Annotated in this window: 37 protein-coding genes (1 of these 37 only partly in view); 20 read left to right on the forward strand and 17 right to left on the reverse strand. The window is 61.0% G+C overall.

All coding sequences use genetic code 11. The annotated features are described in order from the left end of the window. The 6 genes from menH to G5168_RS08880 all read left to right on the forward strand — a co-directional run. On the forward strand, positions 1–278 hold the 3' end of the coding sequence (gene menH, locus G5168_RS08855; RefSeq protein WP_227341883.1) for a 2-succinyl-6-hydroxy-2,4-cyclohexadiene-1-carboxylate synthase. Its footprint begins 520 nt before the window's first position; 278 of the gene's 798 nt are visible here — the last part of the coding sequence; its start codon lies beyond the left edge, outside the window; its stop codon occupies positions 276–278. Beyond that, on the forward strand, positions 271–1,131 hold the full coding sequence (gene menB / locus G5168_RS08860; protein ID WP_042081860.1) for a 1,4-dihydroxy-2-naphthoyl-CoA synthase: 861 nt from the start codon (positions 271–273) through the stop codon (positions 1,129–1,131). Before menH ends, menB begins: the two co-directional genes overlap by 8 nt. Continuing rightward, positions 1,131–2,060, forward strand: a complete 930-nt coding sequence (menC, locus tag G5168_RS08865; protein WP_158111287.1) for an o-succinylbenzoate synthase — start codon at positions 1,131–1,133, stop codon at positions 2,058–2,060. Before menB ends, menC begins: the two co-directional genes overlap by 1 nt. After that, positions 2,053–3,480 carry an o-succinylbenzoate--CoA ligase gene (gene menE, locus G5168_RS08870; RefSeq protein WP_421231188.1) on the forward strand — a complete coding sequence of 476 codons (1,428 nt, stop codon included), beginning with the start codon at positions 2,053–2,055 and terminating at the stop codon, positions 3,478–3,480. Before menC ends, menE begins: the two co-directional genes overlap by 8 nt. Before the next feature lie 218 nt (positions 3,481–3,698). Further along, a complete protein-coding gene (locus G5168_RS08875) occupies positions 3,699–6,458 on the forward strand; it encodes a collagenase (RefSeq protein ID WP_421252088.1) in 2,760 nt (919 codons plus the stop codon). 186 nt (positions 6,459–6,644) lie between these two features. Beyond that, positions 6,645–7,592 carry an ElyC/SanA/YdcF family protein gene (locus G5168_RS08880; protein ID WP_421252089.1) on the forward strand — a complete coding sequence of 316 codons (948 nt, stop codon included), beginning with the start codon at positions 6,645–6,647 and terminating at the stop codon, positions 7,590–7,592. Positions 7,593–7,675: 83 nt separating this feature from the next. On the opposite strand, the gene G5168_RS08885 is transcribed toward G5168_RS08880, so the two are convergent. From G5168_RS08885 to G5168_RS08895, 3 genes are all read right to left on the reverse strand, one after another. Further along, positions 7,676–8,290, reverse strand: coding sequence for a superoxide dismutase (locus G5168_RS08885; protein ID WP_421252090.1), 615 nt, complete (start codon positions 8,288–8,290; stop codon positions 7,676–7,678). Positions 8,291–8,307: 17 nt separating this feature from the next. Beyond that, entirely contained in the window at positions 8,308–8,787 is a 480-nt protein-coding gene (locus G5168_RS08890; protein WP_005354955.1) for a hypothetical protein, read from the reverse strand. Positions 8,788–8,961: 174 nt separating this feature from the next. Next, entirely contained in the window at positions 8,962–9,978 is a 1,017-nt protein-coding gene (locus G5168_RS08895) for a chemotaxis protein (RefSeq protein ID WP_227341877.1), read from the reverse strand. Between the two features lie 201 nt (positions 9,979–10,179). On the opposite strand from G5168_RS08895, the gene G5168_RS08900 reads away from it, so the two are divergent. Continuing rightward, on the forward strand, positions 10,180–10,899 hold the full coding sequence (locus G5168_RS08900) for an SDR family NAD(P)-dependent oxidoreductase (protein ID WP_227341876.1): 720 nt from the start codon (positions 10,180–10,182) through the stop codon (positions 10,897–10,899). Here the strand turns inward: G5168_RS08900 and G5168_RS08905 are convergent. Together G5168_RS08905 and G5168_RS08910 are read right to left on the reverse strand one after the other, a co-directional pair. Further along, a complete protein-coding gene (locus G5168_RS08905) occupies positions 10,886–12,952 on the reverse strand; it encodes a tRNA(Met) cytidine acetyltransferase TmcA (protein ID WP_421252091.1) in 2,067 nt (688 codons plus the stop codon). The two genes, G5168_RS08900 and G5168_RS08905, sit on opposite strands and share 14 nt — an antisense overlap. Beyond that, positions 12,949–13,260 carry an HlyU family transcriptional regulator gene (locus tag G5168_RS08910; protein ID WP_227341874.1) on the reverse strand — a complete coding sequence of 104 codons (312 nt, stop codon included), beginning with the start codon at positions 13,258–13,260 and terminating at the stop codon, positions 12,949–12,951. The genes G5168_RS08905 and G5168_RS08910 overlap by 4 nt, the downstream gene beginning before the upstream one ends. A 136-nt stretch (positions 13,261–13,396) precedes the next feature. Between G5168_RS08910 and G5168_RS08915 the strand changes: the two genes are divergently transcribed. The 4 genes from G5168_RS08915 (at position 13,397) to G5168_RS08930 (ending at position 17,088) form a co-directional block, all read left to right on the forward strand. Further along, the gene (locus G5168_RS08915; RefSeq protein ID WP_005335965.1) at positions 13,397–13,603 is read left to right on the forward strand and encodes a bacterioferritin-associated ferredoxin; all 207 of its coding nucleotides are present in this window, start codon (positions 13,397–13,399) and stop codon (positions 13,601–13,603) included. Between the two features lie 144 nt (positions 13,604–13,747). After that, entirely contained in the window at positions 13,748–14,227 is a 480-nt protein-coding gene (bfr, locus tag G5168_RS08920; protein WP_042053647.1) for a bacterioferritin, read from the forward strand. Positions 14,228–14,429: 202 nt separating this feature from the next. Further along, a complete protein-coding gene (locus tag G5168_RS08925) occupies positions 14,430–16,541 on the forward strand; it encodes a DUF885 domain-containing protein (protein WP_227341873.1) in 2,112 nt (703 codons plus the stop codon). An 88-nt stretch (positions 16,542–16,629) separates the two neighbouring features. Beyond that, positions 16,630–17,088 carry a methylglyoxal synthase gene (locus tag G5168_RS08930; RefSeq protein WP_158113613.1) on the forward strand — a complete coding sequence of 153 codons (459 nt, stop codon included), beginning with the start codon at positions 16,630–16,632 and terminating at the stop codon, positions 17,086–17,088. A gap of 89 nt (positions 17,089–17,177) precedes the next feature. Here the strand turns inward: G5168_RS08930 and G5168_RS08935 are convergent, their stop codons facing one another. Both G5168_RS08935 and G5168_RS08940 read right to left on the reverse strand, forming a co-directional pair. Continuing rightward, positions 17,178–18,329, reverse strand: coding sequence for an iron-containing alcohol dehydrogenase (locus tag G5168_RS08935; RefSeq protein ID WP_421252092.1), 1,152 nt, complete (start codon positions 18,327–18,329; stop codon positions 17,178–17,180). A gap of 143 nt (positions 18,330–18,472) precedes the next feature. Further along, positions 18,473–18,928, reverse strand: coding sequence for a hypothetical protein (locus tag G5168_RS08940; protein WP_005341510.1), 456 nt, complete (start codon positions 18,926–18,928; stop codon positions 18,473–18,475). A 474-nt stretch (positions 18,929–19,402) separates the two neighbouring features. Here G5168_RS08940 and G5168_RS08945 point away from each other — a divergent pair, with 474 nt between their 5' ends. Beyond that, positions 19,403–20,875, forward strand: a complete 1,473-nt coding sequence (locus G5168_RS08945; protein ID WP_421252093.1) for a C69 family dipeptidase — start codon at positions 19,403–19,405, stop codon at positions 20,873–20,875. A gap of 60 nt (positions 20,876–20,935) precedes the next feature. Here G5168_RS08945 and G5168_RS08950 read toward each other — a convergent pair whose 3' ends face one another. The 3 genes from G5168_RS08950 to G5168_RS08960 are packed head-to-tail and all read right to left on the reverse strand — an operon-like array spanning position 20,936 to position 22,537. Further along, positions 20,936–21,682, reverse strand: a complete 747-nt coding sequence (locus tag G5168_RS08950) for an SDR family oxidoreductase (RefSeq protein ID WP_047436602.1) — start codon at positions 21,680–21,682, stop codon at positions 20,936–20,938. A gap of 56 nt (positions 21,683–21,738) precedes the next feature. Then, on the reverse strand, positions 21,739–21,984 hold the full coding sequence (locus tag G5168_RS08955) for a DUF3624 domain-containing protein (RefSeq protein ID WP_005363187.1): 246 nt from the start codon (positions 21,982–21,984) through the stop codon (positions 21,739–21,741). A 31-nt stretch (positions 21,985–22,015) separates the two neighbouring features. Further along, positions 22,016–22,537, reverse strand: coding sequence for a GNAT family N-acetyltransferase (locus G5168_RS08960; RefSeq protein WP_139741640.1), 522 nt, complete (start codon positions 22,535–22,537; stop codon positions 22,016–22,018). Positions 22,538–22,723: 186 nt separating this feature from the next. Here G5168_RS08960 and G5168_RS08965 point away from each other — a divergent pair, with 186 nt between their 5' ends. Then, complete coding sequence (locus G5168_RS08965; RefSeq protein ID WP_421252094.1) at positions 22,724–24,163, forward strand: RimK family protein; 1,440 nt, start codon at positions 22,724–22,726, stop codon at positions 24,161–24,163. A gap of 83 nt (positions 24,164–24,246) precedes the next feature. On the opposite strand, the gene G5168_RS08970 is transcribed toward G5168_RS08965, so the two are convergent. After that, entirely contained in the window at positions 24,247–25,875 is a 1,629-nt protein-coding gene (locus G5168_RS08970) for an alpha-amylase family glycosyl hydrolase (protein ID WP_421252095.1), read from the reverse strand. Between the two features lie 109 nt (positions 25,876–25,984). Then, positions 25,985–27,952, reverse strand: coding sequence for a TonB-dependent copper receptor (locus G5168_RS08975; protein ID WP_421252096.1), 1,968 nt, complete (start codon positions 27,950–27,952; stop codon positions 25,985–25,987). Between G5168_RS08975 and G5168_RS08980 the strand changes: the two genes are divergently transcribed. Next, positions 27,941–28,201 carry a hypothetical protein gene (locus G5168_RS08980; RefSeq protein WP_141108901.1) on the forward strand — a complete coding sequence of 87 codons (261 nt, stop codon included), beginning with the start codon at positions 27,941–27,943 and terminating at the stop codon, positions 28,199–28,201. The genes G5168_RS08975 and G5168_RS08980 overlap by 12 nt on opposite strands. On the opposite strand, the gene G5168_RS08985 is transcribed toward G5168_RS08980, so the two are convergent. Next, complete coding sequence (locus G5168_RS08985) at positions 28,198–28,455, reverse strand: DUF2442 domain-containing protein (RefSeq protein WP_005335997.1); 258 nt, start codon at positions 28,453–28,455, stop codon at positions 28,198–28,200. The genes G5168_RS08980 and G5168_RS08985 overlap by 4 nt on opposite strands. A 259-nt stretch (positions 28,456–28,714) precedes the next feature. On the opposite strand from G5168_RS08985, the gene G5168_RS08990 reads away from it, so the two are divergent. Continuing rightward, positions 28,715–30,679: an LTA synthase family protein gene (locus tag G5168_RS08990; protein WP_421252097.1), complete on the forward strand. Its 1,965-nt coding sequence runs from the start codon at positions 28,715–28,717 to the stop codon at positions 30,677–30,679. A 91-nt stretch (positions 30,680–30,770) separates the two neighbouring features. On the opposite strand, the gene G5168_RS08995 is transcribed toward G5168_RS08990, so the two are convergent. Further along, positions 30,771–31,241, reverse strand: coding sequence for an Lrp/AsnC family transcriptional regulator (locus G5168_RS08995; RefSeq protein WP_005336001.1), 471 nt, complete (start codon positions 31,239–31,241; stop codon positions 30,771–30,773). A gap of 143 nt (positions 31,242–31,384) precedes the next feature. Here G5168_RS08995 and G5168_RS09000 point away from each other — a divergent pair, with 143 nt between their 5' ends. Continuing rightward, positions 31,385–31,903 (forward strand): cyclin-dependent kinase inhibitor 3 family protein, encoded by a 519-nt coding sequence (locus tag G5168_RS09000; RefSeq protein ID WP_421252098.1) that lies wholly within the window; start codon positions 31,385–31,387, stop codon positions 31,901–31,903. Here the strand turns inward: G5168_RS09000 and metA are convergent, their stop codons facing one another. Next, the gene (gene metA / locus G5168_RS09005; RefSeq protein ID WP_019446225.1) at positions 31,904–32,851 is read right to left on the reverse strand and encodes a homoserine O-acetyltransferase MetA; all 948 of its coding nucleotides are present in this window, start codon (positions 32,849–32,851) and stop codon (positions 31,904–31,906) included. It lies immediately after the preceding gene. Positions 32,852–32,995: 144 nt separating this feature from the next. Here metA and G5168_RS09010 point away from each other — a divergent pair, with 144 nt between their 5' ends. From G5168_RS09010 to yidA, 4 genes are all read left to right on the forward strand, one after another. Continuing rightward, positions 32,996–34,234, forward strand: a complete 1,239-nt coding sequence (locus G5168_RS09010) for an HD-GYP domain-containing protein (protein WP_421252099.1) — start codon at positions 32,996–32,998, stop codon at positions 34,232–34,234. Positions 34,235–34,287: 53 nt separating this feature from the next. After that, positions 34,288–35,439 (forward strand): CinA family nicotinamide mononucleotide deamidase-related protein, encoded by a 1,152-nt coding sequence (locus tag G5168_RS09015; protein ID WP_421252100.1) that lies wholly within the window; start codon positions 34,288–34,290, stop codon positions 35,437–35,439. A 252-nt stretch (positions 35,440–35,691) separates the two neighbouring features. Then, on the forward strand, positions 35,692–37,359 hold the full coding sequence (locus G5168_RS09020; protein WP_421252101.1) for a FapA family protein: 1,668 nt from the start codon (positions 35,692–35,694) through the stop codon (positions 37,357–37,359). A gap of 114 nt (positions 37,360–37,473) precedes the next feature. After that, complete coding sequence (gene yidA / locus G5168_RS09025) at positions 37,474–38,283, forward strand: sugar-phosphatase (RefSeq protein ID WP_421252102.1); 810 nt, start codon at positions 37,474–37,476, stop codon at positions 38,281–38,283. 109 nt (positions 38,284–38,392) lie between these two features. On the opposite strand, the gene G5168_RS09030 is transcribed toward yidA, so the two are convergent. After that, positions 38,393–41,476, reverse strand: a complete 3,084-nt coding sequence (locus G5168_RS09030; RefSeq protein ID WP_421252103.1) for a transglycosylase domain-containing protein — start codon at positions 41,474–41,476, stop codon at positions 38,393–38,395. Between the two features lie 208 nt (positions 41,477–41,684). Next, the gene (gene tmaR, locus G5168_RS09035) at positions 41,685–42,002 is read right to left on the reverse strand and encodes a PTS system regulator TmaR (RefSeq protein WP_005336024.1); all 318 of its coding nucleotides are present in this window, start codon (positions 42,000–42,002) and stop codon (positions 41,685–41,687) included. Positions 42,003–42,471: the final 469 nt, after the last annotated feature.

Raw genomic sequence — 42,471 nt, forward strand, 5'->3', positions numbered from 1 at the left:
ACGGCCTAGGCATCGCCACCATGCTGCGCGCCACTTCGCTCGGCAAGCAGCCGGATCTCGCCCCCTGGCTCATGGCGAGCCAGCTGCCGGTTACTTATGTGAGTGGCAAACGGGATCACAAATTCCATCAGCTGGCTTGCCAGCTGGCGAACCAAAATCGCAGAATCAACCACTTGGTGCTGGATGGCGGCCATAATCTGCACGCCCATCAGCCTGATAACTTTGCCCGACTCCTCGCGGAGTGGGTCAACCAACAAGAAGAGACGAGTCATGATTGAAGCAATGACGGAAGCTGAACTGTATGCACCTGTTGAATGGCAAGATTGCTCCGCCGGTTACGAGGACATCCTCTATCACAAGTCCAACGATGGCATTGCCAAGATCACCATCAACCGTCCCCAGGTGCGCAACGCCTTCCGCCCCCGCACCGTCAAAGAGATGCTGCAGGCGCTGGCCGATGCCCGTTATGATGATCAGATCGGCACCATCATCCTGACCGGTTTTGGCGAGAAAGCCTTCTGCGCCGGCGGCGACCAGAAGATCCGTGGCGACTACGGTGGATACCGGGATGACGAGGGGACTCACCACCTCAACGTGCTCGACTTCCAGCGCGACATCCGTACCTGCCCGAAACCTGTGGTGGCCATGGTGGCCGGTTACGCGGTCGGTGGTGGCCACGTGTTGCACATGATGTGTGACCTGACCATCGCTGCCGACAACGCCCAGTTTGGCCAGACCGGCCCGAAAGTGGGCTCCTTCGATGGTGGTTGGGGTGCTTCCTACATGGCTCGCATCGTCGGCCAGAAGAAGGCCCGCGAAATCTGGTTCCTCTGCCGCATGTACGATGCCCAGCAAGCCCTCGACATGGGTCTGGTCAACACCGTCGTGCCGCTGGCGGATCTGGAGCGTGAAACCGTGCGCTGGTGCCGCGAAATGCTGCAAAACAGCCCGATGGCGCTGCGTTGCCTGAAAGCGGCCCTCAACGCTGACTGTGATGGTCAGGCGGGCTTGCAGGAGCTGGCGGGCAATGCCACCATGCTGTTCTACATGACCGAAGAGGGTCAGGAAGGCCGCAACGCCTTCAACGAAAAGCGTCGCCCCGACTTCTCCAAATACAAGCGGAACCCCTGATGACACTCGCCCTGTATCGCTATCAACTGCCTTTTACCCAGCCCCTGACCTTTCACGGCAAGGTGGAGGTGGCGCGAGAGGGGCTGTTGGTACGCATCAACGACGGCTGGGGGGAAATCGCCCCCCTGCCCGGCTTCTCGAAAGAGAGTCTGCAACAGGCAGAGGCAGAAGCCCTTGCCACGCTGGCGGCCCTGGCCGCCGGCGATACCCCGAACCCCGTGCTGCCGTCGGTGCAATTTGGCCTCGACTGCGCGCGCCGGACATGGCCCGAGCAGCGCAACCCGCTGCCGGAGCCCTATCCCCTCATTCAAGGCTCCCCCCAGGAGCTGCTGCGCAACTGGAAAGAGTGGCTGCACCGCACGCCCGGCAAGGCCAAGCTGAAGGTGGCGCGCTACCCGATGCGTGACGAGTTGGCGCTGATCCGACTGCTGTGCGACCGCCTCCCCTCCCTCAAGCTGGTGCTGGATGCAAACCAGGGCTGGACTCGCGAGGAGGCATGGACCTTCTGCGGCCATCTCGACCCGAATCGCATCGAGTATCTGGAAGACCCCTGCGCCGACTTTGCCGACATCGCCTTTGTCGCCAACCGCACCGGCATGCCGGTGGCGCTGGACGAGCTGCTGGCACAAGGCAAGCCGTGGGAGCCGATCCCGCAACTGCGCGCGCTGGTGCTCAAGCCTACCCTGCTCGGTTCACTCGCCAACTGCGAAGCGCTGATCGCCCGCGCCCGCGAACTGCGGCTCAAGGTGATCATCTCCTCCTGTTTCGAATCGGATCTGGGCCTGAACCAGCTCTTTCATCTGGCAGGCGAGTGGGCACCGGAACAGGCGCCGGGGCTGGATACCCGCCGCTGGATGGCAGGCAACCTGCTGGGGGAAGATGGCAAACCGGAACTGAGCCGACTGGAGCAACTGTATTACCGTGATTGACCCCTCCCGTTCACCCGAACAGACACCTTGCCCGGTACGCCACCGGGCAATCACAGCCCCGAACCGCATTGCCATCCACGCCGCCTCGCCCTTCAGTTACCGCCAGCTCGATGCCCGCCTCAACAGCCTGTGCCAACAGCTGGAACAGGCCGACGTGCGCCGTGGCGATCATCTGGCTGCAGTGGTGCGCGGTGCGCTGGAAGATGTGCTGCTGGCATGGACCTGCGTGCGCAGCGGCGTGGTGTTCTGCCCGCTCAACCCCGCCTTCCCCCTCGAAAAGCAGCGCGAGCTGGCGGTGCAACTCGATGCCGATGTCTTCTGGTCGGCAGGGGAGATCCCGGCAGGCAACTGGCAGCCCTTGCAGCTCGACTTCACGCGCGAACTGCCAGCAAGAGAGGAAGCGTGGCCGCTGGCATCGACCCAACTCAACAATATGATCCTCACCTCGGGCTCCAGCGGCACGCCGAAAGCGGTGGTGCACCGGCTCTGCAACCACCTGGCCTCGGCGCGCGGCTCTGCCAGCCTCATTCCCCTCGATGAGGCCTGCGGCTGGCTGCTCTCCCTGCCGCTGTTCCATGTGGGCGGCTACGCCATCCTGTTTCGAGTCTTTCTGGCGGGTGCCACGTTGGTGCTGGACGATCGCAGTCAGCCGCTCAAGGCGCGGCTTGAACAGCAACCCATTACCCATCTCTCGCTGGTGCCGACCCAGCTCTGGCGCCTGCTGGCAGAGGGTTTTGATCCCGCCCGTACCAGCCTGCGCGAGTTGCTGCTCGGCGGTGCCGCCATCCCGCAGCCGCTGGTGAGCCGCCTCTGCGCTATGGGGCTCGAACCCAAGGTGAGTTATGGTCTCTCCGAGATGGGCAGTCAGGTCTGCACCGCTATCCCCGGCGATGCAGGCGTAGTTGGCAAACCGCTACCGGGGCGGGAGGTGTGTATCAGGGAGCAGGAGATCTGCGTGCGCGGCGCCACCCTGTTTGCCGGTTACTACCGGGCTGGCGAGCTGGATCTGCCCCTCGATGGCGCAGGCTGGTTTCATACTCGCGACAAGGGGAGGTTCACTGCGGCAGGGGAGCTGCTGGTAGAGGGACGGCTCGATAACCTCTTCATCTCGGGTGGCGAAAACATCCAGCCCGAAACCATCGAGCAACGACTGGTAGATCATCCCGCTGTCGCCCAGGCGCTGGTGGTGCCGGTGCCGAGCGACGAGTGGGGCCAACGCCCCGCCGCCTTTATCGACTGGCACGGCGAGCCGGTTCCCGACTCCGAGCTGGCAGCCTGGATCCGCAGCACCCTGCCCGGCTTTATGGTGCCCGACCACTGGCTCCCCTGGCCCGATCTTGGCGGCAATCTCAAACCCTCCCGCCAACTGCTGGGCAAGGTAGCCCGACAACAAACTACTCGGGCACGACAAGCTGAATGAGATCGGACTCACAATTTACCGATCTTCTTTGAAAACAAAAAAGAAACATGTGAGTCCTTACTGCGGCGCCAACCCACGATAATTCGATCAGACTCAAAAAGTCACCATCTTATTGATTTATCTGATTTTTAATTGGCAATTGATATCCCTTTGGAACTGTTTAAATTGCCTTGCGATTACTCGCAAGACAATACACAAAAAAGAACAAAGGGATAAAAATGAACCGTTCAGGTACCGGGTGGCTGCTGCTGGCAGGCCCCCTGCTTTTGGCTACATCCTCGGCGCAAGCCAACTACTCCCCCAATGACTGGCGACAGTATCAGCTGACTGGCGAATCGAGCCGGCAGCTGGCCGCTCGCATCACCGAGATCACCTACGAGCTCAAGGCGCGCAGCAGCAATGCACCCTATCAGCAGCTTAGGGTCTACCGCCGCTTCGACTGGCAGAACAGCGATCTCGCCGCACTGGCCGAGCAACAGTGTGGCGACCCGCAGCTCAAGGTAGATGCGGGCTGGCAGATCCGCTTCATGCGCTGTGAAGACCGGATTCCAGCGGGCAAGCTCATTCCCGCCAGCAGTTATGACTTCGGTTATGGCCTCAAGCAGGGTCGCTGGGAGCAGCTGGCGGGCACGCCGACCGCCCAGCGGCAGGATCGTCTGCCGCTGCCGCAAGCCATCATCCTGGGTCAGAGCGAAAGGGAGCTGGATCGTTGCGAGCTCAACGCGCAGGGCCGCTGCGCCGAGTCGGAGTGGCACTATCAGCCGCAGGATTGGCAGCAGTTGCAGGTACTTGAAGAGACCCCGAGTGAACGGGATGGCCGGTTGGAGCAGATCTTCTTCCGTCTGCAACCGGTGGCAGGCAGTCAGGCTGCCGCTCAGGTCAGCGAGCTCCATGTCTGGCGCCGCTATCAGTGGCAGCTGGATCAACTCACGCCTCAACAGGAGTGTGATGAGCCGCAGGAGCGCAAGGAGGGGAGCAACACCATCCGCTATCGCATCTGCCGTCAGGTGATCCCCGCTGGCAGCGAGGTTCAGGTAACGTTGCAAGATAGCGGCTACCAATACCCGGTCGCCGGCGGCGAGTGGCAACCCCTGCCAGAGAGCAAAGAGTGGCAGGAGAGCCGGGTGCTCAATCGCCCCATCGTGCTGGCCAGCAAGGAGGAGCAGCTGGAGTGCCGCCGTGCCAACGGTCGTCTCTGCTCGGAGCCAGAGCAGCCCGATGTGGATCTGCTCGACAGCGATGCCGCCAAACTGGTGGCCGACGTGAGCGGCCAGAACAGTCCTGCCTGGCAGGCGGATTACGGCCACGATGACGCCAAGCTGATGGCGGTGGTGCGCGGCATGCGTGCCCTGCTGGCGGCCAACCAACCGACCCATCCGGCAATGGACAAGCTGCTCTACTATGTGCGCGCCCACAACTACCACGGCGGCGTTGGCAAAGAGAGTGATCAGGTCGCCCGGGCACTGGCCGGGGTGATGATTGATCTGCTCAACCACCCATTGCTGCTGGGAGCTGAACCGCAGGATCAGGCTGGCACAGTGCTGGAAGCCTGGAGCGTGGCAGCGCAGGGACAACTTGGCCAAGCCGCCTTCCGCCAGAGTGCCGCCCCCATGCTGGCCCAGCTCAACCAGGCGCTCGGCTATGCGGTGCAACATGCGGCGCAGATCAATGGCCACAAACCCTGGGCCGATGGCCTGTTCGAACTGCTCAATCTGGTCGATCAGAGCGCCTCTTACGGTCAGCAGGCAGACTTCAGCGCAGCTGTGCAGCAACAGGAGGCGGCATTGCGCCAGAGCCTGCTGCAACTGGGCCTGAGCGAGCTGGCCCTCTGGAAACAGCGCGATGGCTCACGGGATCTGTTTATCTTCAACAACATCCTCGATGCCCATAGCCGTCTCTACCAGATGATGCGCTACCTCCATCACACCAGCCCGGATAAGGCGATCGCCTACCGCCAACAACTGGATCGCGATGTCATCGCCATCATGCGCCAGCAGGGACTGGTCCCGGGCGGCCAGCATCCGGCCGCCATGCTGGAAGAGGTCTCCCTGACCCTTTCCAGCTACTACCTCACCTACACGGATCGCACCAGCGAAGCCTGTGTCAGCGGCGAGTTTGCCGGGCTTTGTACCCCGATCCGCATGGAAGATATTCTGCCGTTCGAGCACACCTGCTCACCCACCCTGCGTCTGCGCGCCCAGGATCTGACCCAGGCCCAAGCCGAAGGGATCTGCCGCGAGCTGGGTGATGAAGAGCAGCGCTTCCACCAGCAGATGGAGACAGGCTGGCAACCGGTGGCCGATGATCACAACGAAGCGCTGGAGCTGGTGATCTTCAACTCCTCCGCCGACTGGGGCCGCTACGGCAGCGCGCTTTTTGGCGTATCCACCGACAATGGCGGCATCTATATCGAGGGGGATCCGGCTCGCCCCGGCAATCAGGCCCGCTTCTTCGCCTATGAGGCGGAGTGGAAACGCCCTGCCTTCCAGGTGTGGAACCTGCGCCACGAGTACGTTCACTATCTCGACGGCCGCTTTAACCAGTACGGCAGCTTCGGCCACTATCCGCTCAACCGCACCACTTGGTGGGCCGAGGGGATTGCAGAGTACATCGCCCACGGCCAGTGCTTTGCCCGGGGTCTGGATAACGTGGCAAACCGCCCCGCCAACCAGCGCCCGACACTGGCGGCGATCCTCCACCTTGACTACGAGCAGGGTGGCGAGATGGTCTACTCCTGGTCCTATACCGTGCACCGCTTCCTCAACGATACCGGTCGCGGTGCCAGCTGGCTGGCGCTGGCACAGGCGCTGCGCAATCCGGATCGGCAGCAGGCGATGAGCGACTTCGAAGGGGAGCTGGACCGGCTGATCGCCAACGACAGCGACGCCTATCAGGCGTGGCTCGCCCGGGATCTGCTGCCCTGGTGGCAAGCCAACAAGGAGTCAGACGCCTGCAAGGGTAACGACTCCGCCCACTGATAGACCTTCATCCAACAGAGGGGCTGCCACCGCAGCCCCTCGCTTTATCTCTCGCTCCCTCGGCCTCTGCTGCGACAACCTCTGCCCGAATGAGGTGCCCGCCCGTTATCAAGCCTGACGCCAGCGGCCGAGTTGTAATAGAATGCCGATAGCCACTCCCAACTTCAGACCCTGACCGCACCGCGCATGAAGAAGTTTGCCAAGATCCTCCTCGCCTGCCTCGTTTTGCTGCTGGCACTGATTGCCATGCTGCTGGGCTACAGCGAGTGGATCGTCTCGGATGCCCGTCACTACACCTACGATCAGGTGGACAAGGTGCCCTACAACCGGGTTGCGGTGGTGCTGGGTACCTCCAAATATCTCTCTGGTGGCGGCCCCAACCACTACTTCAAATACCGCATCAAGGCGGCGGCCGAGCTCTACAACAATGCCAAGGTGGACTTCATCATCGTCTCCGGTGACAACGCTACCGTGCAGTACAACGAGCCACGCCAGATGCGCCGCGCCCTGATCAAGGCGGGCATCCCCGCCTCCGCCATCTATATGGATTTCGCCGGATTCCGCACCCTCGACTCAGTGGTTCGCGCCAAGGAGGTGTTCGGCCAGGAGCGCTTTACCGTGGTCTCCCAGGGCTTTCATAACGAGCGGGCCATTTTCATCGCCCGCCATTTCGGTATCGATGCGGTCGGCTTCAATGCCGAGGACCCCAGCGCCTATCAGGGGATCCGCACCCGGGTGCGGGAAGTCTTTGCCCGCCTGATGGGGTTGCTCGACCTCTATGTACTGGACAAGGGGCCCAAGTTTCTCGGGGCACCGGTCCCCATCGGTCTGCCTGTGCCTTGCCAGTCACTGAGCACCATCGGCAGCCTGCAACCCTGCCTCAAACAGCCCAAACCGGCTGTGGATGAGGCAAAGCCAGCGGCAGTCTCTGCCGCGGTTGCCACCGAGTCTGCTACTCCATCAGCCTCGGCCGTGACGGAACAAGTCACGCTAGCTTTATCCGCTGCGGCAACGACTGAGCCGGTCACTCCCGCCAAATCCGCGGCAGAAACCGCCGCCGAGATGCCCAGCGCGGCCTTGCCCACGTTGCCGGTGGCCTCTTCAGCCGCCAGCGCCAGCACAGCCACACCATAAACAGACGACCCGCCAACTGGCGGGTCTTGCTATTACAGCGCGGGTTGTGGCGGTGAGCCTGCACACCCATACCCAGCGACAGGTCAGCCTCGCGCCGCCTGATAGCGGCGGGCCACTTCGGCCCAATCCACCACCTGATAGAAGGTTGCGATATAGTCAGGACGCTTGTTCTGGTACTTGAGATAGTAGGCGTGCTCCCACACATCCAGCCCCAGGATCGGGGTATGGCCATGTATCAGGGGACTATCCTGATTGGCACTGCTCTCCACCTGCAATCTGCCTGCCTTGTCCACCACCAGCCAGGCCCAGCCACTGCCAAAACGACTCAAAGCCGCCTGAGTGAAAGCCTGCTTGAAGGCATCGAATCCCCCCAATTCCCGCTCGATGGCCAGAGCCAGTTCACCACCCGGCTCACCGCCCCCCTGCGGGCTCATCACCAGCCAGAACAGGGAGTGGTTGGCATGGCCGCCGCCATGGTTGCGTACCGCCCCCTGCAAGGTGACAGGCAGAGTATCGAAGCGGCGCAGCAGAGCCTCTACCGGCATTGCGGCCAGCTCTGGCGCCCCTTCCAGCGCGGCGTTGAGGTTGTTGATATAGGTCTGGTGATGACGGCTGTGGTGGATCTCCATGGTCAGTGCATCGATATGGGGTTCCAGTGCGTCGTAGGCATAGTTCAGGGCTGGCAGGGTATGGCTCATGATGACCTCTGTTCGGATTAATGGAGCCGGGATGAGGGCTCGCTCTGACACAGGCAGTGACCGAGCGAACGCATGATCCCGGCGTGGCTGCCGTGGCGCTGTACGAACGTCAGCAACTCGGCACGGGTTGTGCGGGTATGGCGCAACGCGGCTTCTCGCAGGCGAGAGGAGCAAGCGGGGGAGTGACAGGTCGCCAGCAGGCAGTCGTGCACATAGCAGAGCAGGTCGGCGGCGCGATCGGGCAGGGTCATGGCCACCAGCAGATCCGCCAGATTGTGGTGAGCCACAACCAGCGCAGCCACCGCCTCATCGGCGTCATGCCACTGCACCAATTGCTGACGAGCCAGCCAGAGCGCCTGCTGATAATGGGCCAACGCCTGATGATACTCGCCGCAGTCAAACAGCCGGTTGCCCTCTCGGGTCTGCTGTTTCCAGTGACTCATGCTGCTGCCACCTTCGGTCGACTCGACCCATCCCTTCACCCAGGTTGCTGTCATATGCTTCACACCAACAAATGATAATAATTATCATTACATAAACCATATCCGGGAGACAAGGGGCGTCGGGATCGCAGCAAACAGACAAAACAGCGCGGCCACCCCTTGGCAAGGAGTGGCCGCTTGAGGCACCGGTCAGTGGATTCGACCGGCCAATGGCAAGTTAACGGCAGGTCAGATGTTGTTGGCTGGCGAAGGCGGGGCGATCCCCAGCAGCATATGGTCCATCATCCCCACCATGCGCCCTATCTCGGGCTTGGTGATGGTATCGTTGGCCCCCAGTTGCAGCGCTTTCTGGCGGTTGTCATCGCTCATCAGAGAGGAGAACATCACGATGGGCATATCCTTGTAGGAGGGGGTATCCCGTAGCCGCTTGAGCAGGTGCATACCATCCATGCGCGGCATCTCCACATCGGTGATCACCGCATTGACGAAGCCGGTCACCGGCATTCTCTCCTCCTGGGCCAGACGATCGAAATCCGTCATCATCTCCAGCCCCTCTCCCCCGTCCTTGGCCGTGATCACGTTGTAGCCAGCGGTGCGCAGGGTGGTCTCGATCATCTTGCGGATAAAGGCCGAGTCGTCCACCACCAGAATGGTTTTGCCCTGTCGCAGCGCCATCATGCGATCGTCGATAAGCACTTTGCGATCTTGGGTGACGTCGTACTTCTCCATGCTGAGCTCGGGGTTGATATCGGCGATGATCTTCTCGAAATCGAGGATCATGATGAGGTTGCCATCGCGCCTGACCACGGCCACCACGCAGTCGTTCTCCCCCGCCTCCAGAAACTGGCTGGGGGACTCCACATCCTCCCAGGATACCCGGTGGATCCTGCTGACGCTATCGATCAGAAAGCCGTTGGCCATCTTGTTGAAGTCGGTGACGATCACCACCTTGTGGCTGGGGTCAGGGTTGGTCTTGATGCCGAGCCAGCCTGCCAGATCCACCAGCGGGATGAGGCGATCCCGCAGGGAGAAGACCCCCACCATATGACGCTGGGCGTTGGGGTAATCTGTGGTCTCCGGCACCCGGATCACCTCGCGCACCTTGGCGACGTTGATCCCGTAATAAGCGGTTTTTTCACGGCCGTCCGGTAGCTGCTTCTTGAGGTGAAACTCGATGATCTCAAGCTCGTTGGTGCCACTTTCGGTCAGGATAGATTTACGCTCTTCCCCATCTTTGGACATCATGGTGACTCTCATTCTGGTTGCGCGGGCAGCAGACCGCTGCGGTTTTCCCTCAGTATAGGAATGGAATTCACCCAACGGCTCGGATCTCGGCAAGATTGCATCGTTAACCGCTTGATCCCGCAGGCTGGCGGGATCGTATCTGCCAATCAGGACAACATTGGCGGATGGTGAAATCCATCATGTACTTACAAGGAGCCTGAGATGAGTGAAGGTATCGTCGTGATTGGCGCTTCTGGCGGGATCGGGGCGGCTCTGGTGACACACTGGTTGGCGGCGGGTGTCGGGCCAGTGATTGCCATCAGCCGTCAGCCCGCACCAGCAGGAGCCTCTTCGCCAGCCCTGCACTGGCTATGTTGTGATTACAGCGATGAGCAGATGGCAACTGCGGTAGCCCGCATCGCGGAGTTGGCACCGAAACCGCACAGGGTGGTGATCTGCAACGGCATCCTGCATCAGGGGGAGATCCAGCCGGAGAAGCGGCTCGAATCACTCAATCTTGATGCCATGACCCGTCTCTACCAGACCAACGCACTGCTGCCGCTGTGCTGGTTCAGCCAGTTGTTACCGCTGTTTGGCCGCGAGCCTTGCACTCTGGCCGTTCTCAGTGCCCGGGTCGGCAGCATTGGCGACAACCGAGCGGGCGGCTGGTATGGCTATCGCGCATCCAAGGCTGCCCTCAACATGCTGCTCAAGTGTGCCGCCATCGAGCTGGCCCGGCGGGCCCCAGGCGTCAAATTGTTGGCCTTCCATCCCGGCACAGTGGATACCCCGCTCTCCCGCCCGTTTCACGCCAATGTACCGGCGGGAAACGTGCAGAGTCCCGAGCAGGTAGCCAACCATCTGGTTAACCTGATGAACCGGCTACAACCGGATGGCGAACTGAGCTTTCTCGACTGGCAGGGCAACCCTATCGAGTGGTAGAGGAACTCAAGAGACGCGCCAGCAGCGCCCGCAAACTCTTGATCACGGCCGGCTTGCCCGCCAGTTGCAACCTCGCAGCCAGTCTTCCCCAGTCGGCATATTGCCAGATGGCTGCTATCAGCAGATAACGCTCGTCAGGAGTCAGTGAAGCCAGCACAGCCAGATGGCGCGCCAGCCACAGCTGCAAGCTGGATTGGCTCAGTTCGAATGGCTTGTGATGCAGGGCAAAGCACTCAACCTCATCGCGCTCGAACTCGCCAAGCTCCGCTGCGGTAGCGGTACTGCCTTGCAGACATTGCCATACCAGCTCGGGATCCAGCTCGCTCAACTCACCAGCCAGCAGGGTAGGCAACTGGCGAATGAAACGCTGCTGCCACTGATCCAGCTCGGGCTCATGCTCGGGTTTCAGCGCCTTTAGCAGCAGGGCTGCGTGGCAGCCGCTGGCGGCATCCCGTTGCAGACCGATGCGCAGCACCTCCAGCCCTGCCTTGCGCCAGAAGGGGAGCAGGTCGGCGCTGGCCGAAAAGGCCGAGCCGAGGTAGTCGGTGCCAATCTGGCGATAGTGCTCCTCAAGCTTGCCAAGCAGCAGTGAACCCAGACCGTGCCGTTGCAGCTCGGGGTGGATGGCGATACGCATCACCCGGGCGTAGCTGCGCCCCCCCGCAGTCTTGAAACCGGCATGAGCTAGCAGCGACTGGGGCAGCAGATGGCCGCGCGGACGACGACGCCCGGCCCAGATCGCCTCGGCCAGCTCGGGATCTATCTCCCCTTCCCGCGCCACCAGCGCCACTCCCAGCAGGCACACATCCTGCTCCAGCAGATGGATGTCGAGATCCGGGCTCTCCAGCAGCGATCTGAGATCGCTCGGCGTAGTCTGGTAGTGAGCCAGCACCAGCAAGCCGAACAGCTGGTTGAGCAACGTCTCGTCGCTCGCCAGCACCTCCTGATTGACCAGACGCCAGCTCGGGCTGGTCGGCGGCAAGGGCATTGCGACTTCGGCATTGAGGCCGAGCAGGCGGAAAATCAGCGGCTCCAGCGGATCACGCTTACTCCAGCGAATGGGCTCAGAGAGGTGGATCTCCTGCCACTCCGGGGTCTGGCTATCGAGCACACGCTTGAAGCGCAGGTGAAAACCGCGCCCCGTCCCCTCGTAACCATGCTCGGTGGTGGCAAACACGATGCGGCTGTGGCGGGCCAGCATGGCCTCGAGCAGCGGGGTCGGAATGGCGGCCGCTTCATCCACCAGCAGCAGATCGGGATTAATCGCCTCGTGCACCAGCCGATCCGGCGAACAGTAGCTCAGCCCAGCCAGCTGTCCAGGCGTGGTATCTAGCCCGCGAGCTGCGTGGGCAAACAGGGTCGCTACCGTTGCCTGCGAGGGGGCCGTCACCACTATGTTCAGCGAGGGTTGCTGGCGCAGCAGCTCGGCGGCAGCCAGCCCCAGCAGCGCACTCTTGCCTCGGCCGCGGTCGGCGCTCAGCACCAGTGGCCGACGACGATGGCCGTGCAACACCTTGTGGATGGCGGGCAGTGCCCGTGTCTGATCGCAGCTCAGCCTGCGCTCCGGCCCAATCGGTTGCCACGGCTGCGAACAAACCGGCGGCTCCAGAGAGAGGGCAGGATCACCTTCCAACAACCGCACCAGCCGGGCGATAAAGCCGTGGCCCGCCCGGCTCGCCTCCTCCTGCTGGGCCACCAGCCGGATCCGGTCGGGATCCGGCCATGCGGGCCACTGCGCTCTGGGTGGGGTCAGCAGCAACAGCAAGCCTCCGGCGCGAAGAGTGCCCGCCAGCGCCCCAAAGGCATCGGGGTGAAAGCCGCTGAAGGCGTTGAACACCAGCGTGTCGCACTCCTGACCGAGCCGCAGCAGCGCCTTGGCGGCGGGTTGCGGGGCATAACTCTCGGGCCCGGCACCCAGCCAGAAGACGGTCTCGCCGAGCAGGGATTGGGCGCGGGCAATGCACTCGCCCTCCTCCCCCTCCAGCCAGATCAGTCGCCGCTCACCGGCGCGGGCCAGCGCCTCGCGCAGCAGGGTGACCTCTTGCAGTGTCATGAAGCTTGGCTGTAAGCCGGTTTGCGGGGCTCGAACATGCGATCTCCCATCTGATCGATAAAGGTGTGGGCCTTCTGCACCATGAAACGCTCAGCATCGGCCGGATTGGCAAACAGATCGGAGCGAATAAAGCGATGAGTCTGCAGCACGCCGTCCAGCTCCTTGGTGATGCGCCCTGCCAGTCGGTACTGGCCACCTTCTGCCATGGGCTCCGGATAGATGAGATAGCCAGCATATTCGGTGGGAGTGACTTCCGGCGCCTTGGTCGGCTCGCCCCCGAACAGGGCGCTGAACAGTTTCTTGAGCATGGTGATCTCCTCTGGTTGCCAGCATTGTCCCCAAGGGGTTGCACAGTGGCAAGCAGGGGATCTTATTACCAATGGTTATTTGCACTACGAACCATTCTCATTTAGATTTCATCTCATTCCACAAGAGGTGACCATCATGTACGTCTGTTTGTGCCGCGGCATCACAGATACCCAGATCCGCAAAGCGGTGCAGTCAGGTAAAAGCGAATTCCGCCAGCTCAAGCAGTCGCTCGAGGTGGGCGCCCAATGTGGAAAATGCGTGCGCATGACCATGGAGATCATTGCCGCCGAGCTCGACAAGATGGAGCAGGAGCAACCCGTGCTCTACTACGAAGTGGCCTGATCCGGACACCTCTTTTCTGATGCGACCCGCCAACAGGGTCACCCCTTTTCTCAGGCGAGCTGGCTCGCCAGACCTCTTGTTGTCACTTTTCTGGACTAAGCTCTAACGATCGAAGCCTCAGGCACGAACCAAGGAGCACTGTCGATGAAAGGAGATCCCAAGATCATTGCCCACCTCAACAAGGTGCTGGCCAATGAGCTGATTGCCATCAACCAATACTTCCTGCACGCCCGCATCTACGATGACTGGGGCCTCAAGGCGCTCGGGCACAAGGAGTATCACGAGTCTATCGATGAGATGAAACACGCCGACGAGCTGGTCAAACGGGTGCTGTTTCTCGAAGGGCTGCCCAATTTGCAGGATCTGGGCAAGCTGCGTATCGGTGAAACGGTGGAAGAGATGCTGCGCTGCGACCTGTCGCTGGAGATGGATGCCATCCCCGACCTCAAGGTAGCCATCGCCTATGCCGAGTCGGTGCAGGACTACATCAGCCGCGACCTGTTCCAGGAGATCCTGGAGGATGAGGAGGAGCACGTGGACTGGCTGGAGACCCAGCTCGATCTTATCGATCGCATCGGGCTGGAGAACTACCAGCAGTCGCAACTGCACCACAGTTCATCCTGAATAGTTATGGCATGAAAAAACGGTTAAAAAACCCGCTAAGGCGGGTTTTTTAATGTCTGGCTGCATAGCTTTTCACACCACTTATCAGCATGAAAAATAAGCGTATTTTTGCTATTCAGATCGCAAAAACAGACGCTTGGCAGTTGCACTATTGGGGCCCCTCACAGGGACATACAATAACAACATGTGAAAGGACTAAATCATGCACTTCCTACCCAACAAGCTCGCGCTAGCCTGCGCCATTGCCCTGTCTCTTGCCGCCTGCAATGACAACAGCTCGAACGCACCTGCAGATCCCGCAGCCACCAAAGCATCCCTGATGCAAACCATGGATGAGGCCCTGCGCGAGAGCCAATCGCTCGACCCCTACGGTTTTGCCATCGATGCCACCAGCATCGCCAAGCGCAAAGCACTCGACAGTTCACTGCTCCAACGACTGAATGCTCTGGATCCCACGGTGCTAAGTGAGCGGGATCGGCTGTTCTACGACATGATCCGCTGGGACTTGCAGATCAATCTTGAAGGATACGATTTACCCCAATCCCAGATCCCGATCCATCACTTCCGCAACCGCGTGGTGGATCTGGCAGATGACGTCGGAGCAGCCCCTGCCAGCGGCAAAGCGGCTCGCACCGTCAGCGGTGACTTCGACTATTTCGAGCACAGCTCGGCCGACAGGGTCACGCCGGGTGATGGCGCATGGCGACGGGATCTCGACCGCACAGACACAGCTCCGGCACTTGCAATGGCAACTCGAGCAAAGACAACAATGACCCCGCTGGCCTGGTATCAGGAACACCTCACCTGGCTCAAGGCCTATGATGTCTATCTTGCCGAGGTGAAACACCAGTTCGAGCTGGCCAGTGTTCAAGGCAACACCTTGCCTGATGAGCTGGTAGACCGGCTGCTGGCCCAGCTCAACAGCAAGCTGGATGGGGAGGCGATCGCCGGCTCCAACCTCGGCTGGCAGCAGTTGCCGGGGGATGCCGATGCCACACTGCGAGCAGACTACAAAGCCGTGTTGGACAGCATCAACACCCGCTATCTGGCGCTGCGCGACTATCTGGATTACCAGCATGGCGGCGCCTATGCAGTGCGCTTGGGTAGTGGCGAGTGTGATGATGGCTTCTGCGGCATGACCAACGGGCGAGACTGGTATCGCTGGCTGCTGAAGAAGCACACCACCACCAATATGACACCCGAGCAGGTACATGAGCTGGGATTGAGCGAGGTAGAGCGGATCTTCGCTGCCATGGTCAAGGTATGCCATTCCGTCGGCAAGTGTGACAGCGACGACGTGAGCCAGAGCAAGCAGAGCGGCCAGATCTACGCCTTCTTCCGCTATCTGAACGAGCCGACCTTCTTCTATCAGAACCCGCTAGAGGTCTGGTCCGCCGGCCTCAACCCGGACAATGCAGCCAGGGCGACGTTGAGCGGGCCACAGCAGCAGGCGCTGGCCGAACACGAGCGGGCACTGCAGGAGTACAACGTCTTCAAGAGCAAAGCAGCACTGGTGCTGCCAGACTTCTTCGATGCCGAACGTACCATTCCCAAACTGGATTACGAGGTGGTGCCCGTCTCCTATGAAGATGCGCCATACGGCGGGGTAGCCTGGTATCAGGACGGCAACCCGCAGACCGGCCGCAAGGGGCAGTTCTTCCTCAACACATACTACCCCTATGGTCTGCAGAGCTGGAACATCAGCACCCTGCTGGCCCACGAGGCGGCGCCGGGTCACCACTTCCAGATCACCATCGCCCAGGAGCTAGCCGCCAAGGATCCCGACTTCCCGCAGTACGTGGCTAACGCCTCCTACACCTCCTATGCGGAGGGCTGGGCGCTCTACACCGAGTATCTGGCGGATCACGACATGGGGCTCTATCAGGGGCGCGGTCTCTACGATCCGGCGGTGGGAGACGTGAAGGTCGAGGGGTCTTCCGCCTTCAACAACCAGTTGCAATACTTTGGCCGCCTCAACGAGGAGATGCTCAGGGCGATGCGGCTAGTAGTGGATACCGGTATCCACTGGTATGGCTGGAGCCACGATCAGGCCGTCAACTACATGAAGGAGAACTCGGCATTGGGTGCTGGGGACATCAGCTCCGAGGTACCGCGATACATGGCCTACACTGGCCAGGCGACCTCCTACAAAGCGGGCCAGCTGGCGCTGATCCGGATGCGGGAGTCGGCCGAGCAGGCACTGGGCGGAGGCTTTGACCTCAAGGCGTTCCACCACCATGTGCTGGAATACGGCATGCTGCCCATCTCGGTGCTGGAGCAGAAGAACAAGCAGTGGATTGAACAGTCGAAGTGATCACAGTTACGGCGCCCAGCAAGGCAACGGGCGCCGCTTTCGATTAGGATACGGCTCTCTTCCAATAACAATGCTACGGACGATTTCCATGGAACAGATTGCACGCGAGATGGCGCCCCACAAACGGGTGGCTCTGGTGGCTCACGACAACATGAAAAACCCTCTGCTGAACTGGGTGATGCGCCGCAAGGAGGAGCTCAAGCTCCACCATCTCTATGCGACCGGCACCACCGGCACCATGCTCGGCAAGAAGGCGCAACTGCCCATCACCTGCCTCTTCTCCGGCCCCATGGGAGGCGACCAGCAGCTCGGCGCCCTGATCGCCGAAGGGAAGATCGATGTGCTGATCTTCTTCTGGGATCCCCTCAATGCGGTGCCGCACGATCCGGACGTTAAGGCGCTGCTCCGCCTCGCGGCAGTCTGGAACATCCCGGTAGCCACCAACGAAGCGACCGCCGACTTCATCATGGACAGCCCCCATATGCGGCAAGCGTTCAGCGTACAGATCCCGGATTACGCCGGTTATCTGAAGGCACGCACCGAGTGATCGGCTAACCCGTCATGCAAGAGGGCCGCAACAAGCGGCCCTCTTTAATTGGGAAAATGAATCAGCCAGGGACACAAACCGGCGCCGGCTTATAGCGCGCGGGCGAGAATGCGTGCCACCCGATCCGGGTCGATATCCTGCTGCTCACCGAGCGCGGTGCGCCCCACCCGCTTGAGGTTGGAGCAGACCGCCGGAATGCAACTTTCGCTGAGGCCATAGTCAGCCAGCCGGGTACCCAATCCCATCTTCTGGAAGAACTGCTCGGTACGGATGATCGCCTCCTCGATGCGCAGGGCCTTGTCCTCGCGGGTCGAATGCCACACCCGCTCGGCAAACTGGGCCAGCTTGTCCTGCTTCTGGCTCGCCCGCTCACGCAGCAGCGAGGGGAGCACCACGGCCAGACTCTGGCCGTGGTCGAGCCCGTAAAGCGCCGTCAGCTGATGGCCGATGGCGTGAGAGGCCCAATCCTGCGGCACTCCGCAACCGATAAGCCCGTTGAGCGCCAGACTGGCCGCCCACATCAGATTGGCCCGCACCTGATAGTTGGTCGGCTCCGCCAGCGCCTTGGGGCCGTTCTCCACCAGCACCTGCAGCAAACCTTCCGCCAGCCGATCCTGTACCTCGCCTCCCACCGGAAAGGTGAGGTACTGCTCGGCAATATGGACGAAGGCATCCACCACTCCATTACCGGTCTGGCGCGGCGGCAGACTGTTGGTGGTCGCCGGATCGAGCACCGCAAATTGCGGCTGCACCAGCGGGCTTCTGAAGGAGATCTTCACATCCCCCCGGCTCACCACCGAGGTAGGATTGCTCTCGGAGCCGGTGGCTGGCAGGGTCAGCACACAGCCCATCGGCAGCGCCTTGTGCACACTCGCCTGTTTACCGCAGATATCCCAGGGATCATCCCCCTCGTAGCAGGCGGCGGCCGCAACAAACTTGGTGCCATCCACTACCGAGCCGCCGCCGACGGCTAGCAAGAAGTCGATGCGATCGCGTTTAACCTGCGCCACCGCCTCCATCAACAGCTCGAATCTGGGGTTGGCGCCGATGCCGGAAAACTCCTGCCACGTCACCCCTTCCAGCGCCCGGGTCAGCTGCTCATAGACGCCGTTTTGCTTGATGCTGCCTCCGCCGTAGAGCACCAGCAGCCGGCTGCCGGGCGGGATCAGTTCGGGCAGGCTGGCGATCTGCCCCTCGCCGAAACAGATACGGGTCGGATTGGCATATTGGAAGTTGTACACGGCGGACTCCTCGACTGACTCAATGCGCGGACATTGTGCGCCTGTGGGGAGGTGAGGTCAAAAGAGGTGGCAGAAGCTTGCCCATCGGCGGTCGACACTGGCCCATCGGTGCCGACCGGGTAGATCTCAGAACAGCGGCAGGATCAGGCGGTTTTGGCCTCATCTGTGGATGAGCTCTTCTTGCCGGTCAGGCGATCCATCGCCTCCTTGAGCATCGCCTCTCGCTGCTCGTTGAGCGGCTTGCTCTGCTCCGCCCGCTCTTCCGGCGTCAGCTTCTTGTTATCGGCGATGGTCTTGAGCTTCTCTTCGATCTCGTTGAACTTCTTGCGATCGAAACCGAGCGCCTTGTCCACCAGCTGCTGCACCACGCCCCCCTTGTCGGAGCTCATATCGAGCGCCGGTGGCAACTTGTTGTTCTTGGCCAGATGTTCGTAGGTCAGCACCTGCTGGGCCTGGCCGGTCATGCGCTGGGTGGAGAGGCTGACCATCTCCTCCCAGCCACCGCCCTGACCGCCGCTACTGGCACTGTTGAGGGTAGCGAGGGCACGGTTGTTGGATGCGCTCTGGGCAAGCTGCTGGCTGTAGGGTTTGATATCCATGGGGGCTCCAATTCAGTGCGCATCTGCGGCAATGGGCACAGGCTGATCCGGTCACATGGGGCGTCAGGCCCCACCATTATCAATTAAACCAGCAAGTTACAGGCCAACTTGTCAGATGGTGCAAGATCCCGCGCTATGGCGGATCTCACCACGCCCCACACGCAAGGCTGGCGTCAGAATCATGACTCATCTGCTGCCGGCTCTCGCTGTTTTGGCACATTTCGCCGTCCACGCGCCACGACGCCAGAGAAAAGTCAGGAACCGCAGCTCGATCACAAAATAAACAACCACTCGGGAATACAATTTTGGCGCACATCACAACCAGCCAGCCGTGTCATGGATGATCTGTTCGAAAAACCAATAACAGGCAGACCAATCTGCCGTGCTCACTCCGCTGCCAGTTCGGAGTTGCAGCCTCCCCACACCTCATCCCCTCGTCTGACTCTCACTCACCGCAACCCTTCGGGTACACCTATGAAAAAACACACCTTGAGTCTTCTCTCTGCCACCCTGCTCACCCTGCTTAGCACCAGTGCCGACGCCTGTACCGGCCTTATTGTCGGCAAGGGAGCCAGCTTGGACGGCAGCGTGATGATCGCCAGAAACGAGGATTTTGGCGTCAACAACTGGAACAAGTACCTCGCCTTCCGGCCCGCGCAGCAGAACGAGGGCAAGGTCTGGAAACTGGGCAACGGGCTGGAAGTGCCGATGCCCAAAGCATTTTTCGCCTACTCCGCCATCCACGACTGGGATGCCACCACCAGCGATCCGGCAGGCAAATATTATGAAGAGCGCGGCATCAACGAGTTCAACGTCGCCATCTCGGCCACCACCAGTGCCGAGGTCAACGACAAGGCCCGGAAAGCCGATCCGCTGATCGAGAAAGGAGTGATTGAAGCCATCATCCCGACCCTGATCCTGCCGCAGGTCAAAACAGCCAAAGAGGGGGTCGAGCTGCTTGGACGCTATGTGGAGCAATATGGCGCCGGTGAGGGCAACAGCCTCTATCTGGCAGATGTGAACGAAGCCTGGCTGATGGAAATTGGCTCCGGCCACCACTGGATTGCGGTGCGGGTACCGGACGACAGCTACGCCATGGTGGCCAACGGTCTGCGCATCCACGGCGTCAATCTCGACAGCGCCGATGTGCTGCACTCGCCCAAGCTGCTGGAGTTCGTGCGCGAGCACAAACTGCTGGATAACGCCGACCCGAAAGAGTTCAACTTCGCCAAGGCGTTCGGAGTGATTGCCGATCCCTACAACGTGGATCGGGAGTGGCTCGGCCAGAACATGCTGACCGCCTCCCACAAACAAGCGACCCGGCAGGCGCAATATCCACTGTTTATGAAGCCGGATGCCCCCATCGCCGTGCCGGACGTGGCCAGGGTGCTGAGCGCCACCTATGACGGCACGCCGCTCGCGGGCAAGGCGGAGCGGCCGATCCGCGTCGATCGCCAGCTGGAATCCCACGTCATCCAACTGCGCAAGGAGATGCCCAAAGAGCTGCAGGGGCTCATCTGGCAGAGCTATGGCGTGCTGGCCGAATCTGTGATGGTGCCGCTCTACAACGCGCTGGAATCCTACCCCCTGCCCTATCGCACCGGTAACGACAGCTACTCCGATGATTCCGCCTACTGGCAGTTCCGCAGCCTGACCGCGCTGGCCAGCGCCGCTCCAGACAAATACCTACCGCTGCTGCGCGGCGTCTGGAGCAAGGAGATCAACAAGCTCTACAAGGAGGTCGCCGTCCTCGACCAGAGCCTGAAACAGGCCTACGCCAGCGACAAGGCTACCGCCATCGGGCTGGCCGCCGACTACTCCTATGGGCAGCTGGAGCAGACCTATCAGATGGCCAAAGATCTGCGCTACAAGCTGATGACGGATCTCACCAAGCGCAGCGAGAAGAAGTATTCGCCGGAGGAGTTCAAGAAGATCATGAGCCTCTAATCGGCTCGCCAATGCAAAGAGGCTCCCACGGGAGCCTCTTTGTTTCAACCAATGCAGCGATCAGCGACGGCTGATATTGAGCGGGCCGAAGGTCTGCGCCACCGGCATGATCTCGATGCTGTTGATGTTGACGTGGGCCGGTTGCTGGCTCACCCAGAGCACGGTATTGGCGATATCTTCCGGCTGGATCGCCTCCACCCCCTGATAGACGGAGGCCGCCTTGGCATCGTCACCGTGGAAGCGCACGTTGGAGAACTCGGTGCCGCCGCACAACCCCGGCTCCACGTTGGTGACGCGGATGGCGGTGCCCGCCAGATCGGCACGCAGGTTGAGGCTGAACTGCTTCACAAACGCCTTGGTGGCGCCGTAGACATTGCCGCCCGGATAGGGATAGGTGCCGGCGATGGAGCCGATGTTGATGACGTGGCCGCGATTGCGCGCCACCATGCCCGGCAGCAGCAGGCGGGTGAGCAGGGTCAGACCGCTGATGTTGGTGGCGATCATCTGCTCCCAATCTTCCAGATCCGCCTTGTGGGCCGGCTCCAACCCCAGCGCCAGACCGGCGTTGTTGACCAGCAGATCCACCTCGCTCCAAGCGACCGGCAGACTGGCGATGGCGGCGCGGGTAGCCGCCTTGTCCTGCACGTCGAACGCCAGCGGCAGGAACTGCTCGCCCAGCTCGTCGGCCAGCGCGGCCAGCCGCTCGGCACGGCGACCGGTACCGATCACCTTGTAGCCTGCCTGCACCAGCTGGCGGCTGATGGCTTCACCAAAACCGGACGAGGCGCCCGTTACCATTGCAATCATCTGAACCTCCATATCTACACCGATATTGTTATTTATCTGTTTGAATCTATTAAGATTCATTCATCGCTCAATTCACGTCCGGTCGCCTTGCGCCAGACAAATACCACCAGATGGAGCAACAGCAGGCCCGAGCCCCCCAGCGCAAACAACAGGCCGGTGAGGGCGTTGACCGAGGTGTCGGCGCCGCACCACCACCAGACCAGCCAGCCAATCAGGCCGATGACGAAGGTCTGGCCAGCGCAGACCGGACAGCGCCCCAGCTTGGCCCTGATGGCGGTGGCAAGGCAGTTGTCGCAGCTCATCCTGCTCCTCGATTCTGCTCGTTCAACATGATCAGTTGGCCCGCGCAGAGGGCTTGCGCGCCTGAGTGCGAGCCACTCTGCGCCGCTCACGCTCCTCGTCGCTCACCAGCGGCAGCACCAGTCGGTGGGCGTGCTGGTCGCGGCCATAGTAGTCCGCCAGCCGCTGCTGGGGACGAAATCCCAACCCCTGATAGAGCGCCAGCGCCTCTTCGTTGGCATCCGCCACCTCCAGCCGGATCGCCCCCCAGCCAGCGGCCTTGCCCTCGCGGATCACCTGCTCCAGCAGGCGGCGGGCCCAGCCGAGACGGCGCACCGTCCAGCGGATAGCCAGTGCCTGAATGACCAGCCGATCCCAGCCTCTGTGCTCCAGCAGGCAGAGATAGCCCATCAGCTGATGTTTCTCGTCCAGCAGCAACAGGGTGCGCCCCTTGGCGTGGGCCAGCAGATAGTGCCAGCGGCTGCGGCCAAAGGCGACTTCGGGGGGAAAACAGTAGCGTTCCAGATTAACGATGGCGCCCAGATCATCGGTTCGGGCCGCACGTACGGTCAACACGGGGAGTCCTTGTTCGGTTATTTATCCTCAGCACCAAAAATGCGACTTGTATCACAAGTTACCAAGGCGTCATATTAGGCACTGTAACCTCTTGTTTCCCCTCGCGCCATTGTCGTGCTTGTCGGTGCATCGAAGCCCACTGGGGATCCTGCCTGTTCAGGCAGTCTGATCTGTGGAGCCGAAAATATGAGTACCTATGTCATCGTCGAAGAGCTGGGCGACTGGCCTTGCCATGCCGATTATCTGCTGACCGCCCGCACCTATCTGCAACATGGCGTGCCGACCACCGGCGGCCGACCCCGCATCATCAACCTCTGCCGCAATCTGGAGCACCTGAGCGCAGGCTACTACTGCTCGTTGCTGGCCCAAGCCCGCGGCCACCACTGCCTGCCGGGTCTGCAGGCCATCAGCCGACTGCAACCCCAGCAGCCACCGGCCAAACTGTGGCGCAAGGCACAGGGGTGGCTGGCCCAGCAGAGCGAGGATCGGATCCGGGTGCGCGCCATCTTCGGCCAGTGTGAACAGAGCGAGCTGGCGGGGCTGGCCCGCTACTACTATGGCCTGAGCCAGCTGCCGCTGCAGGAGCTGACCCTCAAGCGCGGCCGCCACGGCTGGTCGGTACGCCAGCAGCAGAGCCTGTCACCGCTGGAGCTGAGCCCAAGCGAGAAAGAGTTGATGCTGCACCACGCCCAGGCGCTGGTGGGGACCGGTGATGAGGAGCAGGCGGCGCCGCTCTATCAGCTCGCCATTCTGGTGGATCCCGATGATGGCCGGGCCAGCAGTGACGGGCTGGCGCTGGAGCGCTTTATCCGGGCTGCCGCAGCCCAGGGCATCCGGGCCGAGATCCTGCCACCGTCGGCCATAGAGCGGCTGCCGGAGTTCGACACCCTCTGGCTGCGTGCCGAAACCGCAGTCGGCCACTACACCTTCGAATTTGCCCACCGTGCCGAACAGCTCAAGATGCCGGTGATCGACAGCTCCCGCGCCATCCTCGCCTGCAGCAACAAACTCTACCTCTACGAGCTGATGGTGCGCAGCGGCGTGCCCATGCCGCCCACCATGGTGGTGACCCGCCGCGGCCGCCACCATGTGGACGAGCTGGTACAGCGGCTCGGCCTGCCGCTGATGGTGAAGGTGCCCGACGGGGCACAGGGGCGCGATCTCGCCTTGGCCAGCGACGAGCAGCAGCTGGCCCGCCTGCTGGACGAGGGGCTGGGCCGCTCCGCCCTGCTGCTGGTGCAGAGCCGGATCCCCGCCGAGTTTGACTGGCGCATCGGCTTTCTCGACGGCTCGCCGCTGTTCGCCTGTCGCCGCTACCGGCCCGAACCCGGCAACCGCATTCGCCGCCGCAAGCACCCCCTCGACATGAGCCGCATCGAGGCGCTGCCGCTTAACGAGGTGCCGGAGCGGGTACTGCAGACCGCCCGCCGCGCAGTCCATCAGCTCGGCAATGGCCTCTACGGGCTCGATTTGCGCCAGCAAGGGCGCGACTGCGTGCTGCTGGAGATCGTCGATAACCCCTGGATCCGCGGCGATATCGAAGACATGGAGGCGCAGGATCTCTACGAACGACTGGCCCGCGCCTTTCGCCAGCGGCTGGAAAACAGGGGCCAGACCACCGCATAACCCGCCATGACTTTGTCGCCCACAATGACAGAGAGGGCCCCGCGATGGCGCCCTCTCTCATATCAACGCGTGCTGTGGCTGACTTATTGCAGACGCAGGAAACGCCCGCTCAAGGGCGGTATCTCCACCGTCACGCTGCTGCCGCCGATGGCCAGACTCTCGCCGCTTTGCAGATCCATCAGCGCGCTACCGCTGCGCAGTTTGCCCGTCGGCAGGTTGTAGCTGAGTGCCGTGGTGGAGAGGTTGAGCAGGTAGACTATCTGCTCCCCCGCCGTCTGCTTGATGTCACCATAGAGACTGCCCTCGGCCACCAGTTTGACTCGCTCTCCCTGATAGAGAGCGGGGTGGGCGGCACGCATCGCCAGTAGCTGGGCCAGCCACTCTTTCAGCTCGGCTTGTTCGCTACTTGGCACAAAGCCGGTGACAGCGGGCACCTTGCCGTCGCTGCGGGCCACATGATCGTCGCACAAGCCCTGCGCTGCGCAGTCACCACCAACCTTGGCGGCAAAGCCCGGCACCTCGTCGCCAAACTCCTCGCCATAGTAGAAGGTGATGGGGCCGGAGCGAGCCGCCATAAAGCTGAAGGCCGCCTTGTGGCGCTGCCAGTACTCGGCCGACTTGAAGTTGCCGCGTTCCAGCAGATCGCCAAAACGCACCAGATCGTGGTTGCCCAGCATCAGATTCGGCATGGCGTGATTCGGGTAGTTCTCCACCTTGTTCCAGCTGGCATCGAGCACGCTGGCCCCCTGCCCGCCCTTGCCGGACTCCTCCACCGCCAGCGCCTGCACGATGCCGTAGCGCAACGGGAAGTCAAAGGCCGAGGAGAGCGCCGGATTGTCGCTGCTGCCGTAAGCCTGGGCGCGAATGTCGTCAGCCCCCTTCCACACCTCACCCACCATGTAGCCAAGGGTGCCCCACTGCTGACCGGCCGCCTTGCGCGCCGCGCTGGCCTGCTCCACCTCGCTGCGAATAGCGCGCCAATCATCCAGCCCAAGCTGATAGGCCTGATCGAGGCGCCAGCCGTCGATGCCGTACTGCTCTACCCAGTAGCGGGCTACCTCCTTGAAGTAGGCGAGGCTCTCCGGCTTGCTGTAATCCACCAGCTGGCCGGGATAACCCGCACCGCCGCTGGTGAGGGCTGGCAGACGCCCCTCTGGCGAGGGCTTGCTCACCCCCACCTTGTTGACGTGGCCAAACACCCCGTCGAGGAAGACATAGAGACCACGCTGGTGCGCCCCGTCCACCAGCTGCTTGAGCTTGGCATTGCTGCCAAAGTTGGGGTCCACGGTGAAAAAGTCGCAGGCGAAGTAGCCGGTGGCATCGAGCTTGTTATCACCGCCCTGACCAGCGCAGGAGTCGAACACCGGGGTGAGCCAGATGGCGTTGACGTTGAGACTCTTGATGTGGTCGAGGCTATCGATGATCCCCTGCAGATCGCCGTTGTGCTGGGAGGGGCCATAGCCGACGCCGTAGTTGGCGCTGCCGTCACCATCGGCAAACGACTCCACCATCACCTGATAGATGCGCAGGTTGCAGGCGGGTTGATCGTCGCCATAGCAGGCACGACTGGCCGTCGCGACCGGAGGGTGGGTGACCGGCGGATTGACGACGGGGGGAGAGCTCTCCCCGCCTGAACTACCGCTGCCGCCGCAAGCCGCAAGTAACAGGGCGGCCCCGAGCAGGCCGCCATAGCGTAACGTTCCCTGTTTCATTGTTATATTCCCGCTGTGAGAGCAGGCGTCTGATACGCCTGTTTTCCACCATGATAGCGATGCTCACACAGCGGTGTCTGTGACTGAAAACGTTATCTGACTCAACTGGTTATAGCACCCCTGCCGAAGCAAAACGGTAGTTGAGCGAGAGCCAGTAGGAACGGCCCGGCTCGGGGATGCGGCCGCTCTGCTCATAGCCCAACCCCGCCTGACTGGCGTGCACCGACTTGGAGAGGTGCTCGTAGTAGAAGGTGTCGAACAGGTTGTCCACCCCGGCCGAGAGCTGCCACCCCTTGGCAAACTGCCAGGCGCCGCTCAGGTTCATGGTGAAGAAGCCCGGAGTCTCCCCCTGATCCTGACCCGCGACCGTGCCGGAACCGACGTCCACCCGATCCTGCGCCGCCACCGCGCGCCCCAGCAAGGTAAAGCTCAGCGCCTCGTCCGGCTGCCAGCCCAATGCCAGCTTGCCATCAAGCGGCGGCATCTGGGCCAGCGGCTTGTTGTCGCTCTGATTTTCGCCGTAGACCACCGCCAAACCACCATCGAGACGCCACTGCTCGGCAAACTGCCAGCGCCCCTCCAGCTCGCCACCCCGGGTCTGGGCATCGATATTGCGCACCTTGTTCGACTTGCTGTTGTAGAGCAGGTAGTCCTTGATATCGGCGCTAAAGAGGGAGAGGGTCAGGTCCAGCTCGCGGCTGCGCAAAGCCAACCCCGCATCCCACTGGCGACTGCGCTCCGGGTTGAGGGTGAACGGGGTGCTGTCCTTGCTGCGCTCCCAGTAGTCCGGCGCCCGCTCTGCCTGCCCCCACGCCAGATAGCTGGACCAGCGTTGCGACCACTGGTACTCGTAGCGGCCAAACCCGCTGTTCAGACTCAGGGTATCGCTGTAGAGGGTCTGTTCACCGGCGCCATAGCGGGTGGTCTCGACCCTATCCTGACGATAACCGCCCTTGTAGCTGTGAGCCCCCTGCTGACGACCCAGCTCGGCAAAGCCACCCTGCTGCTCGAAACGCAGGGTGCGCTGGCGATCCTTGGTGGCATAGTCGACCCCACTCCGACTGCGGTGCTGATCCCGGTTGCTGTCTAGCCCGGCGGTCAGCAACCAGTCGGCAGGAAGGGCGATATCGTTGGCCCAGCGGCCGCCGGTATTGCGGCGATCAGGGTTGCTCAGGGATTTGGTGCTGCTGTTTTGCCGCAGGCTGAAGTTGTCCATGATGTGGTCTATGTAGTTGTCCCACAGGGTCAGCTCGCTGCGCTGCCAGTGAGTGGTGATCTGCTCCTGCTTGAGCTTCAGCCCGAAGGATTCGCGATCAAACATGGGGCCATCCATGGTGCGATCCGCATAGGCGGCACGGGCGTTACTGCGCTCGGCGGTGAGCTCCAGCCAGGTGTGCTCCCCCGGCGTCCAGCCCAGCTGGGCGGTGCCGTTCTCGCGGCGATAGAAAGATCGCACCTTGTTACCGTGACCATCGCGGTAATCGTCGCTGTCGGAGTGGGTGAACTGACCGCGCAGATAGCCGTCGGTCGAGCCCGCCGTCATATCCACCATCTGATCATCACGGCCAAAGCTGCCATAGAGGGCCGAGGCATCGGCCTTGAGGCCCGGTGCGGTGAACTCGGGTCTGTCCCGCTCGAACAGTACGGTTCCCGCCAGGGTGGCACCCTGCTCGAGGGATTGCGGCCCCTTCAGCACCCGGATCCGGTCAAAGGATTGGGGGAACACATAGGCCGTGGGCGGGTCCATCCGGCCACCACACCCACCGGCCAGCATGCCGCCATCCATCTGCACGTTGAGGCGGGACATCCCCATCCCCCGCAGCACAGGGTCGCCACCGAGCCCCCCTTTGCGCACCATGCTCATGCCGGTGACATTCTTCAGATAACCGGCGCCGTCGGCTGCAGGCATGGGGGAACCGGGCTTCTTGGGATCCAGCGTCACTTCAAGTGTGCTGGCGGGGCGGGTTGCCACCACCACCATGGGATCCAGCTGTTGAACCGATTCCTGACCGGCAGCGCCGTGACAGGCGAGCCCGCCCACCAGCAGGGCAAGAGGTGTGCGCATATGACAAGCCATACATTTTCCTTATGTATTTGTTTATTTTGTTATTTTCATTCAACCGACCAAACATTTCAGCAAGGGAAAGGTTTGCCATCAGGCCGCAAAAAAGGCCTGCGGCGCGAAAGCGGCAAGCCTCTGTCAGGTGAAGCGAAGGCAAGTTGGCAAAATGTTGCGCAGGTTTTACCCAAGTTGGCTCAGAAAGGCAAACGGGCAAACATTCCAGTAACAGGAATCTGGCGTTGGCTCACAAAAAATGGGGATTAGCTGAAGGCTTCCCGCTCATCGATGGGAGAGATGAGGTGATAGACCTCATGGGCGGATAGCGTGCAGCCAACAGGCCACTCCAGCTGGTGGTGACGGTTGATGAAGACCCGGGCGCAGTGACGCTCGCTCTCCAGCTTTGCAAACAGCGGCTGGGTTCGCCAGGGGGTCAGATCCAGCACACCCGTGGTGCCATCCGATAACACCAGAAACAGGCGCCATCCCCGCACATACTCGACATCGATAAAGACCGGCATCCCTTCGGCTCCGATTGAGATAATTCGCGGCAATTATAAACACCAGTTCCCCATCCATACACGCTGTGGCTCACATTTTGCCCAGCAGATTATGCTGTGCTCATTAGTGGCGCGACATCACATTTTTAGATGATAAATGTGTTAATGCCGACTTTTAACAAACTTGAATGCAACCTTAACCAATTCGATCTGTCATAACCTCACAACAACTAAAAAAACGTCTGTGGACAGACGTTTAGAGTCTCATTCAGGAACAAACATGACGAATCTAAAACATCGACTCGGCCCGTTCTGGCCCTTCGCCGTCTTCTGCGCGCTCGCGCTTTTCTCTCTCTCTTTCAGCCGAATCGCCCTCGGTCTCTGGCAACTGGAACGGGTGGATGCCGTGGCCGGTTGGCAGGAGATGCTGCTGCAAGGGATCCGGGTCGACTTTGCGACCCTCTGCTGGGTCTGGGGTGTCCCCGCCATGCTCACTCTGCTGCTGGCAGGCCCCCATGCCATCGGCCGAGGCTGGCTGCAACTGATGCGCGTCTGGCTGACCGTCGGGCTCTGGCTGATGCTGTTCCTCGAGATCTCCACCCCCTCGTTTGTCACCGAATATGGCGTGCGTCCCAACCGTCTCTATGTGGAGTACCTCATCTATCCGAAAGAGGTGTTCGCCATGCTGTGGGCGGGGCGCAAAGCCGAGCTGCTGCTGGCGTTACTCTTCAGTGGCGCCGTGCTGGCCGGTGGCTGGTGGCTGAGCGGCCGTCTGGTGCGTGGCCTCAGCTTCCCCCGCTGGTATCTGCGTCCTGCCTTCGCCCTGCTCATTCTGGCCATAGGTTTTCTCGGTGCCCGCTCCAGTCTCGGCCACCGCGCCCTGAACCCGGCCATGGTCGCCTTTGCCGAAGATCCGCTGGTCAACTCGCTCACCGTCAACTCCGCCTACTCCCTCTTCTTTGCCATCAAACAGATGGGCGCCGAGGAGGATGCCGGCCAGTTTTACGGCGAGATGACGGAGCAGAAGGTGCTCGAGGTCATGCGCAAGGAGAGTGGCCGTCCGGCCAGTGATTTCAACTCCGAACTACTGCCCAGCCAGACCTTCAATGAGGCGAGCTTCCAAGGTAAACCGAAGAATCTGGTGATCCTGCTGCAGGAGAGTCTGGGTGCCCAGTTTGTCGGTTCCCTCGGCGGTCTGCCGCTCACCCCCAACATCGATGCTCTGTCGCAGCAGGGCTGGGCCTTCGAGCAGCTCTACGCCACCGGCACCCGCTCGGTGCGCGGTATCGAGGCGGTACTGACCGGTTTCACACCGACTCCGGCACAGGCGGTGGTCAAACTCGGCAAGAGCCAGACCAACTTCTTCACCATCGCCGATCTGCTCAAACAGCGAGGTTATGACACCAGCTTTATCTACGGCGGCGAGAGCCACTTCGACAACATGCGCAGCTTCTTCCTCGGCAACGGCTTCACCACCATCGTCGAGCAGAAGGATTTCGACAATCCGGTGTTCAAGGGCTCATGGGGCGCTTCCGATGAAGATCTGATGGCCAAAGCCGACGAGACCTTCAAGGCGCTGCACAAGGAGGGCAAACCCTTCTTCAGTCTGGTGTTCAGCTCCAGCAACCACGATCCGTTCGAATTCCCGGACAATCGCATCGAGCTCTTCGAGCAGCCCAAGCAGACCCGTAACAACGCGGCCAAGTATGCGGATTACGCCATCGGCGAGTTCTTCAAGAAGGCGAAACAGTCCGAATACTGGAAGGACACCCTGTTCCTGGTGATCGCCGATCACGACAGCCGGGTCGGCGGCTCCAGTCTGGTGCCCATCCCCCGCTTCCATATCCCCGGCGTCATCGTCGGCGACGGCATAGCGCCGAAGAAGGATCCGCGCATCGTCAGCCAGATCGACATGGCACCGACCCTGCTCTCCCTGATGGGGATCAGTGCCGACCACCCCATGCTGGGCAAGGATCTGACCCGCATGCCCGCCGACTGGCCGGGGCGCGCCATCATGCAGTACGACAAGAACTTCGCCCTGATGCGCGGCAAGGATGTGGTGATCCTGCAACCGGAGCGGGCGGCAGAGGGCTATGTCTACGACAATGCCAGCGAGAAGCTGACTCTGGCGGCGCAGCCGGACGCCTTGAAGGAAGATGCCCTCGGTCTTGCCCTGTGGGGCAGCATGGCCTATCAGAAGAGCCTCTATCAGACGGCCAAGGATGAACGCACCGCCGCCAACTGAGCCGCCCGTGCAGATTCAACCAATTGCAGAATAGAAAAAACCGCCAGCTGGCGGTTTTTTCTATCTATTCATACTGTCGGCCCACTGGCCGTTATGGCTGGGGAAAGCAGGGCAGGGAGCGGCTGAACTTGTGCTCGAATACCAGCGAGGTTTCGAGGTGCACCACCTCTTCGCGGGAGGTGAAGTGATCGAAGACAAAGTTGCGCAGGTGCTCGGTATCGGAGACACAGAGGTGCACCAGAAAATCATCCTTGCCCCCCATGTGGAACAGACTGATCACTTCGGGCAGCGCCAGAATAGCATCGCGGAAAGCATCGATGATCTGGCGGCTGTGACGGGCCAGCTGCAGGGAGACCATGGCCTGAATGTGGCCACCGAGGGCCTGATAATCCACTTCGCAGTGCGCTCCCTTGAGCACGCCATCCTGCTGCAACTTGCGCACCCGCTCCAGACAGGTGGAGGGGGCAACGCCCACCAGCGCGGCCAGATCCTTGTTGGTCATGCCCGCATCCCGAAACAGATGGGCCAGGATATCCAAATCCAGTTGATCCAGGTTTCTCATCTTAACTCCTTGAACCGCTCAATTTTTTAGACTCTGCCCGTAAACCGGGGCAAACACAACGGCCATTGACATCCCCCCTGCCCCGCCTATCCTTGGCGCCATTCACCGGCCGCAGCCCTGCGGCCACCACACGAGGATCCGCCATGCACCCGTATCACCCCTTCTGGAGCCTTGAGGTTCCCCGTGTCGACGGTCAGCTGCTGCTGACCCCCTGCCCCGGCACCCAGCAGGTGCCGCTGACCCTGGCGCTCGATCAACTGCGGTTGGCCGGTGCCCACGGAGTGGTGACCCTGATGACAAGCGCCGAGTTGATCCGACTCGAACTGGCGCAGCTCGGCCAGCAGGTAGAGCACGAAGGGATGCGCTGGTTCCATCTGCCCATCGAGGATGATCTGGCCCCCGACACCGACTTCGAGGCGGCCTGGCAACAGGCGCTGCCACAGCTGCGCGAGCTGCTGGGAGATGGCAAACATCTGGTCATCCACTGCAAAGGGGGCAGCGGTCGCACCGGTCTGGTCGCCGCCGCGCTGCTGATGACCCTCGGCCAGCCGCAGCAAGAGGCGATGACCGCAGTCAAAGCTCACAGACCCAAGGCGTTTACCTTGACCTGCCACCGCCAATGGCTCGACCAGCTGGCCGAGCGGCTGGCGCAGGGCGACTGACTACTTGCCTCCCTGATCGTAGGTAAAGACCTTGCCGATATCTTCCACCCGATAGCTGGTGAGCTGATAAACGTAGTAGTTGAGCCAGTTGGCAAACAGCAGATGACCGTGGCTGCGCCAGCTGGCGCGCGGCGTCTTGCCCGGATCGTTATTCGGATAGTAGTTGACCGGAATGGCCGGGTCGAGCCCTGCCGCCAGATCCCGCTGATACTCCCCGTCCAGCGTCAGGGCATCGTACTCCGGGTGCCCGGTGACAAACACCTGACGACAATCCTTGGTCGCCGCCAGATAGACTCCCGCCTCTTCTGACTCGGCAAAAATCTGCAAGTCGGTCTGGGCACGGATCAGATCGCCATCAAACGCCGCGTAACGGGAGTGCGGGGCGACAAACTCGTCATCGAAACCGCGCAGCAGCGGCTCGTGCTCATCGAGGCGATGGTGGCGGTAAACCCCGGAGAGCTTCTCGCCGTGAGTCTGCTTCTCCATACCATACAAGGCTTTCAGCGCCGCCTGCACCGCCCAGCAGAGGAACAGGGTGGAGGTGACATGCTGATGGGACCACTCGATGATCTCGACGATACGCGGCCAATAGACCACCTCCTCGAACTCCACCAGCCCGAGCGGCGCGCCGGTAATGATCATGCCGTCGTAGTTGTTGCCACGCACCTGCTCGAAGTCGTGATAGAAGTTCTCCAGATGGGCCTGCGGCGTGTTCTTTGACTCCCTGTCATCAATGCGCAGCAGATCCACATCCACCTGCAGCGGCGAGTTGGAGAGCATCCGCATCAGCTGGATCTCGGTCTCAATCTTCTTGGGCATCAAATTGAGGATCAGTACCCGCAGCGGGCGGATGTTCTGGGTGACGGCCCGGGATTCCGTCATCACGAAGATGTTCTCCTGCCCCAACACTTCGGCTGCGGGCAACTGATCCGGGATCTTGATCGGCATGCTTACTCCCTGTACTGCATCGGTAAATATGTCTGGACATCCAGAAGCCTATAATAAAGCTCCCACCCTGTCATCAGATACCTTTTGTATTCACTCTCGCCTTTGACTAGCATACGGCTCAGTATCTCCCCTGCATCCAAGATAATGACCGGTATCAAGATTTCCGTAGATCGACTGCAAGTCGGCAACTATGTCTCCCTGCCACTGGGGTGGCGCGAACACCCGTTCCTGTTTTCCAGCTTCAAGATCAAGAATGAAGAGGAGATCGAGCTGATCCGCCGACTCGGTCTGAAACTGGTCACCATCATTCCCGACAAGAGCGACGTTCCGCCCAAGCCCCTCAATCAGGTACAGCCTCAACCACAAGAGAGCGCAGACGCCGCCCAGCGCCAGGCTCAGATGCAGCAGGAGAAGGACCGCCGCATCGAGCAGTTGCAGCAGTATCGTCGCAACCTGCAGCAGTGCGAGAAACAGTTTCAGCAGTCGCTGGCCCAGGTGCGCAGCGTGATGAGCAAGCTCCAGTCCCGCCCCCTCAATGCCATCGGCGAGGCGCAGGAGCTGGTCAATGCAATGACAGAACAGCTGCTCTCGGTGGACGAGATGGTGCTCCATCTGGTCTCCGACAGCGAGGATGGCAACAACCTCTACTTCCACTCCCTCAATGTGAGCGTGCTCAGCATGCTGCTGGCCAAGGAGTGCTGCATGACGGCAGACGAGATCCGTCAGGTTGGCATGGGGGCCCTATTCCACGACATCGGTAAATTGAAGATCCCGAGCCAGATCCTGCGCAAGACCGAGCCGCTGACCAAGCCGGAGCAAAACCTGATGGCCCAGCACCCGCGCTACGGGCTGGATCTGCTCAATCTGGCCAAGGATTTCCCGTCGGAAGCGAAGGGGATAGTGCTGCACCACCACGAATATCTCGATGGCAGCGGGCCGGAAGGGCTCAAGGGCGGCCAGCTCGATCCGCTGACCCAGATGGTGTCGCTGATCAACGAGTACGATAACCTCTGCCACATGCAGGCCAAGGTGCCCTACTCGGCCCTGAGCGGCCTCTACAAGCAGCGCAAGGCGCAGTTCAATCCGGAGTACCTCAGCATGCTGATCCGGTTGATGGGGATCTATCCCCCCGGCAGCGTGGTGCAACTCTCCAACGGTCAGGTGGGGCTGGTGATGTCGGTCAACGCTTCCCGCCTGCTCTACCCCTCGGTGCTGGTCTACGATCCGCGCATTCCCCGTCAGGAAGCCGCCATCATCGACCTGCAGCAAGCCGAACTGTCGATCGCCAAGGTAATCCACCCCAAACGGCTGCCGCCCGCCGTGTTCGAGTACCTCAATCCGCGTACCCGGATCAGCTACTACTTCGAGCACAACAAAGCCTGATTGTGTTGGCTCGAGGCCAACCGTTGCCACCCGTTTAATCCAAGGAGCCTGCCATGCGTATCGAGATCATCAGTACCGGAGACGAAATAGTGACGGGTCTGGTGGTGGATACCAATGCGGCCTGGCTCAGCGCTCTGCTGCTGGAACAGGGGTGGCAGGTGCGCCGTCGCCTGACGGTGGGTGACAACCTCGCTGACCTGAAAACGGTGCTGCAAGAGAGTGCCAGCCGCGCCGAGGTGGTGCTGGTGTGTGGCGGGCTCGGGCCCACTGCCGACGACCTCACTGCTCAGGCGGCAGCTGAAGCCTTTGAACAGCCGCTCACCCTTTTCCCCGACTGGCTTGCTACCATCACGGCCCGCTACGCCAGCCGGGGCCGCACCATGCCCACCAGCAATGCAAAACAAGCTTGGTTGCCGCAGGGGAGCGAAATCCTCGACAACCCGGTCGGCACCGCCTGCGGCTTTGTGGTGCGAAGTGGCCAGAGCCAGCTCTTCTTCACCCCAGGTGTGCCGTTCGAATTCAAGCAGATGGTGCGCGAGCAAATTCTGCCGCGCCTCAAACAGCTGGCCGGGGCACAGATCGATACCGAGCTGCGTCGCTTTTACACCTTCGGCATCTCGGAGTCAGCGCTCAGCGATATGCTGGATGCCGCCCCCTGGCCCATGGGTATCGAGCTGGGTTACCGCTCCTCCATGCCCCTTATCGAGCTGAAGCTGATCGGCCACGGCGCCAGCACCGCTGACATGGAGAACGCCGAGCACCGACTGCTGGATACGATCCGCTCCTGGCTGGTTGGCTGCGGAGATACGGAACCGGCGCAGCAGATCCTGGCGCTGCTGCAAGGCAAGCCTCTGGCTCTGCTGGAGGGAGAGAGTGGCGGCGCCCTGCTGGCGCTTTGTCACGGCCATACCCGGCTGGAGGCCAACTTCAGCACGCAACTGGCCGATGAGCTGGCACAACTGCCGACGACCGATGCGGGCCTGCAACTGACCATTGGGCGAGAGGGCGCAGAGGGGGTGCCACTGATGCTCAGCGCCGATGGCATGCACATCGGTCAGACGGTCAAGGTCAGCCACCCCGACCCGGAGAGCCGCCGCAAGATCCTCGCCTTTGCCGCCCTCGACATGCTGCGCCGCCATATGCTGGGTGAACCGGTGCTCGGCGATTACCTCACCCTGGCCAGAACAGCCCAGCGCAGCAGATAAGAACCGCCATTCCCCTGCCAGCGACCCTATGTCGCTGGCGCTGCGATCCGTCTTTTCACTCCATTTCCAAACAGCGCCCACATTTATCTGGCCGCCATCACCGATTTGACTTCAATTCATTGACCATTCAGAGGAAATATCTGAATACTGCCCACTCTCAGGGTTGGCGACTCGCTTTATTAATCATTGAGAGATTAAATGACAGTAGAGGAGCGAGCCGATCGCTCCGTTCTCATCCAGCAAGGAGATGCGGTGTTAAGCAAAGAGTGGTTGCTGCTATCAAGCGATATGGAACTGGTCTGCCTGCGGATTGCCGCCGGTCTCACCAAACCTGTCACGGAACAGGATGTGCAGGCTCTGCTGCTCGCTTCCAACTGTCGCCGCTATCAGCCGCTGCCCGAGGGGATCAAACAGGCCATCAGCCTGCTCAATACCCTGCTCACCAACCCTGCCGCCCCCGTCCCCGCCAACCCCATCCCCATCGGCAAGCGTCAGGATGCCCGACTCGCCGTAATAGTGGAGAAGGATCGCATGAGCGCCATCGCCCAGATCACTGCCGACTGGGGGGGCAAGTATGTGACGCTGGAACAGCTGAAAGAGGCGATCGCCATCAGCGAAATCAAACAGGGGGTGAGTGAGCAACTGCTCACCGCTGCCATCCAGTCGGCCAAGGAGGCCGCCCCCGGCAGCCAGCTCAAGCTGGTAATTGCCAACGGCCAGCCAGCCGTCAATGGTCAGGACACTCGCTATGAGCGGCTGGTGGAGACCCCGGCCGAACGGATCCTCAAACCGCAGGAGTTGGGGCATGGCAAGGTCGACCTGCGGGATCTCGGCTCCATCGTCACCGTCAAGGCCGGCGCTCCGCTGATGCGCCGTCATCCGGCCACCATCGGGGTACCCGGTTTTACCGTGACCGGTCAGGACCTGCCCGCCAAGGATGGCAAAGACAGCCCGATGAGTGCTGGCGAGGGCACCTTTATCTCCCCCGACGATCCCGACCTGCTGATTGCCGGTCGGGCTGGCCTGCCCTGTCAGGAGAAAGCGGGCATGAAGGTGGACGAGGTGCTCAGCGTCAAACAGGTGGATGCCCGCCACGGCCACATTGATTTTGAAGGGGGCTTAATCGTCAGCGGCGACGTCAACCCGGGCATGAAGATCCGTGTCAGCGGCGACATCGTCATCGGCGGTTTTATCGAAGGAGGCTGGATCGAGGCGGGGGGCAGCATCACGGTTCGCCACGGCATCATTGGCCGCCGCAACGAGCAGGGAGAGTACCTTTGCCAACTCAATGCGCAGGGGGAGATCCACGCCAGCTACGCCCAATATGCCCAGCTGGAAGCGGGGGGGGATATCCAGATCCAGAGCCAGCTCAGCCACTGCTACTCCCGCAGCGGACAAGATATCAAGGTGGGTGATAGCAACATGCGTAAAGGCACTCTGCTGGGGGGCACCTGCATTGCCAATCGCCTGATCATGGCCCCCAGCCTGGGGGCCGAGGCCGCCAACCATACCCGGCTGCAGATCCTTGGCGGCTACTTCACCCACAAGGAGCAGGAACAGCAGCTCAAGCTGCGCCAGCAGGCGTGTCAGGCACAGCTGGAGAAAATCAAGGAGCTGGTCATGAAGTTGCTGCAACTGCCCAGCGACAAGCGTAATCCGGATACCCTGCGCAAGCTCAAACCGATCCGGGACCATCAGCTGGCCGAACTGGCCCAGCTCGATGAGCAGCTCACCGCCAACCAGGAGGAGCTGCGAAACTTGATGGCTCAGATGGAGGTCATTGCCACCCAGCACCTCTACTCCGGCATCGAGGTCGAAATGGCCAGCTTCAAACGCAAGGTTACCATCACCCGAGGCCCTACCCGTCTGACCATCCATGATGAAACCCTGGAGATGACCCCTTACGAGGGACACAAATAGCTCAACCGGTACGGCCCCATCGCTGAACCGGTCGTGATCCCGCCGCCGATTTTCGCTACACTCGCCACTTCCTTGGCCCCACCGGGCGGGCCACCCAGACTCAGGTAGTGAGAGATGTACAAGCTGATCGCATTGGATATGGATGGCACCCTGCTCAACCCGCAGGGCCAGATTACTCCCCGCACCCACGCCGCCATCAGCGCCGCGCGCGCCAAAGGGGTAACCGTTGTGCTGGCCTCCGGCCGCCCGCTGGAAGGGATGAGCCGCTATCTGGAAGAGCTCGGCCTCACCACTGAGCATGACTACGTCATCTGCTACAACGGCGCCCTGGTGCAACAGGTGGCCGATCAGCGCATCATCCGCAGCCAGCTGCTGACCGGCAGTGACGCCAGCGCCGTCGCCAAACTGGCTGATGAGCTGGAAGTGAACGTTCACGGTTTCTCGGTCACCCGCGGCCTGATCAGTCCCCGTGTCAGCACCTACACCGAGCACGAATCCCGCCTGATCGGCATGCCGATCAATCTGATCGACTTCGCCACCCTGCCTGCCGACGAGCAGATCATGAAGGTGATGATGATCGACGAGCCGCCCCAGCTCTCCCGCGCCATCGAGCGACTGCCTGCAGAGCTCTATGAGCGCTATACCGTGGTACAGAGCGCCCCTTTCTTCCTCGAGTTCATGAACAAGCAGAGTAACAAGGGAACCGGCGTGGCCGCACTGGCCGAGCACCTTGGCCTGACCGCTGATCAGGTGATCTGCGTCGGGGATGCCGGCAACGATCGCCACATGATCGAATACGCAGGCCTCGGGGTTGCGATGGGCAATGCCACCGACGAGATCAAGTCTCTCGCCCAGCACACCACTGCCCGCAACGATGAAGATGGCGTGGCTCAGGTGATCGAGCAGTTCGTACTGAACGCCTGATCGCAATCGAGCGCTGCTGCGTCCGATGAGGAAATAAAAACGGGGAGGCTGTCAGCCTCCCCGTTTTTTCTGGTCAGTTATCTGCGTGATGAGCGGTAATTCGCTCGCATCACTGGTTCGCCAGACACTGAGTATGGGAGCCCGGTTGCAGGTAAGGCGTCAGCAGGGGAGCCATCCCCTTGAGCACCTGCACCGGCAGCGCCGAGGTGAACCTGAACTTGTCAGACTGGCTACCCGGTACATAGGCGGTCAGGGTACCGAAGTGATCCTCACCCAGATAGAAGACGAAGGTTGCGGTGCGGTTGCGCGCCAGCGAGCTGGTCACGTTGCCATAACGACCCACGGTTTCAATCCGGTTATCCCCGGTCCCGGTCTTGCCCCCCATCTGCAGCACAGTGCCGTCCGGCAGGGTAAAGGCACCGGCGATACGTCTTGCCGTGCCCCCTTCAACGACTTTGGAGAGCGCACTGCGCAGGGCGGCCGCCACCTCTGCCGGCATCACCCGGGTGCCCTCGGTGTGCTGCGGCTCAAACTCGGTCTCGAAGGGCGTCCCCTTGGCGAACGAGAGATGCTCGATACGCAAAGTTGGCGAGCGGACACCGCCATTCTGGATAATCCCCATCAGCTCGGCCAGTGCAGCCGGACGATCGCCGGAGCTACCCAAGGCGGTCGCCAGCGAAGGCACCAGATGATCGAACGGATAACCGAGCTTGGCCCAGCGCTGATGGATATCGAGGAAGGCTTCCACCTCCAGCATGGTGCGGATCCGGCTGTCACGGGCACTGCGATGACGGGTCTTGAACAGCCAGCTGTAGACCTCCTGCCGCTCGTCACGACTGGCCGCCACCGCGTCGGCAAAGGTCGCCTTGTCGAACTCCTTGAGATAGGCCAGCAGCCACAGCTCCAGCGGGTGCACCCGGGCGATGTAGCCCTGATCCGGCAGTGAATACTTGCCCGGACCATAGCTCACATAGAGCTGATTGACCCGTTTCGCACTCAGCTTCTCCCGCGGCAACCGCTCCGCCAGGAAGGCAGCAAATGCGGCTTCGCTGGCTTCCGGCATCAGGTAGCGGTGAACCGCCGCCAGACGTACCGCACTCGGCTTGAGACCGTCGAGGAAGGTATCGAGCTGCTCCTCGGGAGCCTTGCCGCGATATTTGCGCCAGAAGCGCAGCAGATAGGTCTGCCCCTCTTTGTCGGCAAATTTGGCCAGATACTCCTGACGACGGGGATCCTTGTCATCCTTGAGCAGCTGGGCACGGTTGCCCTCCTTGTAGAGGCTGTAGCGCACGATATCGCGCATCAGTCGCACAAAGGGCAAGTTAATCGACTCACGCAAAGAGTCACGCAACGTCGGAATGCGATTGTTATCCTCGCGGCGGAAGTTGTTGAAGGTGTGCATGCCGCCACCGGTAAAGAACCCTTCGTTGGGGCTGGCGGAGTATTTGCGATCCAGCGCTGCTTCCAGCATCACAGGCAGGCTCTTGTCCTGAGCCGTCATCAAATAAGAGATGGCCCAACGGCTGAGGTTGTCCTGAGAGACGGCAGCCAGCTTGCGCAGATTCTCGACCGGCATCCCGGCATAGTTGTCGTGCAGCTCGGCCACGATCTCCAGATAGGTAGTCAGTACCCGCAACTTGGCGGTTGAGCCCAACTCCAGCTTGGAGCCTTCATTGATATCAAACGGCTGATCGGTGTTATCGGTCTGTACCCGCACCTTGAACCCTTCCGGCGACTTCTCGAACAGGGTGAAGCTGTAGCGCACATCGCCGGTCTTCTCCGGCGAGAGCAGACGCTCACCAAACAGTCCCACCTGAGCGGCAAACGTCGGGTCGGCCAGCTGTTGCAGATAACGGGAGATTTCGTTCTGCAGCGGCATATTGAGGCTGGTATCGGCGGTCAGATCCATCCGGTCGAGGTCATAGAGCTGCACCCCGAGCTGACGGCTCAGGCGAGTACGGGCAACCTGCAACCCCTTGTTGTTGTTCACCCGGGTGATAGCCGGGGACTGCAGGAAATCACGAAACGTAATCTTGGCCTTGAGCGCCGCCTCCATCAGAGGTGGCGTAATCATTCCCTCCTGCACAAACAGGCGCAGGTAGCTGTCGGTCAGGGTAGCCAATGCCTCTCGCCCCTGAGCCAGATAGTAAGAGGGACGGCGGTGCGCAATCATCAGCGAGACCACCTGACGCAGGGCAAGCCCCTGTTCGGCCAGCGGTGTGTTCTGGTTGCGGGCGGGGTCCAGCAGACGGTTCACGTCATCAACATTGGCACCAAACCAGACCCAGAGACCATCTCCCAGACCATGCACTTCACCATATCCCGGCGCAGCCGAGAGCGGTACCGAGTTGAGGTAGGCCCAGGCGACCAGTTTGCGCGCTTCAAGGGTTTCCGGCCCGAGACGATAGGCCCGTACGCTGGCGGAGGCCATCTGACGGATCTTCTCGGTCGGCGACAGGGTCAGGCCATCCGGCGAGTGGCGATACTTCTCCACCTGGGTCGCCAGGGTACTGCCACCGGCAGATTGATCCTGCATATCGAGCGCCTTGCCCACCTGGGAGAGCGCGGCCTTGGCAAAACGGGGCCAATCGACCGCCGGGTTGGCCAACGGCTCTTCGTTGCTCAGCAGATCGCGGTTCTCGATAAACAGCAGCGACTGGATGACGAGCGGTGGAATGGAGTCAAAATCCGGATAGTGATGGGTCGGATACTTGAATTGATAGAAGGGCTCAGCGCGGCAATCGTGCAGCGTCAGTCCGGCCTGCACCTTCTCGGTATAGGGCACGAAGAAGCCACGACTGGCATAGTCATAGAGTGCGTCGGAGAAATGCACCTGTTTGCTGACTTCATAGCCCCGCTGAAGCAAACGCTCCTGCATCATCGGCAGTTGCACATAGCCGAGCCGCTTGTCGAACGGGCCATCCTCAGGGAAAGCGATCTGCTTGCTCTGACCAGGTTCGACCTGATAGGTGAGCTTGGCGGCATAGCGGGAAATCTCCTGAGATTGCAGCTTCGAGGTTTTCATCTCATAGCCAACCAGAGCGATCACCGCCCCCAGGCACAATAAAAAGAGAAAACAGAACAGCCAACGCCACCAGGGACGACGCTTACGCTTTGGGTTCCCGTCCGAGGTCTGGACAGATGAATCTTGAGATGCCACTTGTGTCAAATCCGTCTGTTCTGATGCGCCCATATCAGCCCCACCATGGTTGCGCAATTTATTGTGTTTCACTCAAGCTTAGTCTTTTCAAGTCAATGGCTTGAAACTATTGACCGCTTTGTGGTGATGGTAACAGGGCAATTCTAAAAAGGGGAGCCGATTGTTGCAGGAGTGGCAGAGATCCGAGCTGATAACAAAACACCGGCCAGTGGCCGGTGTCTCTTAAGCGAAAGCTGAATGCTTATTTGTGAGAGCTCATGCCCTTCAATTTGGTGCTCAGCTCTTTACGCTCTTTGGAAAGCTCGGCGTTCTTGATGATGTGGTCATCCACGCGCTCTTCATAGTCCGCGCGCATGTTGGCGATGATCGCCTGTACATCATCAATGCTCATGCCCGGCTTGATGTAGTCGCTCAGGTTGTCGAGCAGCAGCACGCGCTTCTGGTTGTCACGGATCTTCTTCTCGTTATCCGCAATTTCACGCTTGAGTTTGTTCTGGCGACGGGACATACGCACATATTCCAGTACATCGCTGAAGGTGGACTTGTTTACTTGTTCCATATCGATACCACTGACTTAAGGTTGATAAAAACTGGCCAAGTTACACCTGGAACCCGGCAAACTCGGCACGGGACAGGCAAACTCAAGATGCCCTTACTCTACCGAGTTATAAGCGAGATACAACCCTAATCGCGCACCATGAACAGAGTTTGGCCAAAAGTAAACCAGTTAAAATGGCCAGTAATCCATCAGATAAAGGCTTGATATGGATACAAAATGGAGGAGATGACAGGGCTTTAGTTCTCTTCCTGCAGATAAATGCTAACACTGTCTGTTTAATACGCTAAAAACACCAAAGCCCGGTCGTGAGACTGGGTTTTGGTGTTCGCCGAGTGTACAAATCTGGGGGGCTCTGGGCAAAAATCGCCCATAGCAAAAAGGCCTTCCCAATCGGGAAGGCCTTCAAATTAGTGGCGGAGCGGACGGGACTCGAACCCGCGACCCCCGGCGTGACAGGCCGGTATTCTAA

The organism is Aeromonas sp. 600724, from assembly GCF_049175135.1.
Taxonomy (GTDB): Bacteria; Pseudomonadota; Gammaproteobacteria; order Enterobacterales; family Aeromonadaceae; genus Aeromonas; species Aeromonas veronii_A.

Coding starts and splice junctions, on each gene's coding strand:
- menB (WP_042081860.1), top strand. CDS start 271: ATGATTGAAGCAATGACGGAAGCTGAACTGTATGCACCTGTTGAATGG.
- menC (WP_158111287.1), top strand. CDS start 1,131: ATGACACTCGCCCTGTATCGCTATCAACTGCCTTTTACCCAGCCCCTG.
- G5168_RS08875 (WP_421252088.1), top strand. CDS start 3,699: ATGAACCGTTCAGGTACCGGGTGGCTGCTGCTGGCAGGCCCCCTGCTT.
- G5168_RS08880 (WP_421252089.1), top strand. CDS start 6,645: ATGAAGAAGTTTGCCAAGATCCTCCTCGCCTGCCTCGTTTTGCTGCTG.
- G5168_RS08885 (WP_421252090.1), bottom strand. CDS start 8,290: ATGAGCCATACCCTGCCAGCCCTGAACTATGCCTACGACGCACTGGAA.
- G5168_RS08890 (WP_005354955.1), bottom strand. CDS start 8,787: ATGACAGCAACCTGGGTGAAGGGATGGGTCGAGTCGACCGAAGGTGGC.
- G5168_RS08895 (WP_227341877.1), bottom strand. CDS start 9,978: ATGATGTCCAAAGATGGGGAAGAGCGTAAATCTATCCTGACCGAAAGT.
- G5168_RS08900 (WP_227341876.1), top strand. CDS start 10,180: ATGAGTGAAGGTATCGTCGTGATTGGCGCTTCTGGCGGGATCGGGGCG.
- G5168_RS08905 (WP_421252091.1), bottom strand. CDS start 12,952: ATGACACTGCAAGAGGTCACCCTGCTGCGCGAGGCGCTGGCCCGCGCC.
- G5168_RS08910 (WP_227341874.1), bottom strand. CDS start 13,260: ATGCTCAAGAAACTGTTCAGCGCCCTGTTCGGGGGCGAGCCGACCAAG.
- G5168_RS08915 (WP_005335965.1), top strand. CDS start 13,397: ATGTACGTCTGTTTGTGCCGCGGCATCACAGATACCCAGATCCGCAAA.
- bfr (WP_042053647.1), top strand. CDS start 13,748: ATGAAAGGAGATCCCAAGATCATTGCCCACCTCAACAAGGTGCTGGCC.
- G5168_RS08925 (WP_227341873.1), top strand. CDS start 14,430: ATGCACTTCCTACCCAACAAGCTCGCGCTAGCCTGCGCCATTGCCCTG.
- G5168_RS08930 (WP_158113613.1), top strand. CDS start 16,630: ATGGAACAGATTGCACGCGAGATGGCGCCCCACAAACGGGTGGCTCTG.
- G5168_RS08940 (WP_005341510.1), bottom strand. CDS start 18,928: ATGGATATCAAACCCTACAGCCAGCAGCTTGCCCAGAGCGCATCCAAC.
- G5168_RS08945 (WP_421252093.1), top strand. CDS start 19,403: ATGAAAAAACACACCTTGAGTCTTCTCTCTGCCACCCTGCTCACCCTG.
- G5168_RS08950 (WP_047436602.1), bottom strand. CDS start 21,682: ATGATTGCAATGGTAACGGGCGCCTCGTCCGGTTTTGGTGAAGCCATC.
- G5168_RS08955 (WP_005363187.1), bottom strand. CDS start 21,984: ATGAGCTGCGACAACTGCCTTGCCACCGCCATCAGGGCCAAGCTGGGG.
- G5168_RS08965 (WP_421252094.1), top strand. CDS start 22,724: ATGAGTACCTATGTCATCGTCGAAGAGCTGGGCGACTGGCCTTGCCAT.
- G5168_RS08970 (WP_421252095.1), bottom strand. CDS start 25,875: ATGAAACAGGGAACGTTACGCTATGGCGGCCTGCTCGGGGCCGCCCTG.
- G5168_RS08980 (WP_141108901.1), top strand. CDS start 27,941: ATGACAAGCCATACATTTTCCTTATGTATTTGTTTATTTTGTTATTTT.
- G5168_RS08975 (WP_421252096.1), bottom strand. CDS start 27,952: ATGGCTTGTCATATGCGCACACCTCTTGCCCTGCTGGTGGGCGGGCTC.
- G5168_RS08985 (WP_005335997.1), bottom strand. CDS start 28,455: ATGCCGGTCTTTATCGATGTCGAGTATGTGCGGGGATGGCGCCTGTTT.
- G5168_RS08990 (WP_421252097.1), top strand. CDS start 28,715: ATGACGAATCTAAAACATCGACTCGGCCCGTTCTGGCCCTTCGCCGTC.
- G5168_RS08995 (WP_005336001.1), bottom strand. CDS start 31,241: ATGAGAAACCTGGATCAACTGGATTTGGATATCCTGGCCCATCTGTTT.
- G5168_RS09000 (WP_421252098.1), top strand. CDS start 31,385: ATGCACCCGTATCACCCCTTCTGGAGCCTTGAGGTTCCCCGTGTCGAC.
- metA (WP_019446225.1), bottom strand. CDS start 32,851: ATGCCGATCAAGATCCCGGATCAGTTGCCCGCAGCCGAAGTGTTGGGG.
- G5168_RS09010 (WP_421252099.1), top strand. CDS start 32,996: ATGACCGGTATCAAGATTTCCGTAGATCGACTGCAAGTCGGCAACTAT.
- G5168_RS09015 (WP_421252100.1), top strand. CDS start 34,288: ATGCGTATCGAGATCATCAGTACCGGAGACGAAATAGTGACGGGTCTG.
- yidA (WP_421252102.1), top strand. CDS start 37,474: ATGTACAAGCTGATCGCATTGGATATGGATGGCACCCTGCTCAACCCG.
- G5168_RS09030 (WP_421252103.1), bottom strand. CDS start 41,476: ATGGGCGCATCAGAACAGACGGATTTGACACAAGTGGCATCTCAAGAT.
- tmaR (WP_005336024.1), bottom strand. CDS start 42,002: ATGGAACAAGTAAACAAGTCCACCTTCAGCGATGTACTGGAATATGTG.